Genomic DNA, 53,722 nt, shown 5'->3' with positions numbered 1-53,722 from the left:
CCGTGAGGCTTGACCATATAACACCCAAGGGGTCTGTGATGACCCACGATGCCGGATACGCCTTGAAACGTTCGCGTCAGCATGATTCACCGTTTTTCGCCTGACGACCATAGCGAGCGTGAACCACCTGATCCCATGCCGAACTCAGCAGTGAAACCGCTTTGCGCCGATGGTAGTGTGGGGTCTCCCCATGCGAGAGTAGGTCATCGTCAGGCACTTATATCGAAAAAACCCCGAACATTCACGTGTTCGGGGTTTTTTCATATCTGGCGGGCGGTAGGACGTTAGGGTCGACGAGATTATTGGCCAGTCGATCATCGTCAGGCACTGATACCGAGCTTATATCGAAAAGCGCCGAACATTAACGTGTTCGGGTTTTTTATAGGCTTTTATCCTTGCGATAACGGTAATAGAGCCGGCCGAGCGAGAAGCGGGGGAGACTGGTAGAATCGGCGCTTGTTTCATATCGCGGCAGGTCGTCATGCAAGCCACTTCTCGGCGTATCGTTACCAATCAGGCGGGCCCACATCAGGGCCTCGAGGCGCGTGTGGCGCGGGCCTTGCAGTATCCGTGGCGCAAGCCGATCGCCGATCATACCCGTGAGGCCTTTGCTGCCGCCGCTCGCTGGCGGGAGGCACGATGCGACATGCCGTTGATGCTGGATGCCGGTTGTGGGGTGGGCATTTCCACTCGCCGGCTGGCAGAGGCCTTTCCCGATCATGCGCTGATCGGGGTGGATCGCAGCGACAGCCGTCTGAGCCGCGAGCATGGGCCATTGCCCGGTAACGTCCTGCTGGTACGCGCCGACCTGGTGGACTTCTGGCGGCTCGCCTTCCAGGCAGGCTGGCGGCCGGCCCGTCACTATCTGCTGTATCCAAATCCTTATCCCAAGGCGTCGCTACTCAAGCTCCGCTGGCATGGCCACCCGGTATTGCCTTTTATCCTGGCTCTGGGAGGGCGACTGGAGTTGCGCTCCAACTGGCGGCTCTACCTGGAGGAGTTCTCCCTGGCGCTACGCCAGGCCACCGGACGGGAGGTCGCCGTGGAGGCGCATGATCCCGGGGCGGCGTATCTGACGCCGTTCGAGAAGAAGTATCACCTCAGCGGCCAGCCGCTCTGGCGACTGGTGGTGAAGCTGCCACATTATCCAGAACTGGTCGCGAAAGCCTAGGCGGCGTAACGGCAAGGAGCAGGCAATGCGTTCATGGCGAGAGCGCCTGACCCATATGGTGCTATTCGAAGCGCTGGGACTGGCAATCGTGATTCCGGCAAGCAGTGCATTGACCGGTCACGGTAGCGGCGAGATCGGTGTGCTGGCCGTGGGGCTGGCGACCGTGGCGATGCTGTGGAATCTGGTCTGGAATCGACTGTTCGATGTCTGGGTGCCGAGTCGACGCCGCAGCCTTTGGCAGAGGATCGCCCAGGCGGGTGGGTTTGAACTGGGACTGCTGCTCATGACACTGCCGGCGGTAGCCTGGTGGCTGCAGATTGGCCTGGTCGAGGCCTTCTGGCTGGACCTCGGCTTTATGCTGTTCTTCCTGTTCTACGCGCTGATCTTCAATACGGCCTTCGATCGCATCATGCATCGCCTGCTGGCTCGGGAGGAGTGCCGATGAGTTATCTGTATCTCGCCCTGGCCATCGTCGCCGAAGTGGTGGCAACCACCGCGCTGAAGGCCTCCGCGGGCTTTACCCGATTATGGCCGACGGTGATCGTCGTGGTGGGCTATGGGCTGGCCTTCTATCTGCTTGCCCTGGTGCTGCGCAGCATTCCGGTGGGCATCGCCTATGCGCTCTGGGCGGGGCTGGGCATCGTGCTGGTGACCGTGGCGGGCATCCTGTTCTATGGCGAGAAACCCGACCTGCCGGCTCTGTTGGGTATTGCCATGATCATCGGCGGTGTCTCGGTGATCCAGTTGTTCTCCACTGCCTCTGTCCATTGAATCTTGAATCAATCAACAGTCACTTCCAATGAGCTCCGCCATGCGCCTGCGTTTCCGTCTCGTTACCGTCATCCTGTCGCTGTGTTTCGTTCTGCCCGTTCAGGCGGCCGGTTTCGATAGTCTCTCGCGCCTGCTCGGCGAGGGATTTCGTATCAGTGCCGAAGCCAGGCTGCTGGATGAGGATGGCGTGCTGGCGACCATCGAGCCACGGCGCCAGCTAGCTCCGGCCTCGGTCAGCAAGAGCTATATGGCGGCGGCGGCCTTGAACCGTTGGGGCCCGCAGCATCGGTTTACCACCCGGCTGGTCAGTGAAGCGCGTCTCGACGACCAGGGTGTCCTGCAGGGCGACCTGATGCTCGATGGCGGTGGCGACCCGGCGCTGACCACCGAAGACCTATGGCGCCTGGTGCAGCGGCTGCATCAGGCGGGCGTGCGTGGGGTGAATGGCAGGCTAAGGATCAGCCAGTGGCGCTTCGGGCCGGTGGCGTGTCTGACGATCGACCGCTGCGAGGCACGGGAGCATACGCGCCACGCCTATAGTGCGTTGCTTTCCTCGGCCGGAGTCAACTACGGCAACTGGTGCGTCAATGTGGCGCCCGCCGAGACCCCCGGCGAGCCGGCGACGGTGACCGGCTGCGATAGCCAGGCGCCCATTCTGGCCATCGACAATCGTGTGGTGACCCGCCCGGACAATAGCGGCACCGAGATCAGTGCCGAGCGGGTTACCCGCGACGGGCGGGATGTGATGCATCTGAGTGGCCAGATCTCCACCAATGCCCATCCGCGGGATATCTACCGGGCCAGCTCAGACCCGGCGGACCAGATGGCGCTGATCCTGCTGGCCATGCTCAACCAGGCCGGTATTTCGGTCACGGGCGGGATGGATATCACCCAGGACCGCCCGGCCTCCACGGTGACGACGCTGGCCGCCGTTGATGGCAAGCCGCTGCAGGAATTGCTGCTGCGCACCATGAACTATTCCAACAACTATATGGCCGATATGCTGGCCCTGAATCTGGTGGCGTCGCCACGCGCCGACCTGCGCTCGGCGGGAGGGGCCATCGAGGCCTTTGTGGACGGTATTCCCGACCATGGACCGGCGACCCTGCACAGCGGCAGCGGTCTGACGCCGGAGAACCGCATCTCGGCTCATGGCGCCAATGCGTTGCTGGAGCATCTCTATTACCGGCCTTCGCTCTTTCCCAGCTTCGTGGCGACGCTGCAGTCTCCGAACAATGGGGTCATGCGTTTTATCCGTCGAGGCTCCGACACCTTTCAACGACATGTGATGCTCAAGACCGGGACCCTCAACCAGCCCGTGGCGGTGAGGGCCGTCAGTGGCTACTTCCGTACCGCCAGGGGGCGCTGGGGTGTCTTCAGTGTATTGGTCAATGGCACCGCCAGCACCCCTTACCTGAGCTGGTCCGAAGTGCTGGATCCCCTGGCGCTGGATCTCGAGCGAATGATCGACAATCACTGAGCGGCTGTATGATAGCGCCGAGGAATAGATGATGAAGCCCGAACATACCGGATGGCGCCATCTGGTGCACTCTACTCGCTACTCGTTGAAAGGACTCAAGGCGGCCTGGCGTCACGAGGCGGCATTTCGCCAGGAGTTGATACTGTTTTTGCTGCTGTTGCCGCTGGTCGTGTGGGTCGGCGCCGGACCGGTGGAGTGGGTCCTGCTGCTGGGCAGCGGCTTGGTGGTGCTGGCCGTGGAGCTGCTCAACAGCGCCATCGAGAGTGTCGTGGATCGCATCGGTCCCGAGCATCATGAGCTATCCGGGCGTGCCAAGGATCTGGGGTCTGCCGCCGTCATGGCATCGCTGCTGCTCGCCGGCCTGACCTGGCTGCTGCTGCTGGGCCAGAAGCTCTTCGGCTGATACCTTGGCCCGGCGAGTGCCAGTGGTGGCCTCGTTTCGCTATGCTGGAAGCGAATCCCTGCCATTCTGGATGCGAGACGTCGATGCCGCTACCCGATGACTTCCTGCCCTTGCATGATATTCCCGACTCCCTCAAGGCGCCCCTGGAGAGAACCCGGGGGCGGCTTGCCGAGGCGCTGGGTGAGGCCGAGCGCCTGGCACGGATGACCGACCGCGATTCTCCGCTGGAAAGCTGGCTGGGTCTCGCCGAGTCGCGTCGTGAGCAGTTGGCCCGGGTGCTGGCGGTGTCAGACTTCGTGGCCGAGACGCTGGTGCGCTATCCCGACTGGCTCGTGCACCTGGATGTCAATGGCGAACTGGATGCCGCCCCGAATGCCGAAGCCCTGCGCGACTGGCTGGTCGAGCGCCTCGAGGAGGCCGAGGATGAGGCGGCCATGCATGCCGTCATCCGGCGTTTCCGCTGCGCGCGCATGGTCGGTATCGCCTGGCGTGACCTGACTCGACCCGGCGGTATCGATATGTGGGCCACATCGGCGGCGGTGGCGCGGCTGGCCGAGACTTCCCTGGAAGCGGCCCTGACCTGGCTGGAAGACTTCCTGGCGCCTCGCTGGGGGCGCCCCGCCAAGCGCCGCGACGGCAGCGATCAACGCCTGGTGGTACTGGGCATGGGCAAGCTGGGGGCCGGCGAGCTCAATCTCTCCTCGGATATCGATCTGATCTTCGCCTTTCCCGAGAACGGCGACACCGAGGGTGGCCGCAAGTCTCTCGAGCACCAGGAGTACTTCACCAAGCTGGGCCAACGGTTGATAGGCGCCCTGGACGCGGTCACCGCCGACGGCTTCGCCTTTCGGGTCGACATGCGCCTGCGTCCCCTGGGGGATGGTGGCCCGCTGGTCGGCACCTTCAACTCGCTCTCCAGCTACTATCAGGACCAGGGGCGCGAGTGGGAACGCTACGCCATGCTCAAGGCTCGGCCGGTGGCGGGTGACCTGGATGCCGGTGCCGAACTGCTGGCCGGACTGCGCCCCTTCGTCTACCGCAAGTATCTCGACTTCGGCGCCATCGAGTCGCTGCGTGAACTCAAGGGCATGATCAACCGCGAGGTGCGCCGCAAGGGCATGGAGGGCAATATCAAGCTCGGCCCCGGCGGCATCCGCGAGGTCGAGTTTGTGGTCCAGGCCTTCCAGCTGATTCGTGGCGGCCGGGACACCGAGTTGCAGGTAACCTCCTTGAAGACGGCTCTGGAGCGCCTGCCCGAGCTGGGCCTGCTGCCCGCGGAAGTGGTCGCGGAGCTGATGCCCGATTATGTCTTCCTGCGTGACCTGGAGCATGTGCTGCAGGCCCTGGAGGATCGCCAGACCCAGAGCCTGCCCGACGATGATCTCAACCGTGAGCGGGTTGCCCTGGCGCTGGGCATGGAGGACTGGCCCGCACTGATGGCGTGTCTCGACGAGGTGCGGGCTCGAGTGCGTCGTCACTTTGATGCGGTGATCGCCGAGCCCGAAGAGGAGGTGGAAGAGGTCGCCGACGAGACCGCCGGTGGCGTTCCCCTGGAGCAGTGGCGAGCGTTGTGGCGTAGCGAGCTCGAAGCCGAGGAAGCGGCTGTGCTGCTGGAGGAAGCCGGCTTTGCCGACCCCGGCGTCGCGGCTCGGCGCCTCGGTACGCTCTATCATTCACGCCAGGTGCAGGGCATGCAACGCATCGGCTTCGAGCGTCTGGAGGCCCTGATGCCGCTGCTGCTTGATGCCATCGCGGCGAGTGATGCCCCGGACACCGCCCTCGAGAGAGTGCTGCCGCTGATGGAGTCGGTGCTTCGACGCACCGCCTATCTGGCGTTGCTGCGCGAAAACCCCGACGCCCTGGGCCACCTGATGAGGCTATGTTCGGCGAGCCCGTGGATCGCCGAACAGCTGGCTCGCTACCCGATCCTGCTTGACGAGCTGCTGACTCCCGAGACGCTGTACACGCCTGCCGACAAGTCGCGGCTCGCCGATGAACTGCGACAATCCCTGGGCCGCATTCCCGAAGAGGATGAAGAGGCTCAGCTGGAGGCCCTGCGAGTCTTCAAGCATGCCCAGACGCTACACGTGGCCGCCTCGGATATCGCCGGCACACGCCATGTGATGAAGGTGAGCGACTACCTGACCTATATCGCCGAGGTGATTCTCGAGGCGGTACTGGCCATGGCCTGGAAGCACCTGACCCGCAAGCACGGCTTCCCGGCGCTGGCCGATGGCAGCCGCGCCGGAGCAACGCCCGCCTTTCTGGTCGTGGGCTACGGCAAGCTGGGCGGCATCGAGCTTGGCTATGGCTCCGATCTGGACCTGGTGTTTATCCATGACGGCGCCCCCCAGGGCGAGACCGACGGCCGGCGCGTGCTGGACAATGCCGTTTTCTATACTCGCCTGGGCCAGCGCATCATTCATCTGCTTACCGCGGTGACGCCTGCGGGGGCGCTTTTCGAGGTGGACATGCGGCTACGCCCCTCGGGAAACTCCGGGCTGCTGGTGACCTCGCTCAAGGCATACGCCGACTATCAGCGGCGCGAGGCCTGGACCTGGGAGCATCAGGCGCTGGTGCGTGCCCGGGTCGTGGCGGGGCAGGCGCAGCTGGCCGAAGGCTTCGAGGCGGTGCGCCGCGAGATCCTCTCGCGTGAACGCGAGGCGCAGGCGCTCCGCGAGGAGGTGGTCAAGATGCGACACAGGATGCGCGACCACCTGGGAGGCCGCAGCGGGGAGGGGGAGTTCGACCTCAAGCATGATCACGGTGGCATGGTGGACCTCGAATTCCTGTGTCAGTATGCCGTGCTGTCCATGGGGCATGAGACGCCGGCGCTGCTGGAGTGGAGCGATAACATGCGTATCCTGGAGACCCTGGAATCCGCCCAGTGCCTGAGGGCCCGGGAGAGTCAACGCCTGCGGGAGGCCTATCTGGCGCTGCGCAGCGCGGCCCACCGCGCCTCGCTCACCCGGGAACCGGCACGCGGTCGCAGCGACACCTTCCAGGATCATCGTCGGGCCGTCATCGAGACGTGGCAGCGGCTGCTGGAGCCTGGCGCATCAAGCGAGTGAAAAGCCTCATCACGGATTCATCCAACCGTACCAGGAGCCATGCCATGACTCAGTATGCCGTGACCAATCCCGCCACCGGCGAGATAGAAAAAGCCATCCCCACCGCCACCGACGATCAGATTCGGTCGGCGATCGAGAAGTCGCATCACGCCTTCGGCGAGTGGCGGCGACAGGGTGTTGACGAACGCGCGGCGCTGCTCAATCGGGTGGCGGACCTCTATGCAGAGCGCCGCGAAGCGCTGGCAGCGATCATCGCCCGTGAAATGGGCAAGCCCCTGATTCAGGGTAAGGGCGAGATCGATATCGTCGTGTCCATCTATCGCTACTACGCCGAACATGGACCGACCCTGCTGGCCGATGAGCCGTTGTCTCCGGCGAGCGGCGCCAGCGCTGCGATCCGAAAACAGGGGCTTGGCGTGCTGCTGGGCATCATGCCCTGGAACTTTCCCTACTATCAGGTGGCACGCTTCGCGGCTCCCAACCTGATGATCGGCAACACCATTCTGCTCAAGCATGCGCCCCAGTGTCCCGAGTCGGCAGCGGCCATGGAGCAGATCTTCCACGATGCCGGCGCGGCCGAAGGGCTGTACGTCAACCTCTACGCGAGCAATGATCAGGCCGCCACGATCATCGCCGATCCACGGGTCCAGGGCGTATCGCTGACCGGTTCCGAACGAGCCGGTGCGGCGGTGGCCGAGATCGCGGGCCGCCACCTCAAGAAGGTGGTGCTGGAGCTGGGTGGCTCCGATCCCTTTATCGTGTTGGACGATGCCGACCTGGAGCAGGCCGTGTCGCAGGCGCTGTCTGGCCGTTTCGGCAACGCCGGCCAGGCCTGCAATGCGGCCAAGCGAATCCTGGTCGATCGTCGCCTGCATGATGATTTCCTGGTCGACTTCCAGCAGGCAATAGAGGGCATTGCGGTCGGCGCCCCCCAGGATGAAGGCACCTTCATGGGGCCGCTTTCCTCCGAGAGGGCCCTCGCGACCCTGGAGGCCCAGGTGCAGGACGCTGTCGCTCAGGGGGCGCGTGTCCTGACCGGTGGCCACAGACTGGAGCGCCCCGGTGCCTGGTATGCTCCCACCCTGCTGACCGGCGTGACGCCGGAGATGCGACTCTTTCACGAGGAACTGTTCGGTCCCGTCGCGGTGGTCTACCCGGTGGACGACGAGGAGGAAGCCGTTCGCTTGGCCAACGACTCCGCCTATGGCCTCGGAGCGGTGATCCAGTCGCGCAATATCGAACGCGCTCGCCGGCTGGCGACGCGTCTCGAGGCGGGGATGGTGCATATCAACGAGGGGCCGGGGTCGGCCGCCGAGTTGCCTTTCGGCGGGGTCAAGCGCTCGGGCTTCGGCCGTGAGCTGGGCCCCGATGGCATGGGAGAGTTCGTCAATCGCAAGCTGATCAAGGTGAGGGAATGAGCCACGCCATGCGTCACAACAAGGTCCTGGTACTCCATGGCCCTAACCTTAATCTGCTGGGCGCCCGGCAGCCGGAAGTCTACGGTCATGAGACCCTGGACGATATCAATAGCGCGCTACATGAACAGGCGGTGCTGGGTGGCTGGGACATCACCTGCCGGCAGAGCAACCATGAGGGAGAGCTGATCGACGCCATCCAGGCGGCGCGGCTGGATGACACCGCGGCGATCATCATCAACCCGGCGGCCTACACCCATACCTCGGTGGCGATCCTCGATGCCCTCAATGCCTATGATGGCCGAGTGATCGAGGTGCACCTCTCCAACGTGCACCGACGCGAGAGCTTTCGCCACCATTCCTATGTATCGCTACGTGCCGACGGGGTGATCGCGGGGCTGGGCAGCCAGGGCTATCGCGCCGCCCTGGAGGCGGTGATGCGGGGAGCCTAGCGGATCCCCATCGATCAGCGTTTGCCCGGTTCGTCTGGCTTCACCTCATAGTCTCCCTCCAGCACCTGCTGTTCGTGGTGGCGGCCGCTAGAGGTATGAGTCTCGCGATAGCGGGTCTCGCTGTACTGAAAGCCGCCGCCATCCACGTTCTCGGCCTGGTCGGCGCGCATCCTTTCCATGCGCTTCTTCAGGCGGTGGCGCAGTAATGGCATCAGCGCCCAACCCAGCAGCATGAAGATCAGGCCGAAGACCATGGCCACGATCATCAGGGTGCCGAACAGTAGCCAGGCGAGGAGCATCTTGAGGCTATTGCGCAGTCCATTACCCTGGGGCTGGCGAGCGCGTTGCTGCCACTGCTGGGCGGCACGCCAGGCGGGATTCTGACGGGGGTCCCGGTGAGGGCCTTGGGAATCGGGCATCTTGTACTCCAGAGGTCGCGTCGGGTGTGACGCAAGATAAACTGCCCCTTGGAAAGCCCGGGGGCAGAGTTCGTTCCCTATAGATTATCGCTTCCACACGTCGGCAACGAGCTCATAGCTCTTGAGGCGATCCTCCAGGGAATAGACGTCGGTGTTGAGCATCAGTTCGTCGGCGCCGGTCTGTTCGAGGAAGGCTTCCAGTTCCCGGTGCACGGTGTCGGGGCCGCCGACGATGGCGGCGCCCAGGAACTGCTGTAGTTGCGCCTCCTCCATGGGTGACATCTCGAGATGCTCTACCGGTGGCTTGGCGCTGGTGCGACGGCCGCGGATCATGCCCAGGAACTTCTGGCGCATGGTGGTCGCCAGGTAGTCGGCGTAGGCGTCGGTCTCGGCGGCGACGACCGGCAGGCCGACCATGGCATGGGGCTTGTCGAGTACCGCCGAGGGGCGGAAGTTATCGCGATAGAGGCGCAGTGCCTCATGCAGGTAACCCGGGGCGAACTGGGCGGCGAAGGCGAAAGGCAGGCCGAGGCGTGCGGCGAGCTGGGCGCTGTAGCCGCTGGAGCCCAGCAGCCAGAGGGGCACATGGGTGCCCTGGCCAGGAACCGCACGGACCTTCTGATCGGGGCGGGCCTCGCCGAGAAAGCCCTGCAGCTCCTCCAGGCGCTGCGGGAAGTCCTCCACCCCGGCATGGGCAGAGCGGCGCAGTGCGGCCATGGTAGCGCCATCGGATCCCGGTGCCCGACCCAGTCCCAGGTCGATACGGCCGGGGTAGAGGGTCTCCAGGGTGCCGAACTGTTCGGCGATCACCAGGGGCGGATGATTGGGCAGCATGATGCCGCCACTGCCCACGCGGATGCGCTGGGTGGCGCCGGCCACATGGCCGATCAGCACCGCGGTGGCGGCGCTGGCGATGCCCTCGATGCCGTGATGTTCGGCGAGCCAGAAGCGGGTATAGCCCAGGCGCTCGGCCTGCCGGGCCAGGGCCACGCTTTCTCGATAGCTCTCGGCGGCGCTGCCGTCCTCGCGGATGGGAGCCAGGTCGAGAACGGACAAGGCGGTAGTGGCAAGACGAGACATGGCGGCTCCGGTTGGAGTGGGAGTGGAAAAGTTAGCCTGCTGATGAGTATGGATGGGGACGAAGCGTCTTCGATGCAATGCCGTTAGGGCCCTGTCCGAAGCAGGCCGGGCTGGTATGATGCATGACAGATGATAAACGACAGGAGTCATCATGGCCGATCATGGAGGGAAGACGGTATTTTCCGTCTCGACGATCATCATACTCGCGTTGGTGGCGATGGGAGCGGCCTTTCCTGAAGGGTTCGGCAACGTTGCTACCGCCGCGCTTGATAGCATTACCCACGCGTTTGGCTGGTTGTATCTGTTTTCAGTCTTCGGGTTCGTCATCTTCCTGCTGGTGCTGGCCTTCAGCAAGTACGGCAAGATCCGTCTCGGGCCTCAGGATAGCTCTCCCAGCTTCAGCTTCTTCTCCTGGGTCAGCATGTTGCTGGCCGCAGGCTTCGGCGTGGGGCTGGTGTTCTATGGCATGGCCGAGCCGATGTTCCACTATATCGATCCTCCCTATGGGGATATGCCGGCAGAGACGATAGCGTCGGCGCGCTATGCCATCCAATACACCTACTTCAACTGGGGCATCCACCAGTGGGCGGCCTTCTCGGTGGTGGGCTTGATCATCGCCTACTTCCAGTTTCGCAAGGGCCAGGCCGGTCTGGTGTCATCGGTTCTCTCTTCGGTCACGGCCAAGTATCCCGAGGCGCGGCGCTATGCACCGGCTCTGGACATCTTCGCAGTGGTTGCCACAGTGATGGGGGTCGCCACCTCGCTGGGGCTTGGGGTACTGCAGATGAACGGCGGCCTCAATGCCGTGTTTGGCCTGCCCGAGTCCGTGTTTTGGCAGTTCATCATCCTCCTCGTCATGTTTCTGGCTTATATGGCCTCTACCTGGTCGGGCCTGGACAAGGGCATCAAGCGGCTTTCCAACCTCAACATGGTTCTGTGCATCGGCCTGATGCTGTGGGTGCTTTTTACCGGTCCGACACTGGCCATCCTCGAGACCATCACGCTGGGCATTGGTGACTATCTGCAGAACTTCATCGGCATGAGCCTGCGCATCTCACCCTACAACGACAACGCCTGGGCAAGCCGCTGGACCATCTTCTACTGGGCTTGGGTCATCGCCTGGTCACCCTTTGTGGGTACGTTCGTAGCGCGCGTCTCTCGCGGTCGCACCATCAAGGAATACGTGTTTGGTGTGCTGGTGGTTCCCCCCTTGCTGGCCTGCCTGTGGATCGGCGTGTTCGGCGGTGCGGCACTGAACATGGAACTGAACGGTGATATCGGGTTGGCCGCCGCTACCCAGTCCAATATCACCGTGGCGCTGTTCGAAATGTTTGAGTTGATGCCTTTCTCCGGGGTGCTCTCGGTGGTGGCAATGATGCTGATCTTTGTCTTCCTGGTGACGTCGGCCGACTCCGCTTCCTATATCGTCGCCCAGATGACCGATAACGGCTCCATCAATCCGCCGCTCTACAAACGCGTTACCTGGGGCGTGCTGATTGCGGCGATTTGCCTGACGCTTATCGCCGCCGGTGGGCTGTCTGGCCTGCAGTCGGCCTCGGTGCTTTCGGCGCTGCCCTTCACCTTCATTCTTTACGGCATGGTGATCGTCCTGGTTCGCGAGCTGCGCGAAGATCGCAAGGCGATGCTCACCCAGCTCTATCGTCGTCACGGGGAGACGCCCGTGGGCGCCGATCCTTTCGAAGCCGACCAGCTCGGCGAAGAAGAGAAGCTGCGCCGGGCTCCCAGTGTGGTCAACCGGCGTATCAATCGTCGCGACGGCATCTAGTACTGACCCGTCAGCCACAGGGACGCTGCGATGAGCACGACCGACAGTCCACCCATGCCCAGGGCGCGCGCCTCACGGCGCGAGATCTTCGGCTGGGCGATGTTCGATTTCGCCAACCAGGCCTACACCCTGCTGATCATCACGGTGGTGTTCGGCGAGCTGTTCACCACGGTGATCGTCGGCGAGCGCGGCGGTGACTACCGGCTGGCCAACTTCCTGTGGAGCCTGGCACTGGCCATCAGCTACCTGCTGGTGGTGGTCACCGGGCCGCTATGCGGGGCGGTGATGGACTACCGTGCCGAGAAGAAGCGCTTCCTGTTCGCCAGCTACCTGGCCACGGTGGCCGCCACCGCCATGCTCTACTTCGTGGCGCCGGGCTACGTGGTGCTGGGACTCGCGCTGATCGTGGTGTCCAATTATGCCTACTCCATGGGCGAGTCGTTTATCGCCTCCTTTTTGCCCGACCTCGGGCCGCCCGAGGACCTGGGCAAGATTTCCGGCTTCGGCTGGGCGCTGGGCTACGTTGGCGGACTCTTCGCCGCCGGCTTCACCCTGGTGGCGCTGGGGGAGGCGACGGCGGAGAATTTCGAGCGTATCCGCTGGGTGGGCCCCTTCGCCGCCGCCTTTTTCCTGATCACCGCCATTCCGACCTTCCTGTGGGTCAAGGAGCGCGGCACGCCGCAGCCGGCGGGCAAGCCCTACCGCGATATCGCAAGGGAGCGCGTCTCGACGACCCTGCACGAGATGCAACGCTTTCGTGACCTGGCGACCTTCCTGGTATCGCTGCTGTTCTCCATGGCCGGGGTCTACATCATTATCGCCTTCGCCTTCATCTACGGCGCCCAGGTGATTGGCTGGGACGAGTCGACCCGTAACCTGATGTTTATCATCGTGCAGATCACCGCGGCGGCCGGCGCCCTGGGCTTCGGCTTCATTCAGGACCGTATCGGCACCAAGCTCACCTACCAGTTCACCCTGGTGCTGTGGGTGGCGGCCATTCTGGCTATCTGGGCGACTCCGCAAGTCACCGCCCTGCTCAATGGGCGCTTCGGCCTCGACTGGGAGGCCCAGCACCTGTTTCTCTTCGTCGGCTGCCTGGCGGGGCTCTCGCTGGGCTCCAGCCAGTCGGCCAGCCGTGCCCTGGTCGGGCTCTTCTCGCCGACCCGCAAGGCCGCGGAATTCTTCGGCTTCTGGGGGCTGGCCAACAAGCTGGCCGGTGTCTTCGGCATCATCGCCCTGGGACTGTTGCAGACGGTGGTGGGGCTGCAGGCCTCGATCCTGCTGTGCGCGGCGCTGTTTATCGTCGCCATCCTGATCTGTCTGTTCGTCGACCAGGCCCGCGGTCAGCGCGCTGCCGCGGCCTGGGAGGCGCGCAACGGCCAACGCTAGGTGAGGCATGCGAGCCAGGGAATCCGCCTGCTTGGAATAGGTCAAAGGAGATCGAGGCCTTCGCCGGGAGCAACCGAATGAGCGATCAGGGCAGGGGAGTGAGGCGCACCGGGCTCGGCATGATGCTGCTGTTCTGGGTGTTGTTCATTGCCGCTGGAACCTGGTGGTTTCAGGGCTATGTGGAACGCCAGCGCAATCCCAACAGCCACCTGGTCAGCGCGGTGGAGGAGGGCGCGCCGGTGGTACTCGAGCGCAATCGTGGCGGCCACTTCGTGGCCACCGGGCGCATCAACGGCGAGCCGGTGGAGTTTCTGGTGGATACCGGCGCCACCTATGTGGCGCTACCCAGCGAGATGGCCGACCGGCTGGGGCTCGAGGCCACCGGCAGTGCCTGGTTCAACACCGCCAACGGCCGGGTGCGCGGTGGCCTCACCCGGCTCGATGAGGTCGGCCTGGGCGGCTATGTGGCGCGGGATGTGCGTGGTTCCATCAGCACGGGGCTGGAGGGGGATACCGCGCTGCTGGGCATGAGTTTTCTCGATCATTTCGATATCCGTATCCGCAATGCACAAATGGTGCTGGAGCCCGCCGAGGACTGAGGCGGTGGCGATCGGCCCCGGCCTGCCGTCGTCATTCGCTGGAAAGGCGGCGCCTCATGCAGCGACGCCTGTCTTGCCGGGGGACGAGGAGGCAAGCAAGCTGTAGAGCCATCCACATCCGTGTCGGAGTCCGCCATGTCCCCGTTGCCTACCCTCCATCAGCGTCTCGGCATTGCGCTGCCCATCCTCCAGGCGCCCATGGCCGGTGCTCAGGGCAGCGCCCTGGCGATCGCCGTGGCGCGGGCCGGGGGCCTGGGGGCGCTGCCCTGTGCCATGCTCGCCCCCGAGGCCATGGGCGAGGAGCTCGCCACGTTCCGCGCCGCCACCTCGGCGCCCCTTAACGTCAACGCCTTCTGCCATGCATCTCCCGAGCCGGATCCGGTGGCCCAGGCGCGCTGGCATGAGGCCCTTGCGCCCTTTTTCGCCGAGTTCGGCCTGGATATCGATGCCGTGCCCCAGGGGGCAGGGCGACGCCCCTTCGACCATCAGGCCTGCGATGCCCTGGAGCCCTTTCGCCCCGAGGTGGTGAGCTTTCATTTCGGCCTGCCGGAAGCCGACCTGCTCGAGCGGGTCAAGGCCTGGGGGGCCACGGTGCTGGCCTCGGCGACGACCGTGGCCGAGGCCGAGTGGCTCGAGGCCAGCGGCGCCGATGCGGTGATCGTCCAGGGGCTGGAGGCGGGCGGGCATCGCGGCATGTTCCTGAGCGAGGACGTCACCACCCAGATGGGAACCCTGGCCTTGCTGCCCCAGGTGCGTGAGGCGATCGACCTGCCCCTGATCGCCGCCGGGGGCGTTGCCGATGCCAGGGGGGTGGCAGCGGTTCGAGCCCTGGGCGCCGATGCCGTGCAGGTAGGCACCGCCCTGTTGTGCTGTCCCGAGACCACGATCTCCGGCCTCCATCGTCGGGCCCTCCAGTCCGAGGCGGCACGCCATACGGCCTTGACCACCCTCTACAGCGGTCGCCCGGCCCGGGGCATCGTCACTCGGTTGATGCGGGAGCTGGGTCCCATGGCGGCGGTTGCCCCGGCCTTTCCCCTGGCGACGGCGGCGATCGCTCCGCTGCGCGCCGCCGCCGAGGCCACGAATAGCGGCGATTTTTCGCCACTCTGGGCCGGCCAGAACGCCAGCCGCTGTCGCCCGGTACCCGCCGCCGACGTCATCGCCGAGCTTGCCCTCGGGGTGTGAGACGGCCGTCCACGGCCGGCAACATCGATGCCGGAGCAATGCGAGTATCGTTGCTCCCGCAATGCAACGGAGGGCCCATGGTGAAGCAGAAACACGGGCGTTACGCCAGTAAGCCGGGTCAGATTCCGACGGTTGGCTGGCTGGATATCCTGTGGCGTGTCAGGCGGGAGGTCAGTCGGGATCTTGTCGCCATGATGGCCGCCGGTATCGCCTTCAATGCCATGCTGGCGCTCTTTCCGATGATCGCCGCGATCATCTCGATCTGGGCGCTGGTGATGGACCCTCAGGACCTGGCGGGGCAGATTGTCCAGCTTAGTCATTACCTGCCGCCCGAGGCCTCCAGCCTGATCAACGACCAGGCACGCAGGATTGGCGAGAGTACCATTACCGGCCTCAGCCTGACGGCACTGGGCAGCGTGGTGGTGGCGATGTTCATCGCCTCCAAGGGCGTGCTATGGATGGTGATGGGGCTGAATGTCGTCTATGGCGAAGACGATAAACGCGGGGTGCTGCATCGTGGCATGATCGTCGCGGCCCTGACGCTGGGGTTGATCCTGATGTTGCTGGTCACCGTTGCCTTTGTCGCCTTCTTCCCCCTGGTCATCGGCATGCTGGGGCTGGATACCCTGCTGGTGAGGGCTGTCGCCTGGCTGCGCTGGCCGGCACTCCTGTTGGTGATGATGCTGGTGATCGCCGTTTTCTACCGTTTCGGGCCCTGTCGGCGGTCGCCACGCTGGCGGTGGCTCAGCGTCGGTTCTGTCGTCGCCACCTTGATGTGGCTGATCGGCTCCGGCGGACTGTCGCTCTACTTCGGCCGTGTGGTCAGCGTAAGCGAAATCTACGGGTCTCTGGGCGCGGTGGTGATGCTGATGCTGTGGTTCTGGCTCTCGGCCTTCGTGGTGCTGCTCGGGGCAGAGTTCAACGTGGAAATGGAACGCCAGACCTATCGTGATACGACTGTCGGCGAGCCTCGCCCCCTCGGCGAGCGCGATGCCTATGCGGCCGATACCGTGGGCCATGGAGGGCCATGGCGAAGCGTCAGCCCGGAGAAGCGCAAGGCCTGCGACCCGAATGATGCCTCATGATCTGGCCTGCCGGGCTTCCATCTGGCTATCGAGATGACCGTTTCGTTTTGTCCACGCTCGCTAATGGGGTGTGGGTGTCGGCCTGTTTCAGCTGTTAATATCATGAGTATATGAACAGTAAACAAGCCGCTGCCGCCTCCCTCGAAGACCCCCTGTACTATCTGACAAACTTCGAACATGTGCTGGCCTGGGTGGCTGAGCGCCACAGTGATCTGCTCCGCGATGAGGAACATGCCTTCCTGGACCTGTTCGCCGGCCTGCCGCTTGGCTCCCGCGCATTGCTGGTCCGCATGGTCATGCGCAAGGGCGAGTATTTTCGCCCCTCGCGGCTGGCCTATCCCGAGATCGGTGATACCGAGGCGGCGCTGGCGCCACTGGTGACGGCCGGGGTGGTGGAAGAGGCGCCGACACTCGATGTGGCAACGCTCTTCGCCCAGCTCCGGCTGGCTGAGCTGCGTCAGGCCCTGTCGGTAGAAATCGCCGCGACGGGGCTGCCCGGGACCGTGAGCAAGGGAGCTCTGCGTGAGGCGTTGCTGGCCCGAGAGCCGGTCCCGCAACCGCTGAACGTCTGGTGGCCGCAGGCTCCCGAGCGAGTGGTGCGAGTTCGCATCATGGCGATATGTGATCGTCTACGCCTGATGTTCTTCGGCAACTTGCGCCAGGACTGGTCGGAGTTCGTGCTTGCCGAACTTGGGCATCAGCGCTTCGAAACGGTGGCGTTCGGCGCCGACTCTCGCGCCTTTCAGCGGCGTGACGAGGTCGATGCCTACCTGTCATTGCATGATCTACGGCGGCGCCTGGATGATGGCGAGGCGCCTGGGGACCTGGCCGGGACGCTGCCCGCCAGGCCCGACAATCCCTGGCTGGCGTCGCGACATGCGCGCCTGTGCCTCGTACTGGGGCGTCGGGCGGAACGTGAAGGGCTGGCTGACCTGGCATTGACGCTCTACCGCCGAGCCGGCTGGCCGGCGCCCGAGGCCAATGGGGAGGGGCGAATTCGCTACCTGCGCCTGGCCGAGCGCCGGGGGCGCTGGCGTCAGGCACTGGCCCTGGCCGAGCCACTGGCGCGCGTCACGCGCGACGACGTGGAGGCCCAGGCGCTGGACAGGCTGCTGACGCGACTGCGTCGCCGCCTGGGGCTGGTGCCGGAGAGTTCCATTTCCGAACCAGCCCCCGAGTGTTTCACGCTGCGCCTGCCGGGTCCTGGCCGGGTCGAGCAGGCGGTACGTGACCACTTACATCGCCAGGCCGCACCGGTTCACTATGTGGAGAATACCCTGCTGACCGGCCTGTTTGGCCTGTTATGCTGGGAAGTGCTCTTCAAGCCCCTGGCCGGCGCCTTCTTTCATCCCTTCCAGTCCGGTCCTGCGGATCTCTATCGAGACGATTTCGTGATCCGTCGTCGTGACCATTTCGAGGCTTGTCTGACGCGGCTGGATGAGGGGCGGCATCGCCAGGCAATTCTTGCCACCTGGCGCGAGAAGCATGGGCTTGCCAATCCTTTCGTGCACTGGGAGGCGCTCGACGAGGAGTTGCTCACCCAGGTGCTGGCCTGTATTCCGCCCTCGCATCTGCGCATCTGCTTCGAACATCTGCTGAGTAACCTGCGAGCCAATCGTGCAGGCCTGCCGGATCTGGTGCAGCTGTTTCCTGAAGTGCCACCGGGTGAGCCGAGTTACCGGCTGATCGAGGTCAAGGGGCCGGGAGATCGCCTGCAGGATAATCAGCGGCGCTGGCTGACCGTCTTCCATCGTCATGAGATCCCGGCAGCGGTATGCCACCTGGAATGGGGGGCGGAACGATGAGCGGCACGCCGCCGCTGCCCGTTAGCGTGCGCACCCTATGCGACGTCACCGCCAGGGCAGGGGACCTGGATCATCGCTTTACCCCCTCGCCGAGTGCCAGGGAGGGGCTCGAAGGTCAGCGTGAAATTGCCAGGCGTCGAGGCGCGGACTACCTCACGGAGGTGGTACTGACCGGCGAGGTTGCCGGGATTATGGTGCGTGGACGCGCGGATGGTTACGACCCGATGGTCAATCGTCTGGAGGAGATCAAGACCCATCGCGGCGCTATCGCACGGCTGGCGAGCAATCAACGGGCCCTGCATCGTGCCCAGCTGCGCAGCTACGGCGCCTTGCTGTGCGCCGAGCGTCACCTGGAATCGATAGAGCTGACACTGGTTTATCTGGAGGTGGGCAGCAGGCACGAGACGCTGATCAGCGAACACGCCACTGCCGCCGAGCTGTGGCAGGAGCTGTCTGAGCGCTGTCGACGCTATCGTGGCTGGGCCGAGCGGGAGGCGGAGCATCGTCGCGAGCGTGATATCACGCTGTGCGAACTCACCTTTCCCTTCGCCGACTTTCGTCCCGGACAGCGGTACCTGGCCGAAGAGAGCTACAAGGCCGCCGCTACCGGTCGCGTGCTCATGGCTCAGGCTCCTACCGGTATCGGCAAGACGCTGGGTACGCTCTTCCCGTTGCTCAAGGCGATGCCGCGACACGGCCTGGATCGACTCGCCTACCTGACCATGAGAACCCCGGGGCGCCGCCTGGCTCTCGAGGCGTTGGCACAGCTGGGCGCACGCTTGAAGCAGAACGGCCTGGCACTGCGCGTGCTGGAGCTGACCGCGCGGGAAAAGGCCTGTGAATATCCGGGACGAGCCTGTCATGGCGAGGCCTGTCCGCTGGCTGCCGGCTTCTATGACCGCTTGCCGGCGGCACGCGAGGCGGCGGCCGAGCGTCGCTGGCTTGATCGCGAGTCATTGCGTGAACTGGCGGCGGAGCACGGAGTTTGCCCCTACTATCTGGGTCAGGAGATGGCGCGCTGGAGCGATGTGATCGTCGGCGATGTCAACCACTGGTTCGATGATCACGCGTTGCTTCACGGCTTGATGAGGGAGCAGGGCTGGCGAGTCGGGGTGCTGGTAGACGAGGCCCACAACCTGATAGGTCGAGCGCGAGGCATGTACAGCGTGGCCCTCGCTCAGCGCGACCTGGGAAGACTGAGGCGCACCGCCCCGGAGCGCCTCAAGGCCCCGCTGGGCCGGTTGCAGCGGCAGTGGCAGGCCCTGATACGCGCAGCTTCACTCGATGAGACCGGTGAGCCAGGGCGGCCCGCCGTGCGGCACCTGGAGGCCTTGCCACCTGCCCTGCTGGGGAGTCTCCAGGCGCTTGCCTCCACGCTCGCCGAAGCCCTGGGAGAGCACCCGGAGCTGGGGGCCGAGTGGCAGGAGCTGCTGTTCGAGGTCCTGGCTTTCATGCGCCTGGCCGAGCGCCTTGGCGACCACACGCTGTGCGAGCTGACCCGCGAGGGGCGGGGGAGAGCGAGACTGGCTCTACACAACCTGATTCCGGCGGACTTTCTCGCCTCGCGCTTTATCGCGGCACACGTCGTCGTGCTGTTCTCGGCGACCCTGGGGCCGGCCGACTATCAGCGTCATCTGCTGGGTCTGCCGGCGGGCAGCGTCTGGCGAGAGGTGCCATCCCCGTTTGCCGCCAATCAGCTGGAGGTATCCATCCGTGCCGATATCTCGACGCGGCTAAGCGACCGGGAGGCCTCGCTGGCCCCCATCGTTGCCGAGATTGCCGCTCAGCATGCGCGTCGCCCCGGTTGCTATCTGGCCTTCTTCAGCAGCTTCGCCTATCTGGAAGCGGTCTTTGCCCATTTTATCGCTCGTCATCCGGAGATTCCTGCCTGGGCCCAGGAGCGTCGCATGAACGAGGCGGCACGCGATGCTTTCCTGTCACGCTTCACCGGCAATGGGTGTGGCATCGGTTTTGCGGTGTTGGGCGGGGCCTTCGGTGAAGGTATCGACCTGCCCGGTGAGCGGCTGGTGGGAGCCTTCGTCGCGACTCTTGGTCTGCCGCCGACGGACTCCATCAATGAAGTGCTCAAGACGCGCCTCCAGGCGCGCTACGGGCGTGGCGTCGAGTACGCCTATCGAGTGCCGGGGATGGTCAAGGTAGTGCAGGCGGCAGGCCGGGTGATTCGCGGCCCCGAGGATAGCGGCACGGTAGTGCTGATGGATGATCGTTTCGTTCGCGGCGCAGTACAGCAGCACCTGCCAGGCTGGTGGGGCGAGCCTCGTGTCAGGGCCGCCGGGTCGCCAGGTTCGGCGCCGGAATGATGCGAAAGCAGTAAAATCTTAACAAGAGGCTACTGTACCCGCTGTCTACGCTGTGCTACCCCTTAAGAGTGTCAAATCATATCAATGGACGTGACAAGGAGGATGTCAAATGGGTATCGAAGTCACCGGCCTGTTGGGTCTTGTCTGGCTGATCATCGTGATCTGGGCCATCGTCAAGGTGGCCAAGAGCGCGGCCAGCGGCCTGGCCAAGCTTATCTGGATCATCGTGCTCCTGGTATTTCCGCTGGTGGGGTTGGTCGTCTGGTTCCTGTTCGGCCCCAAGGGATAGCCGTGCCGGCGTGAGCAAGGCGTCGGGGCCGCTCCCTGGCGGCCCCGGTGCCTCAGTGGACCAGCTGGCCTGTTCACGGAAGAGCGGGATTGTCCCGTGGCTCGCCTCGGTCGCACTTCACGCAGCCCAGCTTCAGGCCGAGGCGCGAACGGCGCCCCGACTCGCTGGTGACCCAGGGGCGCTCCACCCAGGGAGGCTGGTGGCGCACATGCTGGTTATGGCCACAGGCCAGCTCGGCCACCCAGTGGCCTTCCTCGTCGCGGTGGTAGTCGACGATAGGTTGTTGCATTGGACTAGCGGTGCTCCGGCGGAGCCTTGTAATGCCCCGGCACCGTGACCCGCTCGCCGGTCGGCAGGGTGCGCACATGAGTGGGAACGTAGATCCGCTTGATGACACTCTTGTCCATGATCGATCTCCAGAAGCAGGGGCTTCGCCCCGGGAGCGAGGCCAGTTCAGTGTGCGGCTCGAGAGCAGTGGCAGGCAATACCTCTCTGGTGCTATAACCCAAGGCGTTCCTCGTTGCCGCATGCATTCATGCATGCGCAAGTGACAAATTCAGGTATCCTTGAACCAAGGCGGCTGGACACCGTTCCAAGGCTGCTGCCAAGCCATCAATGGAGCACACACGAGAATGGACGATAGCCTGCAGCCTCGCGAGCAGGATCACGTGCTGATCATCGAGGATGACGAGCGCCTGGCAGGTCTTACCTGCGATTACCTCGAGGCCAATGGCTTCCGCGTCACCCTGGAAGTCGATGGTACCCACGGCGTCGAAAGAATCCTTGCCCTGCAGCCGGACCTGGTGATCCTCGACCTGATGTTGCCTGGAGAGGATGGCCTGTCGATCTGCCGGCGGGTGCGCGACGATTATCCCGGCCCGATCCTGATGCTGACCGCACGCACCGATGATATGGATCAGGTGCTGGGCCTGGAGATGGGGGCCGATGATTATGTCGCCAAGCCGGTACAGCCGCGAGTGCTGCTGGCCCGCATGCGCGCCCTGCTGCGGCGCTCCGAACCCGTCGAGGAAAGCGGCGAATCGAACCTCTCCTTCGGTGACCTGGAGATCGACAATGCGACGCGTGAGGCGTGGCTGTCGGGGGAGCGAATCGAGCTGACCAGCGCCGAATTCGACTTGCTGTGGCTGCTGGCCAGCCATGCCGGGCGGGTGCTGACCCGCGAGGAGATCTTCTCCCAGCTGCGGGGCATCAAGTACGACGGGCAGGACCGTTCCATCGATGTGCGTGTCTCGCGCATTCGCCCCAAGATCGGCGATGACCCCCACCAGCCGCATCGCATCAAGACGGTGCGCAGCAAGGGCTACCTGTTCGTCAGGGATGCCTGAGCCATGCGTCGGGTCCTGGCCGACAGCACCTTCCTGCGCGTCTACCTGCTGCTGGCGCTGGCCCTGCTGCTGACCTTCGGACTGGGCCTGATGGGCATGGCGCTGGTCGACCAGGTGCGCCGCGAGGCGCATCGCGAGCAGCTAGCCGAGGCCCCCATGCGCCTGCTGACCGCACGGCTTTCGATGCTGCCGCCCGCCGCCTACGCTGCCTGGCTCGATGCCCAGGAGCAGCGCCTGGACATGCAGATCAGCGTGGTGGCTCTGAGCGAGGCGTCTCTCGGCTATTTCTCCCGGCGTCGCCTGGCCAATGACAAGGTGCTAGTGGAGCCCAGTGATGCCCAGGGCTGGCGACTGTTGTCGCGGATGCCTGATGGTGAACACCTGCTGAAAGTCGAACTCACCAGCCTGAGCGAGCATCAGCTGCGGGGTCTGACCTATCTGCTCGGCGAGTGGCTTGCCGTGATGCCGCCGTCGGACCGCGATGCCAGGCTCGACTATCTGGCCAGCGGGCGCCTGCCGGTATCCCTCGAAGAGGCGCCCCCCCAGGGGCTGGATGACTATCAGCTGCGGCGGCTTACCGCCGGTGAAGTCGTGATCCAGCTACTGCCCGGGCGCTGGTCCGTGAGAATCTTCCTGGCACTGCAGGAGCGAAGTGGTGATGCCAACTGGCTGGTGATCGGACCGGTCCAGGCCTTCGAGCCGATGCCCGTATCGCTGCAGCTCCTGCTGGTGCTGATCCTGCTGGCCGTGCTGGGAGTGGCCATCTATCTCATCGTGCGTGGCGTCGAGGCCCGCATGGTGCGCCTGGAGCTGGCCGCATCGCGCATCGCCGCCGGCCGGCTGGATACTCGCGTCAAGGTGGAGAGTGCCGACTTCGTCGGCCGCCTCGGAATGGCCCTCAACGGGATGGCCGCCCAGGTACAGTCGCTGCTGCGTGCCCAGCAGGACATGATTCGTGCGGTCTCCCATGAACTGCGCACCCCGGTGGCACGGATCCGCTTCGCGGTGCAGATGGTCGAGGACATGACCGACGAGCCGCCGGTACGTCGACAGCTACAGGGCGTCGATGGGGATATTCAGGAGCTCGATGGTCTGATCGACGAGATTCTCACCTATGCCCGTTTGGGTAGCGAGGCCATCAACGGGCGTGAGATGGATGCCGCGCTGGTGGACTGTCTCGCCATGGCTCGACGGGTGATCGAGGCGCTGAGCCCGCTGCATGACCATCTGGTCATCGAGCTCGTCGAGGCGTCCGATGTGGAAGTGCTCGCCGAGCCGCGCTACCTGCAGCGAGCGGTGCAGAACCTGGTGGCCAATGCCTGTCGACACGCCCGGACCCGGGTGGTGATCCGTATAAGGTGTGAGCCGGGCCTGGTCAGGTTCGACGTGGAAGACGACGGCCCCGGTGTGCCCCAGACCGAGCGCCAGGCGATTTTCAAGCCCTTTGCGCGTCTCGACGATAGCCGCACGCGCAGCGCCGGCGGCTATGGCCTGGGGCTTTCCATCGTGCACAAGGTCATGAGCTGGCATGGTGGCAGCGTGAGTGTGGACGATAGCCCAGAGCTGGGCGGGGCGCGCTTTACCCTGCTGTTGCCGCTACGCGGCCAAGAGGAGCCTGCCTAGCCTCAGGCGGGCTCGATTACTCTGCTGTTGCCGCTATGCGGCCATGAGGCAGCCATGAGGAGCCTGCCTGGCCTCAGGCGGGCTCGAATTACCCTGCTGTTGCCGCTATGTGGCCATGAGGCAGCCATGAGGAGCCTGCCTAGCCTCAGGCGGGCTCGAATTACCCTGCTGTTGCCGCTATGTGGCCATGAGGCGGCCATGAAGAGCCTGCCTAGCCTCACGCAGGCTTGATGCCGTCCAGCACCGCAAAGGAGGTCTCCCGGGCCGTGCGCAGGAAGTCCTCCATCCAGGGGGCCTGTCGGGTCTCCTCGCGAATCGCCGCAAACAGCGTGCTCCACACCCCCTTTTCGCTTAGCCTCACGGCCTTCACGTAATCGCGCTCCAGGTACTCGGTGATTGCCCAGTTGGGCAGCGCGCATACCCCCCGGCCGCTGGCCACCAGCTGCATCATCATGATGGTCAGCTCGGCGGTGCGTACCTCCCGGGGCTGTACTCCCGCCGGATCGAGGAACTGGGTGAAGACGTCCAGGCGCGAGTGTTCCACCGGGTAGGTGATCAGGGTCTCATCGGCCAGGGCCTCGGGAGTGGCGAACCCCCTGCCGGCCAGGTGATGCTGGCGAGCCACCGCCAGCAAGCCCTCATAGCGGAACAGTGGTTCGTAATGAACGCCGGGAAGCGGCTGGGGGTCGGCGGTGATGACCAGGTCGAGTTGTTCCCGGGCCAGGGCCGGGAGGGGGTCGAAATGGTGGCCACCGGGAATATCGATCTCGACTTCCGGCCAGTGGTCACGGAAGTGATCGATGGTGGGCATCAGCCACTGAAAGCAGCTGTGGCACTCGATGGCCATGTGCAGGCGCCCCTGTTCGTTACCGGCCAGCCGGGCCAGGTCGCGTTCGGCCATGCGCACCTGGGGCAGCACCTGCTCGGCCAGGGTCAGCAGTCGCAGACCGGCGCGGGTGAACTCCACCGGACGCGTCTTGCGTATAAACAAGGGGCTGCCCAGTCGCTCCTCCAGGTCCTTGACCTGGTGGGAGAGGGCCGACTGTGTCAGATGCACCCGTTCGGCAGCCTCCACCAGGGAGCCGGCGTCGCGCAGGGCGATCAGGGTGCGAAGGTGTCGCAGCTCGAGCATGTGTGAGTCACTTTCATCTTAAGAATTAAAAAGCTTAGTTTTGTTCACTCCTTATGGCCAGCCCGAATTCGTCGCATCCTTCATGACAACATCGCCGCCCTCGATGCCGGTGTTATCACCATCGAGATCTATGGCTGAGGTCCCGGCTCGGCGAAGGCATGGGATACTCCGCTGTGGGGGGCCGGCGGTGGTGGGGGCTGTTATGCTGGGTCTCATTCAGAAATCATGATCCACACAAGGAGATACCGTGCCCCGTTCCTTCGTACCCGCCGCCCTGGGAATGTCGTTGCTGTTGGTGGGGTGTGCCACCACCTCGGCCCCGATTACCACGGATGACCATGCGCCGTTGATGCCCTCGACCCTCTTCCCCGGCGGTGCCGAAGCCTTCACTGCCTGGCAGTGTTCGCCTGACCAGGGGCTGGTGACGGCCGCCCTCGAGGACGAGCTGCGGCTGTGGTCAGCCCATGGTGCCTGGCGTCTGGCACCTGCCGTGGTGGCCAGTGGGGAACGCTACGAGATGGGCGAGCTGAGCTTCTGGCAAAAAGAGGAAGGCGCCATCGTTGAGTCGCCTCGAGGACGGCTGGAGTGTCAGGCAAACATGCGGCGCCTGGCGCTTACCCGCGAACAGCGCCCCGGCGTGATGTTCTACGCACGGGGCAACGAGCCCGGCTGGACGGCGAGCCTGGCTCACGACCGGCCCACAGTGCATCTCAGCCTGGATTACGGCAGCCGCGAGCAGACCCTGCCTTATCGAGTCACGCAGATGGATAACGAGACCGGGCGGGTCATCCTGGCCAGCGGGCGCGGCGACACCCCCTTCGAGCTGCGTATCGAGGCGCGAGCCTGCTTCGATGACATGAGCGGTGAACCCTTCCCGGCTCGGGTAACGCTGAACGTGGATGGAGAGCAGTATCGGGGTTGCGGCCAGGGTATTGCGCCCTGAGGAGGTGCGTCAGGCCTCCGACTGCCTGACGCACTTGTCCGGCAACGATCATTCCCGTGAACGGGTCCAGGGCGGGGCGGCCGCCAGGATGCGTGCCTGCACCGGGCAGCCGTCGCGGTGCGCGCCGGGCAGGTAGCCGGTACTCATCAGGAACTCGCCGGTGATCTCCGGTCCGGTGAACTTGAAGGTGCGCTTGAAGCACTTGACCCAGTCGCCGTGGGATAGAGGATGCTGATGGTCGAGCCAGGCGCGGAAACTGCCGTGGCTCTCCTGCAGGGCCTGGATGACGCCGGCGTTGTGGATGACCGCCTCGACCTTGAGCCGATTGCGGATGATGCCGGCATCATCCAGCAGGCGACGTCGTTCGGCCTCTCCATAGGCCGCCACTCTCTCGATGGAGAAACCGTCGAAGGCGCGTTGGAAGGCCTCGCGCTTCTTCAGCACGGTGAGCCAGGAGAGCCCCGCCTGGTTGATTTCCAGCGCCAGGCGCTCGAAGAGAATGTCGTCGTCGGCCACGGGGAAGCCGTACTCGTGGTCATGGTAGGGGCCGTGGAAGGGATGGCCGGGGGCCAGGTCGCAGTAGTCGCTCATGTTCGGGTACTCCGGATCATTCCACCTTCCTGTTGTTGGGGTTTACACTGGCTTCTTACGCTACACGATAAGGAGTCTCACATGCAGTACCTGCATACCATGGTGCGCGTCAGCGACCTCGATGCGTCCCTGCGCTTCTATTGTGACCTGCTGGGCCTCAAGGAGGTGCGTCGCAAGGAGAACGAGAAGGGGCGTTTCACCCTGGTCTTTCTGGCCGCCCCCGAGGACGAGGCTCGCTCGACGGAGCTCAAGGCACCGGAACTGGAGCTGACCTACAACTGGGACCCCGAGGAGTACGACGGAGGGCGCAACTTCGGTCATCTGGCCTATCGCGTCGATGATATCTATGCACTCTGCGAGACGCTGCAGGATGCCGGGGTGACCATCAACCGACCGCCCCGTGACGGTCATATGGCCTTCGTGAGGAGCCCCGACGGCATCTCGGTGGAGCTGCTGCAGACGGGCGAGGCCCAGGCGCCTCGCGAGCCCTGGGCTTCCATGGAGAACACCGGCACATGGTAACCATGACGCGCATGCCCCGAGTCCTGGCGCCACTGCTGGTGCTCTCCGCGACGCTCATGCTGACTGCCTGCAGCAGTCGCGACTCGGTCCCGGACGGGATGAACGGGGATGCCCTGGACGGTCCGCTGACGGAGCAGCGCTGGAACCTGCTGCTGCTGGGCACCAGCGAGCGGCTTTCCATGCCCGAGGCCGCCTGGTTCGAGGTCGACGGCGACGGTCGCCTCGTGGGCAGTGATGGCTGCAACGCGATGCAGGGTCGAGTACGCCTCGGAGACAGTCAGCGCATCGAGGTCACCGAGCTTGCCACGACGCGTCGCGGCTGCCCTCGGCTGGAAGACGCCGCCCGGGTCACCGAGATGCTGGAGACCGCGTATCGCTATCTGATCGATCACGACCGCCTGGTATTCTTCGGGCCCGATCAGCGGGTGCTGGGGGGGTGGCGCAAGGCCAGCTGAGGCCGCCAGGCGTCACCGGGTATCGGTAAACGAAAAGCGCTCCGCCGAGGCGGAGCGCTTTTCGTTGCGGCCAGGGAACTGCCGTTCAAGGCAGTTCTTCGGCTTCCGGGTCTTCCTTCTGTGTGGGGATCAGGTCCTCGCGATTCAGCTTGACGCTGAGCAGCAATGCCGAGGCCACATAGATGGAAGAGAAGGTGCCGACCACCACGCCGATGAGCAGGGCGATGGCGAATCCCTCGATCATGTCACCACCCAGCACCAGCAGGGCGATCAGCACCAGCAGGGTGGTGCCGGAGGTGGCGAGGGTGCGCGACAGGGTCTGGTTGAGCGAATCGTTGAAGATTGCCGGCATGTCGTCGATGCGCGACTTGCGGATATTCTCGCGGATGCGGTCATAGACCACGATGGTGTCGTTGAGCGAGTAGCCGATCACCGCCAGCACGGCGGCCAGCACGGTGAGGTCGAACTCGATCTGGAACAGCGAGAAGGCACCGACCACGATGATCACATCATGCATCAGGGCCAGCAGGGCACCGACCGCGAACTTGTACTGGAAACGAAAGGCCACGTAGAGCATCACGATGCCCAGCGCCACCAGTAGCCCGAGGCCGGACTGGTCACGCAGCTGATCACCCACCTGAGCGCCGACGAATTCGGCGCGCACCAGGTTGACCTCCTCTCCGCCATGGCGCAAGAGCTCCACCACGCGGTTGCCCACGTCGGCATCGAAGGCCTGCTGAAGGCGAATCAGCACCTCGTTGGCGGCGCCGAAGGTCTGCACCGAGACGTCGCGGAACTCGGCGGACTCCAGGGTCTGGCGCACCGCGTCCAGGGAGGGCGCCACGGCGTAGCGCACCTCCACCAGGGTGCCGCCGGTGAAGTCCAGCCCCAGGCTGAGCTGCTGGAACACCAGCGAGACGAGCGATGCCAGGATCAGCAGGGCGGAGACCGCGAAGGCGATCTTCCGCTTGCTCATGAAGTCAATCTGTCGATTGGCCAGGCTTTTCATGTTCACCTCTTATATCCAGAGCTTCTTGACCGGCTTGCCGCCATAGACGAGATTCACCATGGCGCGGGTCACCATCAGGGCGGTGAACAGCGAGGTGAGAATGCCCAGCGACAGCGTCACGGCGAAGCCCTTGACCGGTCCGGTACCGATCGAGAACAGAATCACCGCCACCAGCAGGGTGGTGATGTTGGCGTCGACGATGGAGGTGAAGGCGCGCTCGTAGCCGGCATGTATCGCCTGCTGAGCCGAGAGTCCCCCACGCAGCTCTTCGCGTATTCGCTCGAAGATCAGCACGTTGGCGTCCACGGCCATGCCCAGCGTCAACACGATCCCGGCGATGCCGGGCAGGGTGAGGGTCGCGCCGAGCATCGACATCACCGCCACCAGCAGGGTCAGGTTGAGCGCCAGGGCCAGGTTGGCGAAGATGCCGAACACCTTGTAGCGAATCAGCATGAACAGTACCACCAGCAGCAGGCCGATCTGCACCGACATCACGCCGCGCTTGATGTTTTCGGCACCCAGGCTCGGGCCGATGGTGCGTTCCTGCACGAAGTAGATCGGCGCGGCCAGCGAGCCCGACCGCAACAGCAGGGAGAGCTCCGCCGCCTCGGTGGGCGAGTCGAGCCCGGTGATGCGAAAGCTGTTGCCCAGGGCACTCTGGATGGTGGCCAGGCTGATGATGCCGCGCTCGGTGTAGGGGTCGCGGACCACCGTCTTCTCACCGTCGACGATCTCAACGCTGTCGCGGGTCTTGTGCTCGATGTAGACCACCGCCATGTTGCGGCCGATATTGGTGCGAGTGGCGCGGTTCATCAGCGTACCGCCGGTCCCGTCCAGGTTGATATTGACCTGGGGGCGGCCATTCTCGTCGAAGCTGCGGTTGGCGTTGGAGACCTGGTCGCCGGTGATGATCACGTCGCGTCTCAGGTCGGCGCTGCGTGACGGCGTATTGCGGAAATCCAGCGTCTCGATTTCGCTGTCGGGCGCATCGGGACGCGCCTCGAGGCGGAACTCCAGGTTGGCGGTGGCGCCGACGATGCGCTTGGCTTCGGCCGTGTCCTGAACGCCGGGCAGCTCCACCACGATCCGGTCCGGGCCCTGGCGTTGTACCAGGGGCTCCGCCACGCCCAGCTCGTTCACCCGGTTGCGCAGGGTGGTCAGGTTCTGGTTGATGGCGTAGTCCTGGATCTCGTTGACCGCCTGTTCGGTAAGGGTCATGGCCAGGGAGGCGCCGCGCCCGTCACCGAGGTTCTCGTACTGGAAATCGGGGAACTCACGGCTGATCAGGCTCCGACCGGTGTTGCGGTCGTCGGCGTCGGTGAAGGTCAGCGTCAGGGTCTGCTCTTCGATCCGGGTATCACGATAGCGAATGCGCTCGTCGCGCAGAAGCTCGCGCATGGCGCTGGCGTTGACTTCCAGGCGCTGACTCACGGCGGCTTCCATGTCCACTTCCAGCAGGAAGTGGACGCCACCACGCAGGTCGAGGCCCAGGGTCATGGGCGAGGCGGAGAGCGACTGCAGCCACTCAGGCGTGGATTCGGCCAGATTGAGGGCGACGACATACTCCTCGCCGAGCATGGCGGCGACGCGGTCGCGGGCGGCGAGCTGGGCATCGGGGTTGCGCAGGCGCAGCAGGGTGCTGGTCGTGCTGCTCTCGACGTCCTTCACTTCGATGCCGGCATCGGTCAGGGACGACTGGATACGCTCGAGCTGGCGCTCATCGACGGTGGCGTCACCGCGCTCGCTGCTGATCTGGATCGCCGGGTCTTCCGGGAAGAGGTTGGGCAGCGAATAGACCAGGCCGACGAGCAGGACGATGAGTATCAGCAGATACTTCCACAGGGGATAACGGTTGAGCATGCGGGCCCTGTCCTAGGTTGCTGACTAAGGGGGAGCTGACGCGATCGCGCCACGACGGCCCCGGCGTAGCCGGTGGCAGTCGAAGATCGGCCCCACCGATGACAGTCGCCGGGGCCGGACAACAAGCGGGTCAGATGGACTTGACGGTGCCCTTGGGCAGCACGGTGGCGACGGCGCTCTTCTGCACGTTGACCTGGGTGCCCTCGGCAATTTCCATGGTCAGGAATTCGCTTTCGTCGCTGACCTTGGTGATACGGCCGAGCATGCCGCCGCCGATGACGACCTCGTCACCCTTGGCGAGGCCGGCGATAAGCTGCTTGTGCTGCTTGGCACGCTTGGCCTGGGGGCGCCACAGCAGGAAGTAGAAGATGGCCACGAAGCCAACCAGCATGACGATCTGAGCGATGCCACCGCCGGCGGGGGCATCCTGGGCGTAGGCCGGGGCGATAAAGAAATCCAGCATTGAGGAGGGTCTCCAGATTGGGATGGGTAATGGGACTGTCTCGCTCGCGAGGCAGTGTCAGCCGGTACCGGGCCCTGAAGAATCGGCACCGGCTGCTATCAGTTCGGGGCGGGAGGCACCGGCAGGCCGCGCCGGGCATAGAAGCCTTCCACGAAGTTCGCCAATGTACCCGCTTCAATGGCACCGCGCAAACCGGCCATCAGTCGCTGATAGTGGCGCAGGTTGTGGATGGTATTGAGCATCGAGCCGAGCATTTCACCACAGCGGTCCAGATGGTGCAGATAGGCGCGGGAGAAGTGCTGACAGGTATAGCAGTCGCACTCGGTATCCAGCGGGCCGGTATCGTGGCGATGGCGTGCGTTGCGGATCTTCACGGTACCCGTGGCGGTGAACAGATGGCCGTTGCGAGCGTTGCGCGTGGGCATCACGCAGTCGAACATGTCGACGCCGCGGCGTACGCCTTCCACCAGGTCTTCGGGCTTGCCCACGCCCATCAGATAGCGGGGCTTGTCGTCCGGCATCCAGCCGGGGAGATAGTCGAGGACCTTGAGCATTTCTTCCTTGGGCTCGCCCACGGAGAGACCGCCGATGGCCAGGCCGTCGAAGCCGATCTTCGTCAGCCCCTCGAGGGAGCGCTCGCGCAGTTCGGGATACATGCCGCCCTGGACGATGCCGAACAGCGCCGACGGGGAGGTGCCATGGGCCTCGCGCGAGCGTTCGGCCCAGCGCAGCGAGCGCTCCATGGAGAGCCGTGCCTCCTGCTCGGTAGCCGGGTAGGGGGTGCACTCGTCGAAGATCATCACCACATCCGAGCCCAGCGAGCGTTGCACCGCCATGGACTCCTCGGGACCCATGAAGACCTTGGCGCCGTCTACCGGCGAGCGGAAGTGCACGCCCTGCTCGGTGATCTTGCGCATGGCACCCAGCGAGAAGACCTGAAAGCCGCCGGAGTCGGTGAGAATCGGCTTTTGCCACTGGGCGAAGTCGTGCAGGTCGCCGTGCTCCTCGATCACCTCCATGCCGGGGCGCAGCCAGAGGTGAAAGGTGTTGCCGAGGATGATGTCGGCGCCGATCTCGGCAACCGATTGGGGCGTCATCCCCTTGACGGTGCCGTAGGTGCCCACCGGCATGAAGGCCGGCGTCTCGACGCTTCCCCTGGGGAAGGTAAGGCGGCCACGGCGCGCCCGGCCATCACTGGCCAGGCGCTCGAAGTTCATGAAGCATTCGTCTCGCATGGAAAATCTCAATGCTGGGACAAGGCGTCCTGAAGAAGGTCAGACAAGGCAAACGCTGTCGAAAAACACGGAGCTTACGGGGGTAAATGCGTATCTTGAGACAGCGTGTAACGCCGAATGGCCGAACTCAGGGCGTCTTGCGGGTGAGGAACATGGCATCGCCGTAACTGAAGAAGGCATAGCGCTCGGCGACTGCCTCGCGATAGGCGGCCAGCGTCGTGTCGTAGCCGGCGAGAGAGGCCACCAGCATCAGCAGGGTGGACTCCGGCAGGTGAAAATTGGTGATCAGGGCATCGACGCAGCGCCACGCATAGCCCGGATAGATGAAGATATCGGTCTCGCCACGGTAGGGGGCGATCTCGCCATTCGCGCTCTTGGCGCAGGCGCTCTCCAGGCAGCGCACGCTGGTGGTGCCCACGGCGATGACGCGGCGGCCGGCGGCGCGGGCGGCCGCGACCTTGGCGCAGGCCGCCTCGTCGACTTCCAGCCACTCGCTGTGCATCTGGTGTTCGCGGATATCGTCGACGCGCACCGGCTGAAAGGTGCCGGCGCCCACATGGAGGGTCACGAAGGCGCTCTCGATGCCCTTGTCGGCCAGCCCCTCGAGCAGTGGCGCGTCGAAGTGAAGCCCCGCGGTGGGGGCGGCCACGGCACCGTCGCGGCGTGCATACACGGTCTGGTAGCGCTCGCGGTCGCTGCCCTCGTCGTCGCGATCGATATAGGGCGGCAATGGCATATGGCCATGACGTTCGAGCAGCTCGATCAGCGGCGTCTCGCCGAGGAAGCGTAGCTCGAACAGGGCGTCACGGCGGCCCTCTACCACGGCCCGCACATCGCCTTCGAAGATCAGCTCGGTGCCGGGTTTGGGCGACTTGCTGGAGCGTAGGTGGGCGAGGCCGCGGTGGGCGTCCAGCGGACGCTCGAGCAACATCTCCACCTTGCCGCCGCTGGCCTTGTGGCCATGCAGCCGCGCGGGGATCACTCGGGTGTCGTTGAACACCAGCAGGTCGCCGGGCTCGAGAATCTCGAGCAGGTCGGGGAAACGGCGGTGGGACAGCGCCCCGCTCGGGCCATCCACGCACAGCAGTCGGCAGTCGGTACGCTGCTCTGAGGGATAGCGGGCGATAAGCTCGTCGGGAAGCTCGAAATGGAAGTCGGCGCGCTGCATGCGGTTCGGTGTCCGGTGGTATCTGGCAAGCCGCCTAGGATACCGGCTCGTCGCACTGAAGTCAGGTCCGAGATTGACCTGTGACCGGGCGCACGTATAATGCATCGCGCGTTGCCGGCGTGGCGGAATTGGTAGACGCAGGGGATTCAAAATCCCCCGGGTGCAAGCCCTTGTCGGTTCGAGTCCGACCGCCGGTACCAGCTTCTCGAATTCTCACAGACAGCCCTCGTGTCCACTCGACGCGAGGGCTGTCTGCGTTATGTCATGATGCTGAGTGCCACCACGGCCAGGGTGCCGCCGGTGAGCAGGTAGCCCGCCAGGGCGAAGAGGCCGTCGTCGGCGAGCAGCGCCAGGCCGAACAGGGTCAGGGCGAGACCGGCGCCGTTGGCGCTGAAGGGAATGAACTCCATGGGCGGCATGGCCAGGGCAATCACCAGGCAGGTCAGGGCCACGGCGAGATGGGCCGGCGGACGGGTCAGCACCGTCAGACGCTGGCGCAGTAGTCGGTCCGTCCAGCCTGCCGGCCGCTCAAGCCAGCCGAGCACCCGCTGGAAGCGCTCTCGCGAGGCGCGCCGCTCCAGCAGCCAGTTCGGCAGCCAGATGCGCCGACGCCCGAGCAGTAGCTGAATGCCGGCGAGCACCACCAGGCTTGCCATCAGCGTCGGGACGCCCGGAATATCGCCGACCAGCGGTGCCAGTGTGATCAGGCCGGCCAGCAGCAGGAAGGGCGCGAAGCTGCGCTGGCCGATCGTCTCCAGAATGGCTCCGAGGCTGATGGTGGCTTCGTGTTGGCCGGCCTGACGGACCCGTCCCAGCAGGTCACTCAGACTGGCGGGCCCGCGCTCAACGGCCACGGCGGGTGACCAGCAACAGGATTCCCAGCAGGATCAGTGCCGGGCCGACGAAGCCGGCGGGGCTGGCGGCTTGCCAGCCCAGGATGGGTAGCAGGATGCCCAGGCCGATCATCAGCCAGGCGAAGAGTCGAACCGACATGGTATCTTCCATCGTGAAATGGGTCTCCAGTCTAGCCGGTCGGCGATACGGCTGCAGCCCGGACGGTGCGATGGTTTCGCGAGTCACAGGGCTGTTGCGGCGTCGCGGGATGTCGTATGGTGGAGGTTTACAGTCCTCCGCCCACCAGTGGGTGGAGGACTGTCTTTTGTTGGATACTTCGATAAGCGTTCAAATATCGTTTATCAGCGTGCAGGAGGTGCCATGCTGTCCCGTCCCCCTATTACCATCAACCGGCTCGATGCCGACCGTCTGCAGCGCCTGATCGATGAGGCCAGCGACAAGGACCGCTTCGTGGCCGATGCGCTCGAGGATGAGCTCGAGCGCGGAGAGGTGCTGGATCCCGAGGAAATCCCCGAGGATGTGGTCAGCATGAACAGCCGCGTTCAGTTTACCGATCTCAAGCGCGGCCGCCAGATGACGCGCACCCTGGTCTACCCTCATTCGCTCGGGGAGGTGGAGGAGGCCATCTCGGTCATGGCCCCGGTGGGTGCAGGCCTGATCGGTCAGCGAGTCGGCGATACCATCGACTGGCCGCTGCCGGACGGTGGGCAGGTTCATCTGCAGGTGGATGCCGTGCTGTGGCAACCGGAGCGTGAGAAGCAGTACCACCGCTGAGGACTCCGGCATGCCTTTCTCCCTGTGGCTATCCCTGGCGGCGGTGTGTGCCCTGGGCGCCATGTCGCCCGGGCCCAGCCTGGCCATGGTGCTGCGCCATACTCTGGGCGGGGGTCGTGCCCCGGGTGTCGTCGCGGGGCTCTCCCATGCCCTGGGCGTCGGCTTCTACGCCCTGCTCACGGTATGGGGGCTGGGAGCGCTGATCGTGCGTCAGCCTCTGCTGTTTCAGGTCATTACCTGGGGTGGGGCAGCTTACCTGGCCTGGCTGGGCATCCGTGCGCTGCGTGCCGGGCGCGGTGGCTCCCTGGATGCCGGAGGCGTGTCCACCACTCGCCGCCAGGCGGCGCGAGATGGCGTGCTGGTCGCGCTGGGCAACCCCAAGCTGATCCTGTTCTTTATCGCCCTGCTCAGTCAGTTCATCACCGCCGACATGAGCCTGGTGGCCCAGGGCGTGATCGTGCTTACCGCCATGTTGATCGATGCCGGCTGGTATGTGCTGGTGGCCCTGGGGCTCTCGCATTCGCGGGTACTGCCCTGGCTGCGGGCGCGTGCCCACTGGGTCAACCGCGCTACCGGAGTGCTGTTGCTGGCACTGGCGGCAAGGGTGGTTGCCGGCCCCGTGCTGGGCTGATGGGCTAGCCCGGCAGGCGCGCCAGTATCTCCTCGACCGGAGCCCCGGTGGGAAGCACGCCATAGGCCGGCCCGGCTTCCACCCCCAGGCGGGTTCGACAGAAGGTTTCACCCACGGCGTTCGGTGCATGGCGCAGCAACAGTGCCCCCTGCAGGCACTGGGCCAGGCGTTGAACGAGCCAGCGTGCCCGCTGTTCCAGCGCCTCGGGTGAGGCTTCGAGCAGCCGTTCCAGGTCGCTCAGGGCGGTATCCATTTCCCGTAGCCGGCCGCGAACCGGTGCCAGTTCCTGCCACAGCGCCTCCAGTGCCTCGGGATGGCGTGCCAGTGCCCGCAGCACGTCCAGGCAGATAACGTTGCCCGAACCCTCCCAGATCGAGTTGACCGGCGCCTCGCGATAGAGCCGTGCCAGTGGGGCCTCCTCCACGTAGCCGATGCCCCCCAGGCATTCCATGGCCTCGGCCATGAATCCGGGGCCGCGCTTGTTGTGCCAGTACTTGGCCAGTGCCGGCAGCAGTCGGGCCAGGGCGAACTCGGCGGCATCGCCTCGGGCCGCGCCATCGAAGGCGCGGGCGGTGCGAAACGCGAGCGCCACCCCGGCCTCTACTTCCAGTGCCAGATCGGCCATCACCATTCGCATCAGCGGCTGCTCGGCCAGGGCCCGCCCGAAGGCGTGGCGCCCCTGGGCATGGCGCCACGCCTGGACAAGGGCCTGGCGCATCATGCCCACCGGAGCAGTGGCGGCATCCAGGCGCGTCTGCTGCACCATCTCGAGGAGGGTGGCGATGCCGCGGCCGGGTGGGCCGAGGGGTTCTGCCCAGGCGCCGCGGTACTCGATCTCCGCGGAGGCATTGGCACGGTTGCCGCACTTGTCCTTGAGTCGTTGCAATTCCATGGCGTTGCGCCGGCCATCGGGGGCGAAGCGTGGCACCAGGAAACACCCCAGCCCCGCTTCGGTCTGGGCCAGTGTCAGGAAGGCGTCGGACATGGGGGCGCTGCAGAACCACTTGTGGCCGGTGAGTCGCCAGCCATCGTCGGTGGGCTCGGCTCGCGTGGCGTTGCTCCTGACGTCGCTGCCGCCCTGCTTTTCCGTCATGGCCATGCCGAAGGTGAGCCCCCGTTTCCGGCTCGCGGGCAGGGCTCGTGGGTCGTAGTCACTGGCCAGCAAGCCGGGGGCCCAGCGGGCCTCTACGCCGGCGGACTGGCGTAGCACCGGCATGGCGGCATGGGTCATGGTCACCGGGCAGCAGAATCCCGGTTCGGCCTGGGTCAGCAGGTAGAGGGCGGCAATATGGGCCTGGTGGCCGCCGCAGCCCTCCTGTTGCCAGGCCACCGAGTGCCATCCCCCTTCTATCGCCAGGCGCATCAGCTGGTGATAGGCGGGGTGATAGCACACCTCGTCCAGGCGTTGGCCGTGGCGGTCGAAGAGTCGCAGTTCCGGCGGGTGGCGATTGGCGAGGTCGCCCAGCGCCTGGATGCTTTCGCTGCCGACGTCCCGGCCCAGCGGCGCCAGGAGTTCGGTCACCCAGGCCGGCGCCTCCCGGTCCAGGGCCTCGCGCAGGGGAAGGTCCTCGGCCAGGAGGTCGCCGTCGCCGCTGGGGCCCGGCTGGTTGGTTACCTCATGGGTGGCCAGATGGGTGCGGGGGGCATGATCGGGCATGGCGGGTCTCCGCTGGGTGCCTTGTCTGAGCATGGAAGGCGCGGCGCTCGCGGTCAACGTGACGCCACGCCCGCGACTGGTTAGGCTTGGACTTTTCTCGGGGAGACGTCCATGACCGACGACACGCGCTTGCCGGCGCCGCATGTTGCCCGCGAGCGCATTCAGCTGGTGGATTCCCGCAATCGCCCATGCGGCAGCGCATGGCGGGCGGAGATGCGTCGTTTCCGCTTCTGGCACCGCGCCACCTATGTGGTGGTGTGCAACGCCCGGGGCGAGCTCTGTGTCCAGCGTCGTACCCTGACCAAGGAGGTCTTTCCCGGTGGGCTCGACCTGGCCGCCGGTGGCGTGGTGGGGGCCGGCGAGGCGGTGCACCTCGCGGCCCGCCGTGAGCTCGAGGAGGAGCTGGGTATCCGTGTCAGGACACTGATGCCGGCGGGTGGCTTCGTGCATGCCCGAGGTGGCAACCATATCTTCGCCAGTCTCTACCTGGTCCAGCATGATGGCCCCCTGGCGCTTCAGGCCGAGGAGGTGGCCGATGCCTTCTGGCTGCCGCCGGCCGAGGCGCTGGCTCAGGAGGGGGTGACACCCGACACCCGCCAGGCCGTGGAGGTGTTACGCGACAGGGGGATGCTGAAGATCACCTCGTGAGCCGGCCTGTCAGGCTCCAGGCACAGGAGGAGGCCGTGATGGTCGTCCGTGAGAGCATGAGGGGCCGATACGAGTGGCGGGTCGGCCAGGGTGGCACTGTCGCGGACGGCATGGCATCGTGAGAGATATCGACCATCAAGGCCCGAGAATGACTATTCACGATCAACAGTGCTATACCGCCGAGGGTGAGTCGTTCAACTTCGGCGCCCTACGCGGCCGGGTGCTGCTTATCGTCAATGTCGCCAGCCGCTGTGGTTTCACGCCCCAGCTGCGCGAGCTGGAACGCCTCTATCGCCGTTATCGCCAGCATGGCTTCATGGTGATCGGCTTTCCCTGTAACCAGTTTGGTCGCCAGTCACCGGAGTCGGCACGGGATTTCTGCACCCTGAGTGCTCGCGACTACCAGGTCAGCTTTCCCCTGATGGAGAAGGTCAGGGTCAACGGTCGTGACACCCATCCGCTGTTCATCGAGCTCAAGCGCCAGGCGCCGGGGCTGCTGGGAACCGGCGTGATCAAATGGAACTTCACCAAGTTCCTGGTGGGGCGCGATGGCCGGGTGATTCGCCGCTTCTCGCCCCGCGACGGCGAGGACGCATTGAGAATCGCGATAGAGCCGGCCCTGGATGAGGTATAGAGGAAGGGGGCGTCGAGTCATCATGGGGGGGCTTCGCCGCGTTGCACCATCAGGCGGCCGATGAGCTCGTTCCAGCGATGCCGGGTCATCATGGTCGTCAGCCCCGAGAAGAGCGCCCAGCTCTTGCGTCGCCACCCCTTGAGCCGCAGGTTGTGAGCCACCAGCTGCTGCATCAGCGCATAGTCGTCGAAGCGTCGCCATTCGCCGACCACCGACATCTGGTGGCGCGCCAGGACCGGTGCCAGCTCGATGCGAAAGATCCATTCCAGCTCGTTGACCGTGAGGTCGTGACGCTCGATGACCTCGAGCATCTGCGCATAGTCGCGCTCGCCCGGTTCGCGCTCGAGCCATAGCGGTGCCAGCGCCAGCCACAGCTCGCCCCGTTCGTCGACCAGAGTCTGGGCATTCATCGTTCGCTCCCGGGTATCTTCGCTAGGGTAGTCATCATCAGGCTGGCATCCTGCCCTAGCTGCCGGTCGTGCTCAAGGGCGGACAGCGGCGAACCTGGCCGCTAGAATAGAGCGATTACCACTCCATGACAGGGCGGCGGCGTCCGTCCACAACACAAGCAGCGAGGTCTGACGTGATCATCAAGCCCAAGGTACGCGGTTTTATCTGCACTACCACCCACCCGGTCGGCTGCGAAAGGAATGTGCTCGAACAGATCGAGGCGACCCGTGCCCATGACCTCGGCAAGGCCCTGGGCGATGAGGAGCCGCGACCGAAGAAGGTACTGGTGATCGGTGCCTCCAGTGGCTACGGCCTGGCGGCGCGTGTCACCGCCGCCTTTGGTTATGGCGCCGATACCCTGGGCGTGTTCTTCGAGAAGCCCGGCAGCGAGAAGAAGCCGGGGACGGCCGGCTGGTACAACAGCGCCGCCTTCGACAAGTTTGCCAAGGCCGAAGGGCTCTACAGCAAGTCGATCAACGGCGATGCCTTTTCGCATGAAGCTCGCGACAAGGCCATCGAGCTGATCCAGCAGGACCTGGGCCAGGTCGACCTGGTGGTCTACTCGCTGGCCTCGCCGGTGCGCAAGTTGCCCGACAGCGGCGAACTCAAGCGCTCCAGCCTCAAGCCGATCGGCGAGACCTACCGGGCCACCGCCATCGACACCAACAAGGACGCCATCATCGAGGCCGAGGTCGAGCCGGCTACCCAGCAGGAGATCGACGATACCCGCGCGGTGATGGGCGGCGAGGACTGGGAGCTGTGGATCGACGCCCTGGATCGCGCCGGCGTGCTGGCGCCCGGCGCCCGTAGCGTGGCCTTCAGCTATATCGGTACCGAGATTACCTGGCCGATCTACTGGCACGGTGCCCTGGGCAAGGCCAAGGAAGATCTGGATCGCGCCGCCGGTGAGATCAACCAGCGGCTTGCGGCCTCCGGAGGCAGTGCCAACGTGGCGGTGCTCAAGTCTGTCGTGACCCAGGCCAGTGCCGCCATTCCGGTCATGCCGCTCTACATCGCCATGGTCTATCGGGTAATGAAGGAGAAGGCGCTGCACGAAGGCACCATCGATCAGCTCAACCGATTATTCGATGAGCGCCTCTATCTGGCCGAAGGGCAGGGCGGCAGCGCCGATACCGACGAGGCCGGTCGCCTGCGCCTGGACGACTGGGAGCTGCGCGATGATGTTCAGCAGGCCTGCAAGGAATTATGGCCTCGTGTGACCACCGAGAATCTCTTCGAGATTACCGACTATGCTGGGTACAAGCACGAGTTCCTGAAGCTGTTCGGCTTCGAGCGGGACGACGTCGACTACGATGCCGATGTGGACCCCGTGGCGGAATTCGATGTCGTAACCCTGTAAGGGCAGGGCGCCCCCGGCGTCCTGCGCATGCACACGCAGACCCGGAGGGTGCCATGGATACCCGCGAGAGCCAGACCCCGGACGAAGAGCTTCAGCACCTCAAGGAAGTGAGCGAGCCCGAGGATTTCGCAAACCCCGAGCCCGACGAGACGCAACCCGAGGCGCGTGAGCCTTCACGCGGCCTGACCTGGGTGCTGCCGCTGGTTATTGTGGTCGCGGCAGCTGTCATTGGCTTTATGCTGGTGATGGGGATAAGCGACTAGCCCGGCGCGTTCGACAGCCAGGGCTGTCCCTGGGCGGGGCTTTGGCTACAATGGACGGCCCTGCTGTTCCGAGAGCCCCGCATGCCCGATACGACAGCCACCACCATCGCTTCACCCCGGCGTCGGGTCGGCGTGGTGGTATTGCCGGGGTTCTCGCTGCTGGCCGAGGCCTGTGCCACCGAGCCGCTGGCGGTGGCCAATCGGCTGGCCGGCACCCCCCTCTATTCATTGGTGACCCTGGGGCTGGACGACCGCCCGGTCCCCAGTGGTTCTCATCAGGTGCTGACCCCGGACCGGGCCATCGCCGATGACGACGCCCTCGATCTGCTGCTGGTCTGCGCCCCCTGGGGCGAGTCGCCGGAGGCGGCATTGCTTGCCTGGCTTGACCGTCTGGCCGCCCGGGGTCAGGCCCTGGCGGGTATCGGGGGAGGCGCCGAGCTGTTGGCCGGTGCCGGCCTGCTCGACGGCTATCGCGCCACGGTGCCCTGGCCCCGTTTCGAGGCGGTGGCCGCTTCCCATCCGAGGATTCGCCTCTCGCGTCAGCTGTTCGAGATCGACCGCGACCGCCTGACCTGCGGCGGCGGTACGGCGGCCATGGACATGATGATGACCCTGATTGCCAGCCACCATGGCAGCGAGCTTGCCGAGGAGGTCTCGGCCCACTTCGTGCTGGAGCGCGTGCGCATGGCCGACGAGCCTCAACCCTCGACGCCATTGGCGGGTGCGCCCCAGAGCCTGGTCGACGGCGTGGCGCTGATGGAGGCCAATATCGAGGAGCCGCTGACCACCCACGAGCTGGCAGAGCATCTGGGGGTTTCCCGGCGCCAGCTGGAGCGGCTGTTCAAGAAACACCTGAGTGCGGTTCCCAGCCGCTATTATATGGGCTTGCGGCTGAAGCGTGCCCGGCGCCTGCTGCGCGAGAGCGACCGGCCGGCGGGCGAGATCGCCCTGCAGACCGGCTTTTCCTCGGCGGCGCATTTCTCCACGGCCTACCGCAACCACTTCGGCTTGACGCCCCGCGAGGAGCGCCTGGGCTGATCAACCCGGCCTTGCCAACAGGGCGCGAATCAGCGAGCCCATCATCACCGGGGTGTCCTGTTCGATGATGAACCCCTGCGCCTCGAGCAGCGGGCGGGCCTGTCGGGTGATATCGGTGGCGATGGCCGAGGTCAGGGCATTGAGGGCTCGGCGGCCCGCGCCGGATGGGTGGTCATCGGTCTGAAACTTGTCCATGACGCAGAGCTGGCCGTCTCCCTTCAGCACCCGGCGGGCCTCGGCCAGGCCCTGAGCCGGGTCGGGCATCACCGCCAGGATCAGGTGCATCACCACCACGTCGAAATGATCGTCGGGATAGTCGAGGCATTCGGCGTCCATCACCCGAGCCTGTACGTCCATGCCCAGCGCCTCGGCGCGATGCTCCAGGCGTCTGACCATGGCCGGTGACAGGTCGCTGGCATGCAGTTCGACGTCCCGGGGCAGGAAGGGCAGGTCCAGCCCGGTACCGGCGCCGACCAGCAGCGCCCGCATGCCGGGGCGCCAGATCACCTGTTCCACGGCTCGGCGGCGCGCCTCGCGAAAGGCGCGCTCGGCCACCAGGTCGTAGGCCGGCGCATAGAGGTTGTAGCGCAGCCGATTCCAGCCGGTGTTATTGAACATCGTCCTGACTCCCGTCGCCTGTCTGTAGCGCATCATGCGCCTGGCATGCTCGCCTGGGAAGGCGACCATCGAGGGGGTACGGAAGTTCCGGAGCGGCGCCGAGGCGACGCCAGGGGTGACACAGGGCATACAAAAAAAGTTGCATGTTTTGAGTAAGAATTATTATCATAAGGTAATGAATTCGATAATCATTGCTTAAGGAGCCCTGTGTGAATCCTCGTCTACATCCATTGAAAGCGGCAATGCTGACGGCCAGCGCCATGTCGCTGGGGCTTGCGAATCAGGTCATGGCCAATGAGCTCGATACGATCGTCGTTACCGGAGAGCGGCTCGGGGATGAAGTGGTCATTACCGACCAGGACATCGCGCAGCGCCAGGCACGCGATCTGGAAGACCTCTTTCGTGGCGAGCCGAGCGTCGATGTGGGTGGGGGCGTTGCCATCGGGCAGAAGGTGTATGTAAGGGGCCTGGAAGATACCAACTTGAACGTCACGGTGGATGGTGCCCGTCAGGGGGGCTACCTGTTCCATCACACGGGGCGCCTGACCATCGACCCGGCCCTGCTCAAGCGTGCCGAAGTGGATACGGGACCGGCGACGGCCGATGATGGCCCGGGGGCGCTGGGGGGCAGTGTGCGCTTCGAGACCAAGGACGCTCAGGACCTTCTCAAGCCCGGCCAGGATCTGGGCGCACGGGTTTCCGTCGGTACCGAAAGCGCGGCGGACGCTTTCAGCGGCACTACCGCCGTCTATGGTCGTCTGGGCGAGAACCTGGGGCTGCTGGGGTATGTCAGTGGCCGCAACAGCGATGACTATGAGGCCGGCGATGATGACGTACAGCCGCAAACGGCCGGTCAACAGCGGGGTTACCTGCTCAAGATGTCCCTGCTGGACGTCAACGACCAGGACCTGCGATTGAGTGCCGAGCGCACCACGGATCATGGTAGCTACTTCACGCGCCCCCATATGCCGAGTTTCAGCAGCCAGGAGGCGACCTACCAGGAGATGGAGCGCGAGACCTTTACGCTCAACCATGCCTGGCATCCGAGCAATGAGCTGATCGATACCCGGGCCACCCTGTATCACACGACCCAGGAGCTGGATCGCGTCGAAAGTGGCAGCGAGAGCCGCTCCACGGATATTGGCGGTGATGTTCGCAATACCTTCCATCTCGACACGGGGCCGGTGTCCCACCGGCTGACGGCGGGGATGGACTATTACGAACAGGAAACTCGCCGCACCAACGAAGGGGCATCGGCTGGGCCCAACGATGAAGATACCTCGCGCAATCTGGGCGCCTACGTCCAGAATCGCATGAGCCTCGGCGCCTGGGAGCTGTCCGTCGGCGCGCGCCTGGACGACTACAAGACCGAGTACGGCCAAGCGGACAGCGTCAGTAGCAGCGAGGTTTCGCCCAACGCGCGGCTGAGTGTGGACGCCACCGACAACCTCACCCTGCATGCCGGCTATGGAGAGGCCGTGCGCGGCGCCAAGGCGCGTGAAGTCATCCTGATCGGCGACGACGTGACCATCGCGGATGGCCTCGAGCCCGAGCGTTCCCGTCAGCGCGAGATCGGCCTCGATTGGCACCAGCGGGATGCGCTGACCCAGGGCGACCGCCTCGGCTTCGCGCTGACCGGCTTCGATACCGATATCGAGAACTATCAGGCCTATGATCGCCGCAGCGATCCCGCCGTGCTTTACAACCTGGATGGCGAAGTCGAGAGCCGTGGCTATGAGGCCAGCCTTGACTGGGGGGTGGGTGGCTATGACACTCGCCTGGGCTACGCCAAGACCGTCATGAAGAACAGCGAAGGCAACCCGTTGGGCGATGAGATGGGCATCGGTGCCTCTACCGGCGACAAGTGGACCTGGGATCACCAGTACCGCTTGCCGAACCGCGATATCACCCTGGGGTATACCCTCAATGCGGTGGAGCGCCTGGAGCGCGTCGCGGAAGGAGACGAGGAAAAGCCGGGATACGTGACCCACGATATCCGCGCGCAGTGGACGCCGGCAGCCAATGAGAACCTGACGCTGACGCTGGCGGTGAACAATGTGTTCGACAAGCAATACAGCGATCACAGCAGCTTCCTGCTCAGCAGCGGCAGCAGCGTGATGGAGCCGGGCCGCGATATCCGGCTGGGCGCCAACTATGTTTTTTAACCCTGTGTTTTCTAACCCTGAGCTTTCTAGCCCAGTGTCTTCTCATTCCATGTTCCATGCCTTCTGACTTTTCGCCAGTGGTCGCACGACCACTGGCGGGCTGAGGCCGGCGCTCGACGGTTCGTCTCGCCAGTCCCGTGTATCGATCGTGACATCCTGCCCCGGCCTTGCCGGGGCTTTTTTTCGTGGTGCGCCAGGCATGGCGCGCCGCGGGGAGCTTTTACACAACTCGGCGTCCCATCGGTGAAAGCGGCGGGGCGTTCCGCTCTCTATACTCGAGGGTCGGCGCATTCTCGATGCGCCTTCCCGACTTCACAGGAGGATGTCATGAGCCAGACCCCGACCCGCGCCGATTTCGAACACTATATGGTGCCGAACTATGCCCCTCAGCAGGTCATTCCGGTGCGCGGCGAGGGCAGCCGACTGTGGGACCAGCAAGGCCGTGAGTACATCGACTTCGCCGGGGGGATCGCCGTCAATGGGCTGGGGCATTGCCACCCGGTGCTGGTCGAGACCCTGAAGGAGCAGGCCGACCGGCTCTGGCATCTCTCCAACGTCTATACCAACGAGCCTGCCCTCAAGCTGGCGCGGACCCTGGTGGAGCGCACCTTCGCCGACAAGGTGTATCTGTGCTCTTCCGGTGGCGAGGCCAACGAGGCGGCGCTCAAGCTGGCGCGTCGCTGGGCCTTCGACCAGGCGGGTGAACACAAGCACCGCATCGTCTCCTTCTCCCAGGCCTTTCACGGGCGGACCTTCTTTACCGTCAGCGTGGGCGGCCAGCCCAAGTACGCCGAGGGATTCGGTCCGGTGCCCGGCGGCATCGTCCACGGCGAGTACAACAACCTCGACAGCGTGCGTGACCTGATCAACGACGACACCTGTGCCGTCATGGTGGAGCCGATGCAGGGTGAGGGCGGCGTGCTGCCCGGCCAGCGGGAATTCCTGCAGGGGCTGCGCGACCTGTGCGATGCCCACGATGCCCTGCTGATCTTCGATGAGGTACAGACCGGCGTAGGCCGCACCGGGTCGCTCTACGCCTATCAACAGCTCGGCGTGACCCCGGACATCCTGACCAGCGCCAAGGCGCTGGGCGGCGGCTTCCCGGTGGGGGCGATGCTGGCCACCGACCGCGTCGCCTCGGCCTTCACCATGGGCACCCACGGCTCCACCTATGGCGGCAACCCGCTGGCCTCGGCGGTGGCCCTGGCGGCCATCGAATACATCGATACCCCCGAGGTGCTGGAAGGCGTCAATCGCCGCCACGACCTCTTCCGTGAACACCTGGAGGCGATCAACGCCAAGTACGGCGTGTTCCGGGAGGTGCGCGGCATGGGCCTGCTGGTCGGCGCCGAAATGAGCGAGGCATGGCGTGGCCGCGCCAAGGACATCCTGCCGTTGGCCATCGAGGAGGGCGTGATGGCCCTGGTTGCCGGGCCCAATGTGCTGCGCATGGCGCCCTCGCTGGTGATTCCCGAGGCCGATATCGCGGAGGGCATGGCGCGTCTGGAGCGTGCCGTGGCCCGCCTGGTCGACGCGCCGTGAGCGAGAGGGGAGAGGCCGCCATGCTCGTCGTGCGTCCCGTCGCGCCGGCCGATCTGCCCGCCCTGGAGCGACTGGCCGGGGTGGCCGTGCCGCGCCTTACCAATCTGCCGGCCCATCGCGACCGGCTGGAGGAGCGCATCGCGCGTTCGCGCCAGGCCTTCGCCGCGGCGGTGGAGTGTCCCGGCGACGAGCACTACACCTTCGTGCTCGAGGACCTGGCCCGCGGCGAGGTGGTGGGCACCGCCACGGTGCGGGCCCAGGCCGGCGCACAGGATGCCTATTACACCTACCGCCAGGAAACGCTGATACACGCCTCCCAGCAGCTCAATGTGCGCCGCGAGGTCCAGACCCTGGCACTCTCCCACGAAGCCTCCGAGGCGAGCCTGCTATGTGCGTACTCGCTGGTGCCGCGCTACCGCGGCACCGGCGGCGAGAGCCTGCTGCGCCGTGCCCGCCTGATGCTGATCGCCCAGTATCCCGAGCGGTTTGCCACGCTGTTGGCGATGGCCTTCCCGGGCTTTCTGGACGCAGACGGGGAGTCACCGTTCTGGAACAGCGTGGGGCGCCACTTCTTCATGCGCGACTTCGAGGAGATCAATACCCTGGCCGGGGTACGCTCGAAGAGCTTTATCGCCGAGGTGATGCCGCAGTTCCCGCTCTATCTGCCGCTGCTCACGCCCCAGGCGCGTGCCGCCATTGGCCGCGAGCACCCGGACCACGAGCCCGCCATAACGGAGATGCTGGCCGAGGGGTTCCAGCGCTCGCGCCACGTCGATATCTTCGATGCCGGGCCGGTGATCAAGGCCGAGCGGGAGCGTCTGCACAGCGTCCGCCGGGCCGCCTGGCACCCGGTGCGCATCCGCCCCGCCCATACCCTTCCCGACGCCGAACCGGCCATGATCGCCAATCAGCGCCTGGCCGACTTCCGCTGTGTGGTGGCGCGTTATGCGCTGTCGCCCACCGGCCAGTTGATGCTGTCGCCGGAGCATGCGGCGGTGCTGGGCGTGGAAGAGGGGCGTGCGGTGCTGGCGGCCCCTCTCGCGCTGCCCGGGGAAGATGGTGGCGGTGGCGAGGCACATGACCCGGGCTATGACGAGGGGGAGCTGTAATGCGTATTCGACCCATGGCCGAGGGTGACCTGGAAGAGCTGCAGGCCCTGGCCCGGGAGACCGGTGTCGGCTTTACGTCGCTGCCCGACAACCGCGATTTCCTGGCCGCCAAGATCGCCGCCACCCAGGAAACGTTTTTGGAGCGAACGCCCCCCGAGCGTCGCAACTACTTCTTCGTGCTCGAGGATGAGGTCAGTGGCCACCTGGCCGGCTGCTGTGCCATCGAGGGCGAGGTGGGGCGCGAGGTGCCCTTCTATCACTATCGCCTCGGGACCCTGGCCCACTCATCGGTGCAGCTCGACCTGCATCGCACCATCGATACCCTGTTTCTGTGCTCGGACCATACCGGCGACGCCGAAGTGGCCTCGCTGTTCCTGCGTCCCGCCTACCGGGGCGGCGACCGGCGCACCGAGCGCAACGGGGCGTTGCTCTCCATGGTGCGCTGGCTGTTCATGGCGGAGTTTCGCGATCGCTTCCCGGAGAAGGTGCTGGCGGAAATGCGTGGTGTCTTCGACGCGCAGGGCAAGAGCCCCTTCTGGTTCTGCCTGGGTAGCCACTTCTTTCCCATGGACTTCGATGAGGCCGACCGCTTGACCGGGCTGGGCCAGAAAAGCTTTATCGGCGAGCTGATGCCCAAATACCCGATCTACACGCCGTTCCTCTCCGAGGAGGCGCGGGCCTGCATCGGTCAGGTTCATGAACAGACGCGCCCGGCCCTGGCCATGCTCAAGAAGGAGGGGCTGCGCTGGGAAGGCTATATCGACATCTTCGACGGCGGCCCCACCGTGGAGGCTTATATCGATGACGTGCGGGGGGTACGCCTGTCGCGACGCTGCTCGACGGTGATTGACCCGGCTCTGGACGAGTCGCACGAGCGGCCGCGCTGGCTGGCCGCGACGACACAGATGGCTCACTTCCGAGCCGCCTGGGTGGGTCGCGGGCCCGATGCAGATGGCACCCTGCGCCTGACCCCCGACGAGGCGGCCCGCCTCGAGGTGACGGCGGGCGCCTGTCTGCGCATTCTGGATACCGAGGAGGAAGCATCATGAAGCCGACACAGGCGCTGCTGATCGGTGACCGCTGGCAAGCGGGGGCCGCCGAGCCCTTCACCAAGCACGACGGGGTTACCGGCGAACGGCTATGGCAAGGGGGCAGTGCCGGTGCCGATGACGTTACCGCCGCGGTGGCGGCGGCCCGTGAGGCCTTCCCGACTTGGGCCCGCACGTCCTTCGCCGAACGCCAGGCACTGGTGGAACGCTTTCGCGAGACCCTCGAGACCCACCGCGAGGACCTGGCCTCGGCCATTGCCCATGAGACCGGCAAGCCATTGTGGGAGGCGCGCACCGAGGTCGGCGCCATGATCGGCAAGGTGGCGATCTCGCTGCGCGCCTGTCAGGAGCGTACCGGAGAGCGCGAGCGTGATGTCGGAGAGGCACGCGCCGTGCTGCGTCATCGGCCTCATGGGGTGATGGCGGTCTTCGGGCCCTATAACTTCCCGGGGCATCTGCCCAACGGCCACATGGTGCCGGCGCTGTTGGCCGGCAACAGCGTGGTGTTCAAGCCCAGCGAGCAATCGCCGCTCACCGCCGATCTGACCCTGCAGTGCTGGCGGGAGGCGGGTCTCCCGGCCGGGGTGATCAACCTGGTACAGGGCGGGGCCGAGACCGGCCAGGCCCTGGCCGCGCATCCCGACATCGATGGCCTGCTGTTTACCGGCAGCGCCAAGGTGGGCGGTATCCTGCACCGTCAGTTCGCCGGTCAGCTGGACAAGATCCTGGCACTGGAGCTGGGCGGCAATAACCCGCTGGTGATCAAGGACGTGCCGGACCAGGACGCGGCGGTGCTGACCATCCTGCAGTCGGCCTTCCTCTCCGGTGGCCAGCGCTGCACCTGTGCACGACGCCTGATCGTGCCGGAGGGTGAGGTGGGCGACCGTCTCATCGAGGCGCTGGTGGATGCCATCTCGCGGCTGCGGGTGGCGGCCCCCTTCAGCGAACCGGCGCCCTTCTACGGCGGCCTGGTCAGCGTGGCCGCCGCCGATGGCCTGCTGGCGGCCCAGGAGGCCCTGGAGGCCCGAGGCGGCACGGTGCTGGCGCGCATGGAGCGTCTCGAGGAGGGCACCAGCCTGCTCAGCCCGGCGCTGATCGATGTCACCGGCCTGGAGGTGCCCGACGAGGAGCACTTCGGGCCGCTGTTGCGGGTCCATCGTTACCGCTCCTGGGATGAGGCGGTGGCATTGGCCAATGCCACCCGGTACGGGCTCTCCGCCGGGCTGATCGGTGGCGCGCGCGCCGACTGGGATGACTTCCTGTTGCGTATTCGGGCGGGCATCGTCAACTGGAACCGCCAGACCACCGGCGCCTCCGGGGATGCCCCCTTCGGCGGAGTAGGGGAGAGCGGCAATCATCGTCCCAGCGCCTACTATGCGGCGGACTACTGCGCCTATCCGGTGGCCTCCATGGAGAGCGCAGACCTGCACCTGCCCGACCAGCTGCCGCCGGGGGTGAGCCTGTGAACGAGAGCCTGAAGAGCGGGGCGGGCCTCACCGACTACCGTGAGGTCAACTTCGACGGCCTGGTGGGCCCTACCCACAACTATGCCGGCCTGGCGCTGGGCAATGTGGCATCGATGCGTCATGGGGGGCTGGAGGCCAATCCCCGGGAGGGGGCCCTGCAGGGGCTAGCCAAGATGAAGGCGCTGATGGACGCCGGCTACCCCCAGGGCGTGCTGCCGCCGCAGCAGCGCCCGGACCTCGGGGCCCTGCGAACGCTGGGCTTTACCGGCAGTGACGAGCGGGTGCTGGCGCGAGCCGCCGGCGAGGCGCCGCAGGTGCTGCGTGCGGTGTGCTCCGCGGCGAGCATGTGGACCGCCAATGCCGCCACCGTGACGCCCAGCCGGGATGCCCCCGATGGCCGCGTCCACTTCACCCCGGCCAACCTGCAGTCGAGCTTTCACCGCTTTCTCGAGCCCGCTACCACCGGCCGGGTACTGGCGGCGATCTTCCGCTCTCGGGAACACTTCGTCCATCACCCGGTGCTCCCCGCCACTCCCGCCTTCTCGGATGAGGGGGCGGCCAACCATACGCGCCTGGCCGGCGAGCACGGCGATGCCGGGGTGCACCTCTATGTCTACGGGCGTGAGGCCTTCGGTTGGGGCACCGAAGAGAGCCCGGCACCGCGTCGCTTCCCGGCGCGCCAGACCCTGGAGGCGAGCCAGGCGGTGGCGCGTCAGCATGGCCTGGCCGAGTCGCAGACGGTATTCGCCCAGCAGCACCCCGGGGCCATCGATGCCGGGGTCTTCCATAATGACGTCATCGCGGTGGGCAACGGCCCTGTGCTGCTCTACCACGAGATGGCCTTTCTGGACGAAGAGGGCACCCTGGAGGCCCTGCGCGAGCGCATGAGCACCCCGTTGATTCCGGTGCGCGTGCCCAGCGAGGCGTTGAGTCTCGAGGATGCCGTAGGGTCGTATCTCTTCAACTCTCAGCTGCTGACCAATGCCGATGGCTCCATGACCCTGGTGGTGCCCGGGGAGTGCCAGGAGAACGAGAGGGTCTGGCGAACCCTGCAGGACCATCTGCTGGCCGGGGCCAATCCCATCGGCGAGGTGGTGGTCAAGGATGTGAAGCAGAGCATGCGCAACGGTGGAGGCCCCGCCTGCCTGCGCCTGCGGATGGTGCTGGCGGCCGAGGAGCGTGCCGCTCTCTCCGGGCGCGTGCTGCTCGACGACGCCTTGTACGGCGAGCTTGTCGGGTGGGTGCAGCGCCACTACCGTGACCGCCTCGTGCCCGAGGACCTCGCCGACCCGGCGCTGGTCAGGGAGTCACTGACCGCCCTGGACGAGCTGAGCCGGCTGCTGGGCATCGGCAGCGTCTACGCCTTTCAGCGGGAAGGGGCGTGACGCGCCGGAAGAGACCCGAGGCATCGAGTGGCGCGCCGTCCCGTCCTCCAACCGGGGCGACCTCGCCGCTGGCCGTCTACCACCAGGCCCTTGCGCATCACGGCTTCGTTGCCGATGCCTCCCAGCGATCCGCCGCCGAGGCCCTCGAGGCCTGTTTCGACGCCGTGCATGGGCATGAAGAGGCGCAGGGCAAGCCGGCGACGGGCGTCTATCTATGGGGGCCGGTGGGGCGCGGCAAGACCTGGTTGATGGATGCCTTCCACCATGCCCTTCGGGTACCGGCCCGGCGCCAGCACTTCCATCACTTCATGCGCTGGGTGCATCGTCGCCAGTTTCAGCTCGGCGGCACGCCGAACCCCCTGCTCGCCCTGGCCCGAGAGCTGGCCGCCGAAGTGCGGGTACTCTGCCTCGATGAACTGTTCGTCAACGACATCGCCGATGCCATGCTGCTGGGCGGGCTGCTGACCGCGCTCTTCGAGCAGGGGGTCGTGCTGGTCTGCACCTCGAATCAGGCGCCTCATCAACTCTATGCCGACGGCTTCAATCGCGAACGCTTTCTGCCGGCCATTGCCGCCATGGAGCGAGAGATGCATGCCATCGACCTCGGCGAAGGGCAGGACCACCGTCTGCATCCGGGGCGTCGCCATCAGCGGTACTGGGTCGTGGCGGCCGATAGTGGCAACCGGGCCATGCCCGATGTCTTTGCAAGGCTCTGCGACGGCCAGGCGACCACCCAGGCTCCCATCGAACTTGGCCACCGTGCCATCGCGGTACTTGGGCGCAGCGGGTCGGTGGTGTGGTGCGACTACACCGAGCTCTGCGAGCAGCCCCTGGCGGCGCTGGACTTCATCGCCCTGGTCGACCGTTTCGAGCATATCCTGCTGGAGGGGGTGCCTCGCCTGAGCGATGCCCGCCCGATGGGTGGCATTGCCCGGGGAACCGAGGATGGCGTCGATCGAGTGGTGGCGGGGGATCGGGAACTGCCACCGCTGTCCCGCCGGGATGACGGCGTGCGACGCTTTATCGCCCTGGTCGATGAGTGCTACGACAGGCGCACACCGCTGTATCTGGAGGCGGCGGTGCCCATGGAGTCGCTCTATCCCCATGGGCATCTGGCCTTTCCCTTCCGGCGCACCCTCAGCCGGCTGCGGGAGATGCAGCTGGCGCGTTTCGGCACGGACACATTCTGACCCTTCCACCCGGCGGGAATTGGTCTATGCTGTGCGCCCATTCGAGGCGGCGCGGCGGAAGGAGACGGCAGTGAACGAATTGATCTACTGGCTGGATATGGCGGGGGTGGTCGTCTTTGCCCTGTCGGGTGTGGTGCTCGCCTGTCGTTCGCGCATGGATCCCTTCGGCATGCTGGTGCTGGCGGCAATGACCGGCATCGGGGGTGGCACCGTCCGCGACCTGGTGCTCGGCATAAGGCCGGTATTCTGGGTCACCGACCCCACCTACCTATGGGTGATCCTGGCCACGGTCGGGCTCTCGATTCTGGGGTTTCACTATATCCATCGCCTCTCTCGAGGCTTCATGCCGGTGGCCGACGCCTTCGGGCTGGCGCTGTTCGTGGTGATCGGCGCCCACAAGGCGCTTGAGATGGGCACATCGGGATTGGTGGCGATGCTGATGGGCGTGATGACCGGGGTGGCCGGGGGCATGATGCGCGATGTGCTGGCGCGTCGTATTCCCATGGTGCTGCGCGAGGAGATCTACGCCACCGCGGCCATCGCCGGTGGCGTCGTCTATGTCGGGCTGGATGCCCTGGGGGCACCCGGACCGGTCGCCGTTGCCTTCTCGCTGAGCGCGACCCTCGGCCTGCGCCTGGCCGCCATCCACTGGCGCCTGGCGCTGCCGACCTTCGCCTGGGTGATCATCCCGAGAACTCCTGAGCCAACGGCACCAACCGCAGAGGAGAAGCCGCCGGAGCCGCCTGCCGAGTCGCCGCGGCCCAAGGTAAGGGTTCGCATGATTCGGCCCGAGCAGTCACGGCGCAGGAAGAATCGCTCATGAGCCTGCCCAGCCTCCACGAGCGGCTGTTGTCGTGGCTTGCCCTGTGTGGGCTGGTGTTGCAGCTTTCGGCCTGTGCCGTGCAGCAGCCCGATGCCGGCCCGGACGAACACCACCGGCTGGCGGCGGAGCGACTCCGGGCGACCTATGACGCGGTGCTTCCCGAATTCTCCATCGGCAAGCGCCGCCACTACGCCCAGCGCCTCTACCGGGTGACCGGCGAGGAGCGCTATCTGCCGGCCAACCGCGAGTACATGACGCACCTGGCGGGGCGCCTCGAGGCCGAGATTGCCGAGCTGGGAGTGCCAGGGCAGGTCGAACGGCTCGGTAGAGAGGGCGTCGAGGGATACCCACGGCGCACCGAGAAGCAGCGTGCCCGGGCCAAGATGTTCACCCGGTGGGGCGAGATCGCCTATGCCAAAGGCCTGTTGTTCCGGCTGGTGCAGGCCCACTACCATGGCATGCTGGACGAGATTCCCGGCCATGAGCGGGCACTGGACTATCTGGGCGACCCGCCTTGGGCGGCGTTCCTGACCGACCCTGAAGTGCTGGGCGTCTATGCCGCCCAGGTCGCCAATCAGGTGCACTTCCTTCACCAGCTCGGTGTGATGGACCTGCGCCGGGAGGTGGAGGCCGCCTTCCGGCGGCGCTATCCCCTATCTGCCAGCGTAGTTGTCACCCAAACGGATTGAGAGGTGATCAACGTGCGTTATCCCACAGAGCGTAAGGAAGCCATCCTCAAGAAGATGGCACCGCCCATGAGCATGACCATCCCGGAATTAGCCGAGCAGGAAGGCATCACCGCGACAACCCTCTACAATTGGCGGAAACAGGCCAGAGCACGAGGACAGGTTTTGCCATCACGTTCTACCCAGCCAGATCAGTGGACCAGCCAGGAGAAGTTCCAGATCGTCCTGGAGACAGCTCCGATGAACGAGGCTGAAGTCAGCGCCTACTGCCGCGAGCGCGGGCTCTACCCCGAGCAGGTGGAGGCCTGGCG

At 65.4% G+C, this 53,722-nt stretch carries 53 protein-coding genes, 1 tRNA gene and 1 rRNA gene; 40 read left to right on the top strand and 15 right to left on the bottom strand.

Going from position 1 to position 53,722, the window contains the following annotated elements:
* Window positions 1–99 precede the first annotated feature (99 nt).
* From rrf to aroQ, 9 genes are all read left to right on the top strand, one after another.
* Window positions 100–215: ribosomal RNA gene (gene rrf, locus Q358_RS0111730) — 5S ribosomal RNA — on the top strand.
* Between the two features lie 266 nt (window positions 216–481).
* On the top strand, window positions 482–1,171 hold the full coding sequence (trmB, locus tag Q358_RS0111725) for a tRNA (guanine(46)-N(7))-methyltransferase TrmB (protein ID WP_027962185.1): 690 nt from the start codon (window positions 482–484) through the stop codon (window positions 1,169–1,171).
* Between the two features lie 25 nt (window positions 1,172–1,196).
* On the top strand, window positions 1,197–1,616 hold the full coding sequence (locus Q358_RS0111720; protein WP_027962184.1) for a PACE efflux transporter: 420 nt from the start codon (window positions 1,197–1,199) through the stop codon (window positions 1,614–1,616).
* Complete coding sequence (locus Q358_RS0111715) at window positions 1,613–1,942, top strand: DMT family transporter (RefSeq protein WP_027962183.1); 330 nt, start codon at window positions 1,613–1,615, stop codon at window positions 1,940–1,942. Before Q358_RS0111720 ends, Q358_RS0111715 begins: the two co-directional genes overlap by 4 nt.
* Window positions 1,943–1,982: 40 nt before the next feature.
* On the top strand, window positions 1,983–3,422 hold the full coding sequence (gene dacB / locus Q358_RS0111710; protein ID WP_245598318.1) for a D-alanyl-D-alanine carboxypeptidase/D-alanyl-D-alanine endopeptidase: 1,440 nt from the start codon (window positions 1,983–1,985) through the stop codon (window positions 3,420–3,422).
* Window positions 3,423–3,453: 31 nt separating this feature from the next.
* Complete coding sequence (locus tag Q358_RS0111705) at window positions 3,454–3,825, top strand: diacylglycerol kinase (RefSeq protein ID WP_027962181.1); 372 nt, start codon at window positions 3,454–3,456, stop codon at window positions 3,823–3,825.
* An 83-nt stretch (window positions 3,826–3,908) separates the two neighbouring features.
* Window positions 3,909–6,896 carry a bifunctional [glutamate--ammonia ligase]-adenylyl-L-tyrosine phosphorylase/[glutamate--ammonia-ligase] adenylyltransferase gene (gene glnE, locus Q358_RS0111700; protein WP_027962180.1) on the top strand — a complete coding sequence of 996 codons (2,988 nt, stop codon included), beginning with the start codon at window positions 3,909–3,911 and terminating at the stop codon, window positions 6,894–6,896.
* A gap of 44 nt (window positions 6,897–6,940) precedes the next feature.
* The gene (locus tag Q358_RS0111695; protein WP_027962179.1) at window positions 6,941–8,314 is read left to right on the top strand and encodes an NAD-dependent succinate-semialdehyde dehydrogenase; all 1,374 of its coding nucleotides are present in this window, start codon (window positions 6,941–6,943) and stop codon (window positions 8,312–8,314) included.
* Between the two features lie 8 nt (window positions 8,315–8,322).
* Entirely contained in the window at window positions 8,323–8,763 is a 441-nt protein-coding gene (aroQ, locus tag Q358_RS0111690) for a type II 3-dehydroquinate dehydratase (RefSeq protein ID WP_027962178.1), read from the top strand.
* A 14-nt stretch (window positions 8,764–8,777) separates the two neighbouring features.
* On the opposite strand, the gene Q358_RS0111685 is transcribed toward aroQ, so the two are convergent.
* Window positions 8,778–9,182 carry a hypothetical protein gene (locus tag Q358_RS0111685; RefSeq protein ID WP_027962177.1) on the bottom strand — a complete coding sequence of 135 codons (405 nt, stop codon included), beginning with the start codon at window positions 9,180–9,182 and terminating at the stop codon, window positions 8,778–8,780.
* An 84-nt stretch (window positions 9,183–9,266) separates the two neighbouring features.
* On the bottom strand, window positions 9,267–10,262 hold the full coding sequence (locus Q358_RS0111680; RefSeq protein ID WP_027962176.1) for an LLM class flavin-dependent oxidoreductase: 996 nt from the start codon (window positions 10,260–10,262) through the stop codon (window positions 9,267–9,269).
* A gap of 151 nt (window positions 10,263–10,413) precedes the next feature.
* Between Q358_RS0111680 and Q358_RS0111675 the strand changes: the two genes are divergently transcribed.
* From Q358_RS0111675 to Q358_RS0111640, 8 genes are all read left to right on the top strand, one after another.
* A complete protein-coding gene (locus Q358_RS0111675) occupies window positions 10,414–12,048 on the top strand; it encodes a BCCT family transporter (protein WP_027962175.1) in 1,635 nt (544 codons plus the stop codon).
* 30 nt (window positions 12,049–12,078) lie between these two features.
* Entirely contained in the window at window positions 12,079–13,437 is a 1,359-nt protein-coding gene (locus tag Q358_RS0111670; RefSeq protein ID WP_027962174.1) for an MFS transporter, read from the top strand.
* Between the two features lie 77 nt (window positions 13,438–13,514).
* Entirely contained in the window at window positions 13,515–14,036 is a 522-nt protein-coding gene (locus Q358_RS0111665) for a retropepsin-like aspartic protease family protein (protein ID WP_027962173.1), read from the top strand.
* A gap of 135 nt (window positions 14,037–14,171) precedes the next feature.
* Entirely contained in the window at window positions 14,172–15,221 is a 1,050-nt protein-coding gene (locus Q358_RS0111660; RefSeq protein ID WP_043488210.1) for an NAD(P)H-dependent flavin oxidoreductase, read from the top strand.
* A 77-nt stretch (window positions 15,222–15,298) separates the two neighbouring features.
* Complete coding sequence (locus tag Q358_RS0111655; protein ID WP_027962171.1) at window positions 15,299–16,306, top strand: YihY/virulence factor BrkB family protein; 1,008 nt, start codon at window positions 15,299–15,301, stop codon at window positions 16,304–16,306.
* A gap of 110 nt (window positions 16,307–16,416) precedes the next feature.
* A complete protein-coding gene (locus Q358_RS0111650; protein ID WP_027962170.1) occupies window positions 16,417–18,111 on the top strand; it encodes a VRR-NUC domain-containing protein in 1,695 nt (564 codons plus the stop codon).
* Window positions 18,108–20,432, top strand: a complete 2,325-nt coding sequence (locus Q358_RS17345) for an ATP-dependent DNA helicase (protein ID WP_051530349.1) — start codon at window positions 18,108–18,110, stop codon at window positions 20,430–20,432. The genes Q358_RS0111650 and Q358_RS17345 overlap by 4 nt, the downstream gene beginning before the upstream one ends.
* 109 nt (window positions 20,433–20,541) lie before the next feature.
* Window positions 20,542–20,721, top strand: a complete 180-nt coding sequence (locus Q358_RS0111640; RefSeq protein WP_027962169.1) for a PLDc N-terminal domain-containing protein — start codon at window positions 20,542–20,544, stop codon at window positions 20,719–20,721.
* Between the two features lie 73 nt (window positions 20,722–20,794).
* Here the strand turns inward: Q358_RS0111640 and Q358_RS0111635 are convergent, their stop codons facing one another.
* Window positions 20,795–21,010 (bottom strand): DUF3565 domain-containing protein, encoded by a 216-nt coding sequence (locus Q358_RS0111635; protein WP_027962168.1) that lies wholly within the window; start codon window positions 21,008–21,010, stop codon window positions 20,795–20,797.
* Window positions 21,011–21,353: 343 nt separating this feature from the next.
* On the opposite strand from Q358_RS0111635, the gene Q358_RS0111625 reads away from it, so the two are divergent.
* Both Q358_RS0111625 and Q358_RS0111620 read left to right on the top strand, forming a co-directional pair.
* Entirely contained in the window at window positions 21,354–22,067 is a 714-nt protein-coding gene (locus tag Q358_RS0111625; protein ID WP_027962167.1) for a winged helix-turn-helix domain-containing protein, read from the top strand.
* Window positions 22,068–22,070: 3 nt separating this feature from the next.
* Entirely contained in the window at window positions 22,071–23,690 is a 1,620-nt protein-coding gene (locus tag Q358_RS0111620; RefSeq protein ID WP_027962166.1) for an ATP-binding protein, read from the top strand.
* Between the two features lie 217 nt (window positions 23,691–23,907).
* Here the strand turns inward: Q358_RS0111620 and Q358_RS0111615 are convergent, their stop codons facing one another.
* A complete protein-coding gene (locus tag Q358_RS0111615) occupies window positions 23,908–24,822 on the bottom strand; it encodes a LysR family transcriptional regulator (protein ID WP_027962165.1) in 915 nt (304 codons plus the stop codon).
* Between the two features lie 247 nt (window positions 24,823–25,069).
* Here Q358_RS0111615 and Q358_RS0111610 point away from each other — a divergent pair, with 247 nt between their 5' ends.
* The gene (locus Q358_RS0111610) at window positions 25,070–25,765 is read left to right on the top strand and encodes a COG3650 family protein (RefSeq protein WP_027962164.1); all 696 of its coding nucleotides are present in this window, start codon (window positions 25,070–25,072) and stop codon (window positions 25,763–25,765) included.
* Window positions 25,766–25,813: 48 nt separating this feature from the next.
* On the opposite strand, the gene Q358_RS0111605 is transcribed toward Q358_RS0111610, so the two are convergent.
* Entirely contained in the window at window positions 25,814–26,356 is a 543-nt protein-coding gene (locus tag Q358_RS0111605) for a DNA-3-methyladenine glycosylase I (RefSeq protein ID WP_027962163.1), read from the bottom strand.
* Between the two features lie 81 nt (window positions 26,357–26,437).
* On the opposite strand from Q358_RS0111605, the gene gloA reads away from it, so the two are divergent.
* Window positions 26,438–26,878: a lactoylglutathione lyase gene (gloA, locus tag Q358_RS0111600; RefSeq protein WP_027962162.1), complete on the top strand. Its 441-nt coding sequence runs from the start codon at window positions 26,438–26,440 to the stop codon at window positions 26,876–26,878.
* Window positions 26,872–27,333 carry an META domain-containing protein gene (locus tag Q358_RS0111595; protein ID WP_425402553.1) on the top strand — a complete coding sequence of 154 codons (462 nt, stop codon included), beginning with the start codon at window positions 26,872–26,874 and terminating at the stop codon, window positions 27,331–27,333. Before gloA ends, Q358_RS0111595 begins: the two co-directional genes overlap by 7 nt.
* An 85-nt stretch (window positions 27,334–27,418) precedes the next feature.
* Here the strand turns inward: Q358_RS0111595 and secF are convergent, their stop codons facing one another.
* From secF to queA, 5 genes are all read right to left on the bottom strand, one after another.
* Window positions 27,419–28,342 (bottom strand): protein translocase subunit SecF, encoded by a 924-nt coding sequence (gene secF / locus Q358_RS0111590; RefSeq protein ID WP_027962160.1) that lies wholly within the window; start codon window positions 28,340–28,342, stop codon window positions 27,419–27,421.
* Between the two features lie 9 nt (window positions 28,343–28,351).
* Window positions 28,352–30,202, bottom strand: coding sequence for a protein translocase subunit SecD (gene secD / locus Q358_RS0111585; RefSeq protein ID WP_027962159.1), 1,851 nt, complete (start codon window positions 30,200–30,202; stop codon window positions 28,352–28,354).
* A gap of 130 nt (window positions 30,203–30,332) precedes the next feature.
* Complete coding sequence (gene yajC / locus Q358_RS0111580) at window positions 30,333–30,665, bottom strand: preprotein translocase subunit YajC (RefSeq protein WP_027962158.1); 333 nt, start codon at window positions 30,663–30,665, stop codon at window positions 30,333–30,335.
* Window positions 30,666–30,763: 98 nt separating this feature from the next.
* Window positions 30,764–31,882, bottom strand: a complete 1,119-nt coding sequence (gene tgt / locus Q358_RS0111575) for a tRNA guanosine(34) transglycosylase Tgt (protein ID WP_027962157.1) — start codon at window positions 31,880–31,882, stop codon at window positions 30,764–30,766.
* 145 nt (window positions 31,883–32,027) lie between these two features.
* Window positions 32,028–33,068, bottom strand: coding sequence for a tRNA preQ1(34) S-adenosylmethionine ribosyltransferase-isomerase QueA (gene queA, locus Q358_RS0111570; protein ID WP_027962156.1), 1,041 nt, complete (start codon window positions 33,066–33,068; stop codon window positions 32,028–32,030).
* Between the two features lie 113 nt (window positions 33,069–33,181).
* On the opposite strand from queA, the gene Q358_RS0111565 reads away from it, so the two are divergent.
* A tRNA-Leu gene (locus Q358_RS0111565) sits at window positions 33,182–33,268 on the top strand.
* Window positions 33,269–33,325: 57 nt separating this feature from the next.
* On the opposite strand, the gene Q358_RS0111560 is transcribed toward Q358_RS0111565, so the two are convergent.
* Both Q358_RS0111560 and Q358_RS18625 read right to left on the bottom strand, forming a co-directional pair.
* Window positions 33,326–33,922, bottom strand: a complete 597-nt coding sequence (locus Q358_RS0111560; RefSeq protein ID WP_027962155.1) for an exopolysaccharide biosynthesis protein — start codon at window positions 33,920–33,922, stop codon at window positions 33,326–33,328.
* A complete protein-coding gene (locus tag Q358_RS18625; RefSeq protein WP_156940910.1) occupies window positions 33,912–34,073 on the bottom strand; it encodes a hypothetical protein in 162 nt (53 codons plus the stop codon). Before Q358_RS18625 ends, Q358_RS0111560 begins: the two co-directional genes overlap by 11 nt.
* A gap of 210 nt (window positions 34,074–34,283) precedes the next feature.
* Here Q358_RS18625 and rnk point away from each other — a divergent pair, with 210 nt between their 5' ends.
* Entirely contained in the window at window positions 34,284–34,697 is a 414-nt protein-coding gene (rnk, locus tag Q358_RS0111550) for a nucleoside diphosphate kinase regulator (RefSeq protein ID WP_043488206.1), read from the top strand.
* 10 nt (window positions 34,698–34,707) lie between these two features.
* Complete coding sequence (locus tag Q358_RS0111545) at window positions 34,708–35,328, top strand: LysE family translocator (protein WP_027962153.1); 621 nt, start codon at window positions 34,708–34,710, stop codon at window positions 35,326–35,328.
* Between the two features lie 4 nt (window positions 35,329–35,332).
* On the opposite strand, the gene Q358_RS0111540 is transcribed toward Q358_RS0111545, so the two are convergent.
* On the bottom strand, window positions 35,333–36,985 hold the full coding sequence (locus tag Q358_RS0111540) for an acyl-CoA dehydrogenase family protein (protein WP_027962152.1): 1,653 nt from the start codon (window positions 36,983–36,985) through the stop codon (window positions 35,333–35,335).
* Window positions 36,986–37,096: 111 nt separating this feature from the next.
* Here Q358_RS0111540 and Q358_RS17340 point away from each other — a divergent pair, with 111 nt between their 5' ends.
* Both Q358_RS17340 and Q358_RS0111525 read left to right on the top strand, forming a co-directional pair.
* Window positions 37,097–37,633 carry an NUDIX hydrolase gene (locus tag Q358_RS17340; protein ID WP_051530348.1) on the top strand — a complete coding sequence of 179 codons (537 nt, stop codon included), beginning with the start codon at window positions 37,097–37,099 and terminating at the stop codon, window positions 37,631–37,633.
* 148 nt (window positions 37,634–37,781) lie between these two features.
* Window positions 37,782–38,267 carry a glutathione peroxidase gene (locus Q358_RS0111525; RefSeq protein WP_027962151.1) on the top strand — a complete coding sequence of 162 codons (486 nt, stop codon included), beginning with the start codon at window positions 37,782–37,784 and terminating at the stop codon, window positions 38,265–38,267.
* Between the two features lie 20 nt (window positions 38,268–38,287).
* Here Q358_RS0111525 and Q358_RS0111520 read toward each other — a convergent pair whose 3' ends face one another.
* Entirely contained in the window at window positions 38,288–38,677 is a 390-nt protein-coding gene (locus Q358_RS0111520; RefSeq protein ID WP_027962150.1) for a DUF7079 family protein, read from the bottom strand.
* A gap of 173 nt (window positions 38,678–38,850) precedes the next feature.
* Here Q358_RS0111520 and fabV point away from each other — a divergent pair, with 173 nt between their 5' ends.
* The 3 genes from fabV to Q358_RS0111505 all read left to right on the top strand — a co-directional run bounded on the left by fabV (window position 38,851) and on the right by Q358_RS0111505 (window position 41,378).
* Window positions 38,851–40,077, top strand: coding sequence for an enoyl-ACP reductase FabV (gene fabV, locus Q358_RS0111515; protein ID WP_027962149.1), 1,227 nt, complete (start codon window positions 38,851–38,853; stop codon window positions 40,075–40,077).
* A gap of 53 nt (window positions 40,078–40,130) precedes the next feature.
* Window positions 40,131–40,340 carry a hypothetical protein gene (locus Q358_RS0111510; RefSeq protein ID WP_027962148.1) on the top strand — a complete coding sequence of 70 codons (210 nt, stop codon included), beginning with the start codon at window positions 40,131–40,133 and terminating at the stop codon, window positions 40,338–40,340.
* 81 nt (window positions 40,341–40,421) lie between these two features.
* Complete coding sequence (locus Q358_RS0111505; RefSeq protein ID WP_211248332.1) at window positions 40,422–41,378, top strand: GlxA family transcriptional regulator; 957 nt, start codon at window positions 40,422–40,424, stop codon at window positions 41,376–41,378.
* Here the strand turns inward: Q358_RS0111505 and Q358_RS0111500 are convergent, their stop codons facing one another.
* On the bottom strand, window positions 41,379–41,996 hold the full coding sequence (locus tag Q358_RS0111500; RefSeq protein WP_027962146.1) for a class I SAM-dependent methyltransferase: 618 nt from the start codon (window positions 41,994–41,996) through the stop codon (window positions 41,379–41,381). It abuts the gene before it with no gap.
* Between the two features lie 209 nt (window positions 41,997–42,205).
* On the opposite strand from Q358_RS0111500, the gene Q358_RS17335 reads away from it, so the two are divergent.
* The 10 genes from Q358_RS17335 to Q358_RS0111450 all read left to right on the top strand — a co-directional run.
* The gene (locus tag Q358_RS17335; protein WP_156940909.1) at window positions 42,206–44,161 is read left to right on the top strand and encodes a TonB-dependent receptor domain-containing protein; all 1,956 of its coding nucleotides are present in this window, start codon (window positions 42,206–42,208) and stop codon (window positions 44,159–44,161) included.
* A gap of 327 nt (window positions 44,162–44,488) precedes the next feature.
* Entirely contained in the window at window positions 44,489–45,703 is a 1,215-nt protein-coding gene (locus tag Q358_RS0111490) for an aspartate aminotransferase family protein (protein ID WP_027962145.1), read from the top strand.
* Window positions 45,704–45,723: 20 nt separating this feature from the next.
* Window positions 45,724–46,812: an arginine N-succinyltransferase gene (locus Q358_RS0111485; protein WP_027962144.1), complete on the top strand. Its 1,089-nt coding sequence runs from the start codon at window positions 45,724–45,726 to the stop codon at window positions 46,810–46,812.
* A complete protein-coding gene (gene astA, locus Q358_RS0111480; RefSeq protein ID WP_027962143.1) occupies window positions 46,812–47,861 on the top strand; it encodes an arginine N-succinyltransferase in 1,050 nt (349 codons plus the stop codon). The genes Q358_RS0111485 and astA overlap by 1 nt, the downstream gene beginning before the upstream one ends.
* Window positions 47,858–49,327 (top strand): succinylglutamate-semialdehyde dehydrogenase, encoded by a 1,470-nt coding sequence (gene astD / locus Q358_RS0111475; RefSeq protein ID WP_027962142.1) that lies wholly within the window; start codon window positions 47,858–47,860, stop codon window positions 49,325–49,327. Before astA ends, astD begins: the two co-directional genes overlap by 4 nt.
* Window positions 49,324–50,712 (top strand): N-succinylarginine dihydrolase, encoded by a 1,389-nt coding sequence (gene astB, locus Q358_RS0111470; RefSeq protein ID WP_245598317.1) that lies wholly within the window; start codon window positions 49,324–49,326, stop codon window positions 50,710–50,712. The genes astD and astB overlap by 4 nt, the downstream gene beginning before the upstream one ends.
* Window positions 50,709–51,902 (top strand): cell division protein ZapE, encoded by a 1,194-nt coding sequence (gene zapE / locus Q358_RS0111465; protein WP_084286544.1) that lies wholly within the window; start codon window positions 50,709–50,711, stop codon window positions 51,900–51,902. Before astB ends, zapE begins: the two co-directional genes overlap by 4 nt.
* A gap of 70 nt (window positions 51,903–51,972) precedes the next feature.
* Window positions 51,973–52,725 (top strand): trimeric intracellular cation channel family protein, encoded by a 753-nt coding sequence (locus Q358_RS17330; protein WP_084286543.1) that lies wholly within the window; start codon window positions 51,973–51,975, stop codon window positions 52,723–52,725.
* Complete coding sequence (locus Q358_RS17325; protein ID WP_051530346.1) at window positions 52,722–53,414, top strand: DUF3541 domain-containing protein; 693 nt, start codon at window positions 52,722–52,724, stop codon at window positions 53,412–53,414. The genes Q358_RS17330 and Q358_RS17325 overlap by 4 nt, the downstream gene beginning before the upstream one ends.
* Window positions 53,415–53,417: 3 nt before the next feature.
* Window positions 53,418–53,722 (top strand): transposase (locus Q358_RS0111450; RefSeq protein WP_156940908.1); only part of this gene is annotated, 305 nt, incomplete at its 3' end.

Source organism: Halomonas halodenitrificans DSM 735, assembly GCF_000620045.1.
Lineage (GTDB): Bacteria > Pseudomonadota > Gammaproteobacteria > Pseudomonadales > Halomonadaceae > Halomonas > Halomonas halodenitrificans.
The sequence above is the reverse complement of the archived record's forward strand: the minus strand, read 5'-3'. Positions and strand labels throughout refer to the sequence as shown.

Coding starts and splice junctions, on each gene's coding strand:
- Q358_RS0111620 (WP_027962166.1), top strand. CDS start 22,071: ATGCGTCGGGTCCTGGCCGACAGCACCTTCCTGCGCGTCTACCTGCTG.
- Q358_RS0111510 (WP_027962148.1), top strand. CDS start 40,131: ATGGATACCCGCGAGAGCCAGACCCCGGACGAAGAGCTTCAGCACCTC.
- glnE (WP_027962180.1), top strand. CDS start 3,909: ATGCCGCTACCCGATGACTTCCTGCCCTTGCATGATATTCCCGACTCC.
- Q358_RS17325 (WP_051530346.1), top strand. CDS start 52,722: ATGAGCCTGCCCAGCCTCCACGAGCGGCTGTTGTCGTGGCTTGCCCTG.
- dacB (WP_245598318.1), top strand. CDS start 1,983: ATGCGCCTGCGTTTCCGTCTCGTTACCGTCATCCTGTCGCTGTGTTTC.
- gloA (WP_027962162.1), top strand. CDS start 26,438: ATGCAGTACCTGCATACCATGGTGCGCGTCAGCGACCTCGATGCGTCC.
- Q358_RS0111505 (WP_211248332.1), top strand. CDS start 40,422: ATGCCCGATACGACAGCCACCACCATCGCTTCACCCCGGCGTCGGGTC.
- astD (WP_027962142.1), top strand. CDS start 47,858: ATGAAGCCGACACAGGCGCTGCTGATCGGTGACCGCTGGCAAGCGGGG.
- secF (WP_027962160.1), bottom strand. CDS start 28,342: ATGAAAAGCCTGGCCAATCGACAGATTGACTTCATGAGCAAGCGGAAG.
- Q358_RS0111540 (WP_027962152.1), bottom strand. CDS start 36,985: ATGCCCGATCATGCCCCCCGCACCCATCTGGCCACCCATGAGGTAACC.
- Q358_RS0111720 (WP_027962184.1), top strand. CDS start 1,197: ATGCGTTCATGGCGAGAGCGCCTGACCCATATGGTGCTATTCGAAGCG.
- Q358_RS0111670 (WP_027962174.1), top strand. CDS start 12,079: ATGAGCACGACCGACAGTCCACCCATGCCCAGGGCGCGCGCCTCACGG.
- Q358_RS0111680 (WP_027962176.1), bottom strand. CDS start 10,262: ATGTCTCGTCTTGCCACTACCGCCTTGTCCGTTCTCGACCTGGCTCCC.
- secD (WP_027962159.1), bottom strand. CDS start 30,202: ATGCTCAACCGTTATCCCCTGTGGAAGTATCTGCTGATACTCATCGTC.
- Q358_RS0111485 (WP_027962144.1), top strand. CDS start 45,724: ATGCTCGTCGTGCGTCCCGTCGCGCCGGCCGATCTGCCCGCCCTGGAG.
- rnk (WP_043488206.1), top strand. CDS start 34,284: ATGCTGTCCCGTCCCCCTATTACCATCAACCGGCTCGATGCCGACCGT.
- Q358_RS0111525 (WP_027962151.1), top strand. CDS start 37,782: ATGACTATTCACGATCAACAGTGCTATACCGCCGAGGGTGAGTCGTTC.
- aroQ (WP_027962178.1), top strand. CDS start 8,323: ATGCGTCACAACAAGGTCCTGGTACTCCATGGCCCTAACCTTAATCTG.
- yajC (WP_027962158.1), bottom strand. CDS start 30,665: ATGCTGGATTTCTTTATCGCCCCGGCCTACGCCCAGGATGCCCCCGCC.
- Q358_RS0111490 (WP_027962145.1), top strand. CDS start 44,489: ATGAGCCAGACCCCGACCCGCGCCGATTTCGAACACTATATGGTGCCG.
- Q358_RS0111520 (WP_027962150.1), bottom strand. CDS start 38,677: ATGAATGCCCAGACTCTGGTCGACGAACGGGGCGAGCTGTGGCTGGCG.
- Q358_RS0111650 (WP_027962170.1), top strand. CDS start 16,417: ATGAACAGTAAACAAGCCGCTGCCGCCTCCCTCGAAGACCCCCTGTAC.
- trmB (WP_027962185.1), top strand. CDS start 482: ATGCAAGCCACTTCTCGGCGTATCGTTACCAATCAGGCGGGCCCACAT.
- Q358_RS18625 (WP_156940910.1), bottom strand. CDS start 34,073: ATGGAAGATACCATGTCGGTTCGACTCTTCGCCTGGCTGATGATCGGC.
- Q358_RS0111705 (WP_027962181.1), top strand. CDS start 3,454: ATGAAGCCCGAACATACCGGATGGCGCCATCTGGTGCACTCTACTCGC.
- Q358_RS0111695 (WP_027962179.1), top strand. CDS start 6,941: ATGACTCAGTATGCCGTGACCAATCCCGCCACCGGCGAGATAGAAAAA.
- Q358_RS0111685 (WP_027962177.1), bottom strand. CDS start 9,182: ATGCCCGATTCCCAAGGCCCTCACCGGGACCCCCGTCAGAATCCCGCC.
- astA (WP_027962143.1), top strand. CDS start 46,812: ATGCGTATTCGACCCATGGCCGAGGGTGACCTGGAAGAGCTGCAGGCC.
- Q358_RS0111675 (WP_027962175.1), top strand. CDS start 10,414: ATGGCCGATCATGGAGGGAAGACGGTATTTTCCGTCTCGACGATCATC.
- Q358_RS0111595 (WP_425402553.1), top strand. CDS start 26,872: ATGGTAACCATGACGCGCATGCCCCGAGTCCTGGCGCCACTGCTGGTG.
- Q358_RS0111545 (WP_027962153.1), top strand. CDS start 34,708: ATGCCTTTCTCCCTGTGGCTATCCCTGGCGGCGGTGTGTGCCCTGGGC.
- Q358_RS0111605 (WP_027962163.1), bottom strand. CDS start 26,356: ATGAGCGACTACTGCGACCTGGCCCCCGGCCATCCCTTCCACGGCCCC.
- Q358_RS0111660 (WP_043488210.1), top strand. CDS start 14,172: ATGTCCCCGTTGCCTACCCTCCATCAGCGTCTCGGCATTGCGCTGCCC.
- Q358_RS0111640 (WP_027962169.1), top strand. CDS start 20,542: ATGGGTATCGAAGTCACCGGCCTGTTGGGTCTTGTCTGGCTGATCATC.
- Q358_RS0111655 (WP_027962171.1), top strand. CDS start 15,299: ATGGTGAAGCAGAAACACGGGCGTTACGCCAGTAAGCCGGGTCAGATT.
- Q358_RS0111625 (WP_027962167.1), top strand. CDS start 21,354: ATGGACGATAGCCTGCAGCCTCGCGAGCAGGATCACGTGCTGATCATC.
- Q358_RS17345 (WP_051530349.1), top strand. CDS start 18,108: ATGAGCGGCACGCCGCCGCTGCCCGTTAGCGTGCGCACCCTATGCGAC.
- Q358_RS17340 (WP_051530348.1), top strand. CDS start 37,097: ATGACCGACGACACGCGCTTGCCGGCGCCGCATGTTGCCCGCGAGCGC.
- Q358_RS0111500 (WP_027962146.1), bottom strand. CDS start 41,996: ATGTTCAATAACACCGGCTGGAATCGGCTGCGCTACAACCTCTATGCG.
- Q358_RS0111635 (WP_027962168.1), bottom strand. CDS start 21,010: ATGCAACAACCTATCGTCGACTACCACCGCGACGAGGAAGGCCACTGG.
- queA (WP_027962156.1), bottom strand. CDS start 33,068: ATGCAGCGCGCCGACTTCCATTTCGAGCTTCCCGACGAGCTTATCGCC.
- Q358_RS0111715 (WP_027962183.1), top strand. CDS start 1,613: ATGAGTTATCTGTATCTCGCCCTGGCCATCGTCGCCGAAGTGGTGGCA.
- Q358_RS0111665 (WP_027962173.1), top strand. CDS start 13,515: ATGAGCGATCAGGGCAGGGGAGTGAGGCGCACCGGGCTCGGCATGATG.
- tgt (WP_027962157.1), bottom strand. CDS start 31,882: ATGAACTTCGAGCGCCTGGCCAGTGATGGCCGGGCGCGCCGTGGCCGC.
- Q358_RS0111615 (WP_027962165.1), bottom strand. CDS start 24,822: ATGCTCGAGCTGCGACACCTTCGCACCCTGATCGCCCTGCGCGACGCC.